The organism is Pantoea sp. DY-5, assembly GCF_019795955.1.
GTDB classification, from domain to species: domain Bacteria; phylum Pseudomonadota; class Gammaproteobacteria; order Enterobacterales; family Enterobacteriaceae; genus Pantoea; species Pantoea leporis.
Genome location: NZ_JAIMIE010000007.1, coordinates 1 through 57,671, shown reverse-complemented (window position 1 = coordinate 57,671; position 57,671 = coordinate 1). Strand labels below are relative to the sequence as shown.

The 57,671-nt window shown below is 55.9% G+C and carries 52 protein-coding genes and 4 tRNA genes (1 of these 56 running past the window's edge); 42 read left to right on the top strand and 14 right to left on the bottom strand.

Features of this window, described 5'->3' with window-relative positions; translation table 11 throughout:
- The 9 genes from rffA to K5Y30_RS20130 form a co-directional block, all read left to right on the top strand.
- Window positions 1-740: the 3' portion of a dTDP-4-amino-4,6-dideoxygalactose transaminase gene (gene rffA, locus K5Y30_RS20170; RefSeq protein WP_008105756.1), read on the top strand. 391 nt of this gene lie to the left of the window's left edge; 740 of the gene's 1,131 nt are visible here — the last part of the coding sequence; its start codon lies off the left edge, out of view; its stop codon occupies window positions 738-740.
- Complete coding sequence (wzxE, locus tag K5Y30_RS20165) at window positions 740-1,993, top strand: lipid III flippase WzxE (protein WP_222213074.1); 1,254 nt, start codon at window positions 740-742, stop codon at window positions 1,991-1,993. The genes rffA and wzxE overlap by 1 nt, the downstream gene beginning before the upstream one ends.
- Window positions 1,990-3,060, top strand: a complete 1,071-nt coding sequence (locus tag K5Y30_RS20160; RefSeq protein WP_222213072.1) for a TDP-N-acetylfucosamine:lipid II N-acetylfucosaminyltransferase — start codon at window positions 1,990-1,992, stop codon at window positions 3,058-3,060. The genes wzxE and K5Y30_RS20160 overlap by 4 nt, the downstream gene beginning before the upstream one ends.
- Window positions 3,057-4,400: an ECA oligosaccharide polymerase gene (wzyE, locus tag K5Y30_RS20155; protein WP_222213071.1), complete on the top strand. Its 1,344-nt coding sequence runs from the start codon at window positions 3,057-3,059 to the stop codon at window positions 4,398-4,400. The genes K5Y30_RS20160 and wzyE overlap by 4 nt, the downstream gene beginning before the upstream one ends.
- A 28-nt stretch (window positions 4,401-4,428) precedes the next feature.
- On the top strand, window positions 4,429-5,163 hold the full coding sequence (gene wecG / locus K5Y30_RS20150; RefSeq protein WP_101763764.1) for a lipopolysaccharide N-acetylmannosaminouronosyltransferase: 735 nt from the start codon (window positions 4,429-4,431) through the stop codon (window positions 5,161-5,163).
- A gap of 159 nt (window positions 5,164-5,322) precedes the next feature.
- Window positions 5,323-5,399: transfer RNA gene (locus K5Y30_RS20145), tRNA-Arg, on the top strand.
- A 92-nt stretch (window positions 5,400-5,491) separates the two neighbouring features.
- Window positions 5,492-5,567: transfer RNA gene (locus K5Y30_RS20140), tRNA-His, on the top strand.
- A gap of 16 nt (window positions 5,568-5,583) precedes the next feature.
- A tRNA-Leu gene (locus tag K5Y30_RS20135) sits at window positions 5,584-5,670 on the top strand.
- Between the two features lie 37 nt (window positions 5,671-5,707).
- Window positions 5,708-5,784 (top strand) — tRNA-Pro (locus tag K5Y30_RS20130).
- A 585-nt stretch (window positions 5,785-6,369) separates the two neighbouring features.
- Here K5Y30_RS20130 and hemY read toward each other — a convergent pair.
- Genes hemY through hemC form a run of 4 tightly spaced genes read right to left on the bottom strand, consistent with a single transcriptional unit; the run spans window position 6,370 to window position 10,401 of the window.
- Entirely contained in the window at window positions 6,370-7,566 is a 1,197-nt protein-coding gene (gene hemY / locus K5Y30_RS20125; RefSeq protein ID WP_222185711.1) for a protoheme IX biogenesis protein HemY, read from the bottom strand.
- Window positions 7,567-7,568: 2 nt separating this feature from the next.
- A complete protein-coding gene (gene hemX, locus K5Y30_RS20120; RefSeq protein ID WP_222213070.1) occupies window positions 7,569-8,699 on the bottom strand; it encodes a uroporphyrinogen-III C-methyltransferase in 1,131 nt (376 codons plus the stop codon).
- A gap of 23 nt (window positions 8,700-8,722) precedes the next feature.
- Entirely contained in the window at window positions 8,723-9,463 is a 741-nt protein-coding gene (gene hemD / locus K5Y30_RS20115; RefSeq protein ID WP_101763759.1) for a uroporphyrinogen-III synthase, read from the bottom strand.
- Window positions 9,460-10,401, bottom strand: a complete 942-nt coding sequence (gene hemC, locus K5Y30_RS20110; protein ID WP_192414418.1) for a hydroxymethylbilane synthase — start codon at window positions 10,399-10,401, stop codon at window positions 9,460-9,462. The genes hemD and hemC overlap by 4 nt, the downstream gene beginning before the upstream one ends.
- A 316-nt stretch (window positions 10,402-10,717) precedes the next feature.
- On the opposite strand from hemC, the gene K5Y30_RS20105 reads away from it, so the two are divergent.
- The 9 genes from K5Y30_RS20105 (at window position 10,718) to K5Y30_RS20065 (ending at window position 21,494) form a co-directional block, all read left to right on the top strand.
- Window positions 10,718-13,279 carry a class I adenylate cyclase gene (locus K5Y30_RS20105; protein WP_222213069.1) on the top strand — a complete coding sequence of 854 codons (2,562 nt, stop codon included), beginning with the start codon at window positions 10,718-10,720 and terminating at the stop codon, window positions 13,277-13,279.
- A 134-nt stretch (window positions 13,280-13,413) separates the two neighbouring features.
- A complete protein-coding gene (locus K5Y30_RS20100; protein WP_101763757.1) occupies window positions 13,414-13,617 on the top strand; it encodes a lipoprotein in 204 nt (67 codons plus the stop codon).
- Between the two features lie 29 nt (window positions 13,618-13,646).
- A complete protein-coding gene (gene dapF / locus K5Y30_RS20095; RefSeq protein ID WP_110867946.1) occupies window positions 13,647-14,471 on the top strand; it encodes a diaminopimelate epimerase in 825 nt (274 codons plus the stop codon).
- On the top strand, window positions 14,468-15,172 hold the full coding sequence (locus tag K5Y30_RS20090) for a DUF484 domain-containing protein (RefSeq protein WP_101763756.1): 705 nt from the start codon (window positions 14,468-14,470) through the stop codon (window positions 15,170-15,172). Before dapF ends, K5Y30_RS20090 begins: the two co-directional genes overlap by 4 nt.
- Window positions 15,169-16,077 carry a tyrosine recombinase XerC gene (xerC, locus tag K5Y30_RS20085; RefSeq protein ID WP_217549640.1) on the top strand — a complete coding sequence of 303 codons (909 nt, stop codon included), beginning with the start codon at window positions 15,169-15,171 and terminating at the stop codon, window positions 16,075-16,077. Before K5Y30_RS20090 ends, xerC begins: the two co-directional genes overlap by 4 nt.
- Complete coding sequence (yigB, locus tag K5Y30_RS20080; RefSeq protein ID WP_222213068.1) at window positions 16,077-16,793, top strand: 5-amino-6-(5-phospho-D-ribitylamino)uracil phosphatase YigB; 717 nt, start codon at window positions 16,077-16,079, stop codon at window positions 16,791-16,793. The genes xerC and yigB overlap by 1 nt, the downstream gene beginning before the upstream one ends.
- 76 nt (window positions 16,794-16,869) lie before the next feature.
- Window positions 16,870-19,032, top strand: coding sequence for a DNA helicase II (gene uvrD, locus K5Y30_RS20075; RefSeq protein WP_222213067.1), 2,163 nt, complete (start codon window positions 16,870-16,872; stop codon window positions 19,030-19,032).
- Window positions 19,033-19,342: 310 nt separating this feature from the next.
- Entirely contained in the window at window positions 19,343-20,296 is a 954-nt protein-coding gene (gene corA / locus K5Y30_RS20070; protein ID WP_008105777.1) for a magnesium/cobalt transporter CorA, read from the top strand.
- Window positions 20,297-20,441: 145 nt separating this feature from the next.
- A complete protein-coding gene (locus K5Y30_RS20065) occupies window positions 20,442-21,494 on the top strand; it encodes an AbrB family transcriptional regulator (protein ID WP_222213066.1) in 1,053 nt (350 codons plus the stop codon).
- Here K5Y30_RS20065 and rarD read toward each other — a convergent pair.
- Both rarD and K5Y30_RS20055 read right to left on the bottom strand, forming a co-directional pair.
- On the bottom strand, window positions 21,465-22,364 hold the full coding sequence (rarD, locus tag K5Y30_RS20060) for an EamA family transporter RarD (RefSeq protein ID WP_222213243.1): 900 nt from the start codon (window positions 22,362-22,364) through the stop codon (window positions 21,465-21,467). The two genes, K5Y30_RS20065 and rarD, sit on opposite strands and share 30 nt — an antisense overlap.
- Before the next feature lie 22 nt (window positions 22,365-22,386).
- On the bottom strand, window positions 22,387-22,857 hold the full coding sequence (locus K5Y30_RS20055; protein WP_101763750.1) for a thioesterase family protein: 471 nt from the start codon (window positions 22,855-22,857) through the stop codon (window positions 22,387-22,389).
- Between the two features lie 165 nt (window positions 22,858-23,022).
- On the opposite strand from K5Y30_RS20055, the gene pldA reads away from it, so the two are divergent.
- From pldA to rhtC, 3 genes are read left to right on the top strand one after another with little or no spacing between them, the layout of a single operon-like run.
- Window positions 23,023-23,901 (top strand): phospholipase A, encoded by an 879-nt coding sequence (gene pldA, locus K5Y30_RS20050; protein ID WP_101763749.1) that lies wholly within the window; start codon window positions 23,023-23,025, stop codon window positions 23,899-23,901.
- 23 nt (window positions 23,902-23,924) lie between these two features.
- Window positions 23,925-25,751: an ATP-dependent DNA helicase RecQ gene (gene recQ, locus K5Y30_RS20045; protein WP_101763748.1), complete on the top strand. Its 1,827-nt coding sequence runs from the start codon at window positions 23,925-23,927 to the stop codon at window positions 25,749-25,751.
- Window positions 25,752-25,763: 12 nt separating this feature from the next.
- Window positions 25,764-26,387, top strand: a complete 624-nt coding sequence (rhtC, locus tag K5Y30_RS20040; protein ID WP_008105783.1) for a threonine export protein RhtC — start codon at window positions 25,764-25,766, stop codon at window positions 26,385-26,387.
- Window positions 26,388-26,449: 62 nt separating this feature from the next.
- Here the strand turns inward: rhtC and rhtB are convergent, their stop codons facing one another.
- The gene (gene rhtB / locus K5Y30_RS20035) at window positions 26,450-27,073 is read right to left on the bottom strand and encodes a homoserine/homoserine lactone efflux protein (RefSeq protein WP_222213065.1); all 624 of its coding nucleotides are present in this window, start codon (window positions 27,071-27,073) and stop codon (window positions 26,450-26,452) included.
- Window positions 27,074-27,177: 104 nt separating this feature from the next.
- On the opposite strand from rhtB, the gene pldB reads away from it, so the two are divergent.
- Together pldB and yigL are read left to right on the top strand one after the other, a co-directional pair.
- Window positions 27,178-28,170, top strand: coding sequence for a lysophospholipase L2 (gene pldB, locus K5Y30_RS20030; protein WP_101763745.1), 993 nt, complete (start codon window positions 27,178-27,180; stop codon window positions 28,168-28,170).
- 37 nt (window positions 28,171-28,207) lie between these two features.
- Window positions 28,208-29,008 carry a sugar/pyridoxal phosphate phosphatase YigL gene (gene yigL, locus K5Y30_RS20025; protein ID WP_101763744.1) on the top strand — a complete coding sequence of 267 codons (801 nt, stop codon included), beginning with the start codon at window positions 28,208-28,210 and terminating at the stop codon, window positions 29,006-29,008.
- 33 nt (window positions 29,009-29,041) lie between these two features.
- Here yigL and glpT read toward each other — a convergent pair whose 3' ends face one another.
- Window positions 29,042-30,382 (bottom strand): glycerol-3-phosphate transporter, encoded by a 1,341-nt coding sequence (gene glpT, locus K5Y30_RS20020; RefSeq protein WP_110867929.1) that lies wholly within the window; start codon window positions 30,380-30,382, stop codon window positions 29,042-29,044.
- Window positions 30,383-30,718: 336 nt separating this feature from the next.
- Here glpT and K5Y30_RS20015 point away from each other — a divergent pair, with 336 nt between their 5' ends.
- On the top strand, window positions 30,719-31,582 hold the full coding sequence (locus tag K5Y30_RS20015) for a carboxylate/amino acid/amine transporter (protein WP_101763742.1): 864 nt from the start codon (window positions 30,719-30,721) through the stop codon (window positions 31,580-31,582).
- 133 nt (window positions 31,583-31,715) lie between these two features.
- Here the strand turns inward: K5Y30_RS20015 and K5Y30_RS20010 are convergent, their stop codons facing one another.
- Together K5Y30_RS20010 and metR are read right to left on the bottom strand one after the other, a co-directional pair.
- Window positions 31,716-32,195: a DUF1456 family protein gene (locus K5Y30_RS20010; protein ID WP_101763741.1), complete on the bottom strand. Its 480-nt coding sequence runs from the start codon at window positions 32,193-32,195 to the stop codon at window positions 31,716-31,718.
- Window positions 32,196-32,288: 93 nt separating this feature from the next.
- Window positions 32,289-33,221: an HTH-type transcriptional regulator MetR gene (gene metR / locus K5Y30_RS20005; RefSeq protein WP_176973392.1), complete on the bottom strand. Its 933-nt coding sequence runs from the start codon at window positions 33,219-33,221 to the stop codon at window positions 32,289-32,291.
- 135 nt (window positions 33,222-33,356) lie between these two features.
- Here metR and metE point away from each other — a divergent pair, with 135 nt between their 5' ends.
- Window positions 33,357-35,627, top strand: a complete 2,271-nt coding sequence (gene metE, locus K5Y30_RS20000; protein WP_222213064.1) for a 5-methyltetrahydropteroyltriglutamate--homocysteine S-methyltransferase — start codon at window positions 33,357-33,359, stop codon at window positions 35,625-35,627.
- A gap of 41 nt (window positions 35,628-35,668) precedes the next feature.
- On the opposite strand, the gene K5Y30_RS19995 is transcribed toward metE, so the two are convergent.
- A complete protein-coding gene (locus tag K5Y30_RS19995; protein ID WP_137384919.1) occupies window positions 35,669-36,505 on the bottom strand; it encodes a dienelactone hydrolase family protein in 837 nt (278 codons plus the stop codon).
- A 301-nt stretch (window positions 36,506-36,806) separates the two neighbouring features.
- Here K5Y30_RS19995 and udp point away from each other — a divergent pair, with 301 nt between their 5' ends.
- The 10 genes from udp (at window position 36,807) to tatD (ending at window position 46,122) form a co-directional block, all read left to right on the top strand.
- A complete protein-coding gene (udp, locus tag K5Y30_RS19990) occupies window positions 36,807-37,568 on the top strand; it encodes a uridine phosphorylase (RefSeq protein WP_101763737.1) in 762 nt (253 codons plus the stop codon).
- A 99-nt stretch (window positions 37,569-37,667) separates the two neighbouring features.
- On the top strand, window positions 37,668-38,939 hold the full coding sequence (locus K5Y30_RS19985) for a tetratricopeptide repeat protein (RefSeq protein ID WP_222213062.1): 1,272 nt from the start codon (window positions 37,668-37,670) through the stop codon (window positions 38,937-38,939).
- 68 nt (window positions 38,940-39,007) lie between these two features.
- On the top strand, window positions 39,008-40,519 hold the full coding sequence (gene rmuC / locus K5Y30_RS19980) for a DNA recombination protein RmuC (protein ID WP_101763736.1): 1,512 nt from the start codon (window positions 39,008-39,010) through the stop codon (window positions 40,517-40,519).
- Window positions 40,520-40,594: 75 nt separating this feature from the next.
- Complete coding sequence (ubiE, locus tag K5Y30_RS19975; RefSeq protein WP_008105805.1) at window positions 40,595-41,353, top strand: bifunctional demethylmenaquinone methyltransferase/2-methoxy-6-polyprenyl-1,4-benzoquinol methylase UbiE; 759 nt, start codon at window positions 40,595-40,597, stop codon at window positions 41,351-41,353.
- A gap of 6 nt (window positions 41,354-41,359) precedes the next feature.
- Window positions 41,360-41,965, top strand: a complete 606-nt coding sequence (locus K5Y30_RS19970; RefSeq protein WP_110867936.1) for an SCP2 domain-containing protein — start codon at window positions 41,360-41,362, stop codon at window positions 41,963-41,965.
- Window positions 41,962-43,599, top strand: a complete 1,638-nt coding sequence (gene ubiB, locus K5Y30_RS19965; protein WP_101763734.1) for a ubiquinone biosynthesis regulatory protein kinase UbiB — start codon at window positions 41,962-41,964, stop codon at window positions 43,597-43,599. The genes K5Y30_RS19970 and ubiB overlap by 4 nt, the downstream gene beginning before the upstream one ends.
- Before the next feature lie 110 nt (window positions 43,600-43,709).
- Entirely contained in the window at window positions 43,710-43,964 is a 255-nt protein-coding gene (gene tatA, locus K5Y30_RS19960) for a Sec-independent protein translocase subunit TatA (protein ID WP_008105810.1), read from the top strand.
- A 2-nt stretch (window positions 43,965-43,966) separates the two neighbouring features.
- Window positions 43,967-44,494, top strand: coding sequence for a Sec-independent protein translocase protein TatB (tatB, locus tag K5Y30_RS19955; protein ID WP_192414438.1), 528 nt, complete (start codon window positions 43,967-43,969; stop codon window positions 44,492-44,494).
- 2 nt (window positions 44,495-44,496) lie between these two features.
- Window positions 44,497-45,255: a Sec-independent protein translocase subunit TatC gene (gene tatC / locus K5Y30_RS19950; protein ID WP_101763732.1), complete on the top strand. Its 759-nt coding sequence runs from the start codon at window positions 44,497-44,499 to the stop codon at window positions 45,253-45,255.
- Between the two features lie 84 nt (window positions 45,256-45,339).
- Entirely contained in the window at window positions 45,340-46,122 is a 783-nt protein-coding gene (tatD, locus tag K5Y30_RS19945) for a 3'-5' ssDNA/RNA exonuclease TatD (protein ID WP_137384920.1), read from the top strand.
- On the opposite strand, the gene rfaH is transcribed toward tatD, so the two are convergent.
- A complete protein-coding gene (gene rfaH, locus K5Y30_RS19940; protein ID WP_101763730.1) occupies window positions 46,119-46,607 on the bottom strand; it encodes a transcription/translation regulatory transformer protein RfaH in 489 nt (162 codons plus the stop codon). The two genes, tatD and rfaH, sit on opposite strands and share 4 nt — an antisense overlap.
- Before the next feature lie 209 nt (window positions 46,608-46,816).
- Between rfaH and pepE the strand changes: the two genes are divergently transcribed.
- From pepE to fre, 3 genes are all read left to right on the top strand, one after another.
- Window positions 46,817-47,548: a dipeptidase PepE gene (pepE, locus tag K5Y30_RS19935; RefSeq protein WP_210080991.1), complete on the top strand. Its 732-nt coding sequence runs from the start codon at window positions 46,817-46,819 to the stop codon at window positions 47,546-47,548.
- A 73-nt stretch (window positions 47,549-47,621) separates the two neighbouring features.
- Entirely contained in the window at window positions 47,622-49,106 is a 1,485-nt protein-coding gene (gene ubiD, locus K5Y30_RS19930) for a 4-hydroxy-3-polyprenylbenzoate decarboxylase (protein WP_101763728.1), read from the top strand.
- A gap of 39 nt (window positions 49,107-49,145) precedes the next feature.
- A complete protein-coding gene (gene fre / locus K5Y30_RS19925) occupies window positions 49,146-49,847 on the top strand; it encodes an NAD(P)H-flavin reductase (RefSeq protein ID WP_101763727.1) in 702 nt (233 codons plus the stop codon).
- 117 nt (window positions 49,848-49,964) lie between these two features.
- On the opposite strand, the gene fadA is transcribed toward fre, so the two are convergent.
- Window positions 49,965-51,128 (bottom strand): acetyl-CoA C-acyltransferase FadA, encoded by a 1,164-nt coding sequence (gene fadA / locus K5Y30_RS19920; protein WP_101763726.1) that lies wholly within the window; start codon window positions 51,126-51,128, stop codon window positions 49,965-49,967.
- 10 nt (window positions 51,129-51,138) lie between these two features.
- Entirely contained in the window at window positions 51,139-53,322 is a 2,184-nt protein-coding gene (gene fadB / locus K5Y30_RS19915) for a fatty acid oxidation complex subunit alpha FadB (protein ID WP_222185728.1), read from the bottom strand.
- Between the two features lie 186 nt (window positions 53,323-53,508).
- Here fadB and pepQ point away from each other — a divergent pair, with 186 nt between their 5' ends.
- The 4 genes from pepQ to hemG are packed head-to-tail and all read left to right on the top strand — an operon-like array spanning window position 53,509 to window position 57,490.
- A complete protein-coding gene (pepQ, locus tag K5Y30_RS19910; protein WP_222213060.1) occupies window positions 53,509-54,840 on the top strand; it encodes a Xaa-Pro dipeptidase in 1,332 nt (443 codons plus the stop codon).
- Window positions 54,840-55,457: an IMPACT family protein gene (locus K5Y30_RS19905; RefSeq protein WP_008105833.1), complete on the top strand. Its 618-nt coding sequence runs from the start codon at window positions 54,840-54,842 to the stop codon at window positions 55,455-55,457. Before pepQ ends, K5Y30_RS19905 begins: the two co-directional genes overlap by 1 nt.
- Window positions 55,458-55,484: 27 nt before the next feature.
- Window positions 55,485-56,936, top strand: coding sequence for a Trk system potassium transporter TrkH (gene trkH / locus K5Y30_RS19900; RefSeq protein WP_101763723.1), 1,452 nt, complete (start codon window positions 55,485-55,487; stop codon window positions 56,934-56,936).
- 17 nt (window positions 56,937-56,953) lie between these two features.
- Window positions 56,954-57,490 (top strand): menaquinone-dependent protoporphyrinogen IX dehydrogenase, encoded by a 537-nt coding sequence (gene hemG / locus K5Y30_RS19895; protein WP_222185731.1) that lies wholly within the window; start codon window positions 56,954-56,956, stop codon window positions 57,488-57,490.
- Window positions 57,491-57,671 lie beyond the last annotated feature (181 nt).

Here is a 57,671-nt window from a genome sequence, read left to right as displayed (position 1 = left end):
TGGCCTGCGAGATGGACAGCATCATGGCGCTGGCGGCGAAGCATAAACTCTATGTTATCGAGGATGCCGCGCAAGGCGTGATGTCGCAGTACAAAGGACGCGCGCTCGGCACCATTGGTCACATTGGCTGCTTTAGCTTTCACGAAACTAAAAATTACACCGCCGGCGGTGAAGGCGGCGCAACGCTGATCAATGACGCAAAGCTGGTGGATCGTGCCGAGATCATTCGTGAAAAAGGCACCAACCGCAGCCAGTTTTTCCGTGGTCAGGTAGATAAATATACCTGGCGCGATATTGGCTCCAGCTATTTGATGGCGGATTTGCAGGCGGCCTATTTGTGGGCGCAGCTGGAAGCGGCGGAGCAAATTAATCAGCAGCGTTTGCGTTTGTGGCAACGCTACTACGATGCGCTGCAGCCGCTGGCTGCTGCCGGCCGTATTGAGCTGCCGGTGGTGCCAAAAAATTGCCGCCACAATGCACATATGTTCTACATCAAGCTGCGCGACAGCGACGATCGTCAGGCGCTGATCAACTGGATGAAAGAGGCGGAAATCCTCACGGTGTTCCATTACATCCCGCTGCACTCGTCGCCAGCGGGTGAACGTTTTGGCCGCTTCCACGGTGATGATGCCTTTACCACGCGTGAAAGCGAGCGCCTGCTGCGCCTGCCGCTGTTCTACAACTTATCGGATAACAACCAGCGTACGGTGATCAGTTCGCTGCTGAGTTTCTTTGCCTGATGTCATTAGCAAAAGCGTCAGTCTGGACCGCTTCTTCCACGCTGGTAAAAATCGTTGCTGGCCTGCTGGTGGTGAAACTGTTAGCGATAAGCTTCGGACCCGAAGGGATCGGGCAAGCCGGTAACTTCCGCCAGTTGATTACTGTACTCGGCGTATTGGCGGGCGCGGGCATCTTTAACGGCGTCACTACCTTAGTCGCGCAACATAAGCAACAGCCACAACAGTTACGCGCGGTCACCGGCACGGCTTCGGCCATTGTGCTCGGCTTTTCAACGCTGCTGGCGCTGGTGTTTTTGCTGGCGGCAACGCCCATCAGCACGGCGCTTTTTGGTCATGCTGAATATGCCAACGTGGTGCGCATTGTCGCCTTTCTGCAGCTCGGTATTGCCTGGGCCAATCTGACGCTGGCGTTGCTGAAGGGCTTTCGCGATGCGCGCGGCAATGCGCTGGCGCTGATTGCCGGAAGTATCGTCGGCGTGCTGGGTTATGTGCTGTGCTGGTGGCTGGGCGGCTATGCTGGTGCGTTAGTGGGGTTGGCGCTGGTGCCGGCGCTGCTGGTGTTTCCGGCGTTGCTGATGCTACGTCGCCATCGCGATCGGCTGCCGCTGAGCTGGCTGATGCCAGGCTGGCATCCTGACCTGGCGCGCAATCTGGCGAAGTTTACGCTGATGGCGCTGATCACCTCATTCACCTTGCCGGTGGCGTGGGTGATGATGCGAAATCTGCTGGCCGAGCAGCAAGGTTGGGCGCAGGTCGGTTTATGGCAGGGCGTGACCAGTATTTCCGATGCCTACCTGCAATTTATCACCGCCACCTTTAGCGTCTGGCTGTTGCCCACGCTGGCGCGGCTGGAGCAGAAACCGCAAATCGCCCGTGAGATTGGGCGTGCGCTGCGCTTTGTGTTACCTGCCGTCTCAGCGGCCAGTTTCTGCGTATGGCTGCTGCGCGATGTCGCTATCTGGCTGCTGTTTTCGCCGCAGTTCAGCGCGATGCGTGACCTTTTCGTCTGGCAGTTGTGTGGTGATGTGTTTAAAGTCGGCGCCTATGTTTTCGGATATCTGGTGATCGCCAAAGCGTCACTGCGCTTCTATATTCTGACGGAAATCAGCCAGTTTGCGCTGCTGACCAGTTTTTCCCATTGGCTGATTCCGCTGCACGGGACCGCCGGGGCCGCGCAGGCTTACATGGCAACCTACGTTCTCTATTTCGCTATTTGTTGTGGTGCCTTCATGATTTATTGCCGGAAAAAATGACGACTTTTCACGTATTGGGATCGGATATCCCGCATCACAATCATACGGTGCTGCGCTTCTTTAATGACGTGATGAGCGCCGAGCTGCCTGGCGCTGCGCCGCGTCAGTTTATGGTGGTATCCAGCGCGCCCGAAACGCTGCAAGCGTATGCTTCATTGCAGATTGAAACCTTTGCCAGCAAGCGTGCGCTGGCGCAAGCGGTGGTGACGCGTGCTGCCGATCGCTCGCAGCGCTTCTTCTTTCACGGCCAGTTTAATCCCAGCATTTGGTTGGCCTTGCTGAGCGGCAAACTGCGTCGTCAGCAGGCGTTCTGGCATGTATGGGGCGCAGATCTCTACGAAGAAGGGCGCGGCCTTAAGTATCAGCTGTTTTATCTGCTGCGCAGAATGGCGCAAGGACGCGTGGCGCGCGTGTTTGCGACGCGCGGTGATTTGCACCATTTCCAGCAGCGTCATCCGCGCGTTCCCGCCTCGCCGCTCTATTTCCCGACGCGCATGCCGGACGTGGCGCTGCCTGCGCCAGTGGAAAGCCCCGATTTCACTATTCTGCTCGGTAACTCCGGCGATCGCAGTAATCGTCACATTGCCGGTTTAGAGGCGATTCGAGCCCAGTTTGGTGAACAGGTGAAAATCGTCGTGCCGCTCGGTTATCCGCAGAATAATCACGCTTATATCGATGAGATTGCCGCCGCCGCACAGCGCCTGTTCCCGGCGGGGCAAGTGACGCTGCTGCGCGACAAGATCGACTTTGATGCCTATCTGACATTGCTTAGCCGCTGCCAGCTCGGCTATTTTATGTTCGAGCGCCAGCAAGGCATTGGTACGCTTTGCTTGCTGATTCAGGCCAATATTCCGTTTGTGCTGAACCGCAAAAATCCGTTCTGGCGCGATCTTAGCGAGCAAGGTTTGCCGGTGCTGTTTAGCGAAGATGCGCTGGATAGCGCCAGCGTGGCCGAAGCGCAACGGCAATTAGCGCAGTGCGATCACTCTTCGATCGCCTTTTTTGCCCCCGGCTATCTGGCAGGCTGGCGCGACGCGCTAACCCTGAGTGAAAGGGAGAGAACATGAGCCTGTTGCAGTTTAGTGGTCTGCTGGTGGTTTATCTGTGTTCGCTGGGTTTCATTCTGACCCTAACCTGGCGGGAATTTAAACGGGTGCGCTTCAACTTCCACCTGTTCTTCACCATTTTGTTTTTACTGACCTTCTATTTCGGCTTCCCGCTGACCAGCGTGCTGGTATTCCGCTTTAACGTGGCGGTGGTGCCGCCGGAATATCTGCTGCAGGCGCTGCTGGCCGCTACCAGCTTTTATGCCATCTATTACGTTAGCTACAAGGTGCGGCTGTGGCCGGCCAATGCGCCTGCGCGCAAACCCTGGCTGCAGATGAACCGGGTTGAAACCCATCTGACCTGTCTGCTGCTGGCGCTGGTGGCGATTGGCACCGTGACGGTGTTCTTTATGCACAACGGCCTGCTGCTGTTCCGGCTTTCGGCTTACAACCAGATCTTCTCCAGCGAAGTGTCCGGCGTGGCGCTTAAACGCTTCTTCTACTTCTTTATTCCGGCGATGCTGATTCGCTACTTCCTCAAGCCAACCCAGCGTCAGTGGCTGTGGTTTTTGCTGGTGTCGGTGGCATTTGGCTTGCTGACCTACGCGCTGGTGGGCGGCACGCGCGCCAATATCATTATCGCGTTCGCGCTGTTCTTGTTTATTGGTATAACGCGCGGCTGGATTACGCTGTGGATGCTGGTTGGCGCCGGTGTGATGGCGATTGGCGGTATGTTCTGGCTGGCGTTGCGTCGCTATAACCTCGACGTAGTGGGCGATGAAGCGTTTTATACCTTCCTTTATCTGACGCGCGACACCTTCTCGCCGTGGGAAAATCTGGCGCTGTTGCTGCAAAACTACGACAAGATCGATTTTCAGGGGCTGGCACCGATTTGGCGCGATTTCTACGTGTTCATTCCCAGCTGGATGTGGCCGGGACGTCCAACAGCCATTCTTAACAGCGCTAACTACTTTACCTGGGAAGTGCTGAATAACCATTCCGGCTTGGCGATCTCGCCCACGCTGTTGGGTTCGCTGGTGGTGATGGGCGGCGTGTGGTTTATCCCGATGGGTGCGGTGGCTGTCGGCCTGCTGATGAAAGGCTTCGATAACCTTTATCTGTATGGCCGCGATACCAGCAACCGCTACAGCGGAGCGATTTTGCAGAGTTTCTGCTTCGGCGCAGTGTTTAATATGATCGTACTGGCGCGTGAAGGGCTGGATGCTTTCGGCTCGCGCGTGGTGTTCTTTTGTCTGATTTTTGCGGCCTGCATGTGGGCGGCTAAATTGCTTTACTGGCTGTTGGCGCGCGCGGGGTTGATTCGTCCGCGCAGCGAGCCGGTTTTACACAGCCCTTCTTAACCTTTGGGCACAACGGGAAATTCATACCATGGAAACCGATAAGCCGCGCTATAGCCTGCGCGGAGTCGATCTTCACGCCTTCAACGATATGGCGAGCTTTCTGCGCTTTCTGCTGCCCGAGGGTAAACCGCGTTGCGGCACGCTGGTGGCGATGAATGCCGAGAAAATGCTCACGCTGGAAGAAGATGCGCAGCTACGCGCACTGATCGCTGAGGCTGAGTTCAAATATCCGGATGGCATCAGCATCGTCCGTTCGCTGCGTAAGAAGTATCCTCAGCTGCAGGTGAACCGCATTGCAGGCGCGGATTTGTGGGAAGCGCTGATGGAGAGTGCAGGGCGTAGCGGCATTCCGGTGTTTCTGATTGGTGGACGTCAGGCGGTGCTGCAGGAAACCTGCGACAAGCTGCGCCGACAGTGGAATGTGAATATCGTTGGCAGTCAGGATGGTTACTTTGCGCCAGAAGCGCGCGACGCGCTGTTTGCCCGCATCGCCGCGAGTGGTGCGCAGATTGTCACGGTGGCGCAAGGTTCGCCGCGCCAGGAGCTGTTGATGCGTGATTGCCGCGCCCATTGGCCGCATGCGCTCTATATGGGCGTTGGTGGCACTTACGATGTGTTTACTGGGCACGTTAAGCGCGCGCCCGTTTGGTGGCAAAAGTCCGGACTGGAATGGCTTTATCGCCTTATTCGTCAGCCTTCGCGTCTGCGTCGCCAATTAAAGCTGCTGAAATACTTACGCTACCATTGGCGCGGCGATCTCTGAAATTGCTGGTTTTTACAGCAAAAATGAGAGGGTAAGCGCCTCAAACTGCTGTAATTATCGATGGAATGCACAAAGCGTAATCAAACGCGTTTTTTTTCTAAAAAAGGGCTGGACAGTATGAGGTCAAGCCCGTAGTATGCCCATCCGCAACGGCGCTACGCGCCCGTAGCTCAGCTGGATAGAGCGCTGCCCTCCGGAGGCAGAGGTCTCAGGTTCGAATCCTGTCGGGCGCGCCATTTAGTTTGTGCGCAAGAGCTTCGGTGGTTGGTTTAACCGCGTTATGCAGTGAATTTTAGTAAGCGAGACATGCTTACGCACCAGAATTATGGTGGCTATAGCTCAGTTGGTAGAGCCCTGGATTGTGATTCCAGTTGTCGTGGGTTCGAGTCCCATTAGCCACCCCAGATTTTGCTCGGTCACGCGATGGTGGCGGAATTGGTAGACGCGCTAGCTTCAGGTGTTAGTGTTCTTACGGACGTGAGGGTTCAAGTCCCTCCCTTCGCACCAGGCAAAATTACGCAGTAGCGTTAAAGAAGTAAAAAATCGGCGAGTAGCGCAGCTTGGTAGCGCAACTGGTTTGGGACCAGTGGGTCGGAGGTTCGAATCCTCTCTCGCCGACCATATTCGAAAAGCCTGCTTGAAAAAGCAGGCTTTTTTCGTTTATATCCGCCATTCGTGTTCTCAACTCTTCCCATCATTTCCTTTGAGCGTAATTCCGCACATTGTCGCTATTCAGATACATATAAATCACTGATTTATATGGGCATGACAATTCCTTGCATAGCTTGTCGCTCTGCGGAGACAGCTTTTTGAGTATTCGTCGCGTTTTACCGACAGTGGCTAAACCAGGATCGAAGCTGAAATTTTATCTTGTTGATATTAATTAACTTATTGCGCTAACTGCAACTTTGGCACGTCTTGTGCAATAATCTACCTGTAGATGCTCATTCCACCTCTTATGTTTGCTGATGCTACATAAACTTGGGAATGATGCAGAGCCCCTTACGGCATCCGTTGTCCAGCCTGGCAGTATTTGCGCACGCTTTACTGCAGTAAGAAGGACATTGCGTTGAGTCGGATGCCATCAGTTGTCTTAACGACCTGATCTTACACCTGCTTATGGCAGGTGTTTTTTTATCTGTAGTTTATGACAGGCAAAAAAAAGCCGGGACAAGCCCGGCGTGCACAAAAGTAACAATCGTAAAATCAGGCGCTGGGATTGGTCTTCAGCGTGAGTAGCAGGCCTTCACGACGCATTTTGGCAGCATCTTCCGGGCGATGCAGGCGGTCGTAAACATCGGCCAGCCAGGCATAATCAAACGCATCCGGACGCTGCGCCAGCGCTTGCTGGAACGCTTCTGCTGCCTGCTGCCATTCACCATGACGCATCAGCAGCTGACCCAGCGTGCTGTGCAGCAGCGGCGTGGCGCCATGCTGTTTAATCTGCTGACGCAATGCTTTCTCCAGAGATTGCGGATCGCCACTTTTGATGCGCGGCATCAGCAACACCAGACGATCGTCATATTGACGTTTCAGACCTTCCAGCACGATGCTCTGTGCGGTATCCGGGTCGTCACACTCAATCAGATGTTCTGCCATAGCCACCTGCAAGGCGGTTTCCTGACGCGTTTTGCGGCTCTGGTTTTGCCACCATCTCTTCAAACCGTCGCTGCCTTGATCGGCCATCGCCTGGTTCATCAGGCCCAGCCAGGCTTGCTGCTGCAAGGCATCGCGCTGTGCTTCATCATTGATCTGCACTTTCTGCATCGCAGGCAGAATGTCGAGCAATGCGCCCCATGCGCCGGTACGAATATAGGCTTGTTCTGCCAGACGCAACACTTCCGGATGGCGCGGCGCGACTTCCAGCAGGCGATCAACGCCATGGCGTGCCGCATGATCTTCGTTGCGCGCCAGTTGCAGACGTACGCGTGTGATTTCAACCGGAATCGTGTCGTTCACCGACAACTCAGAAGCGCGCTCCAGATGCTGATTAGCACGGATTTCGTCACCGCGTTGCTGTGCCGCTTCGGCAGCCAGCAAGTAGTTTGCCACTGGCTGATCGGCGTGGTCGGCATTTTTCGACAGCAGTTTTTCGGCCTGTTTAAAGTCACCTTCCGCCAGTTTCATCAGCGCGCTTTGCGTGTGGCGCTGCGCGCTACGGCGCTTGCGGCCGGTGAACCAGCCGCGTGTGCGGGCGCCAGTGCGAAACAGGCGACGCAGAATCCATTCCACCAACAAAATCACCAGCAGGCTGAGGATCAAGATGATCGCCAGGCCGGTTACGCTGGTTTCAATGTTCCAGTTGTCGGTTTGGATCAACACGTAGCCCTGATGGCCGGCTACCATCGGTCCAACCACAATGCCCGCAATCAGCAGCAGGAAAAGCACCAATACTTTCAGCATGGTTAGCCTCCTTGTTGATCAGCAGCAACCGATGGCTGAGCCAGCAAATTACGTACGCGGGTTTGCATCAGTTTTTCCAGCAGCGGCTGGCTTTCCAGCGTATCCGGCACATCCATTGAAATGCTTTGCTGGCTCAATTCATCCAGCTGTGCAAGGAAGGCTTTGGTGGCGGCATCGTTGGTGTCATACCAGGCGCGAACCCAGGTTGATACCGCATCGATAGACTGTTTGTAGATCTCATCCTGATGACGCGGTACGGCCTGAGCCGCAATCAGCAGGCGCGAACGAATGTTTTCGCGCAGGTAAACGTCCTGATTCGGTGCCAGCAGCGGCTGCGCGGTGTTGTCGCGGCGGCGGATGGTGATGAAATCATCCATAAAGTTATGCCAGCTTTTCACCAGATTTTGACGCCACTCGTGCAGCGAACTGGAGAGTTCACCACCATCGGCGTCCATAGGCGAATCATCGCTGTCGTTGTCGGCCAGGCGTAGATTATCGACGCCGTTCGACAGCTGATTAAGCTTGAGGATGGTGCCGTCATAATCAACCTGGCTGACGGCGGAGAGTGAACTGATGTCCTGCGTTAGCGCACGACGCACATTCATCACGCTCGGATCGTTCATGTCGGCCAGGCTGGAATCAGCACTTTTCAGTAACGCTGCCGCGGTAGTGACATCCTGATCGCTCCACAGTTTGCGGCCCGCCAGTTTGACGAGGTAGTCCGCTTGCGCCAGTAGCCAGGTACGCGTGTCGTTTCCAGAGATGGTAGCGACTTTATCGCGCAGGGTTTCCAGCTCTTTTGCGCTGTTATCCTGCTGCGTGCGCGTCTGCTGCAAGGCGCTGTTGGCGCTATCCAGCTGTTGCGTCAGCTGCTGTTTGTCGCTGCCCAGTTGCTGCTGCAAGGCGCTCAGCTGCTCGCTGAGGTTTTGGTTAGTTTGAGCCTGTAAATCGGCCTGATGTTTCCCATTAAGGTAAAGTCCCGCCCCAATCGCCAGCGCAATCACAATCGCCACGGCACTCAGCACCTTGCCATCGCCTTTTTTATCGCGAGGTGGCTTGGTTGCTGGCGAGGGAGAATTGTCCGCTGGGGTGGTTTCTTCAACCATGGCGGAGGAGGCTTTTTGTTCCGTCATTATGGCTCATCCCATTGTTAAGTTCAGCGTAACGCGCGCAGCAGCGCATCGTTATCGGCACCATCGGCTACATCAATGTCCTGCCAGCCTAATTCAGCGGCTTGCGTAGCCAAACGTTCACTGACGACCACAAGCCGACAGTGCAGTAACCATTCCCGACGATCAATTGGCGGAAACAGAGAAAAGAGTTGTTGTAACATTTCGCCGCTGGTTACCACCAGCGTTGTAATGCCGCGATCGCGCCAGCGGCGGCCTTCAGTCGCGCCGTTGTAGTGCTTTTCACAGCGCTGATAACACTCGCAATATTGCACCTCAACGCCGCGTTCAATCAGCGTTTCCGCCAGCAACTCGCGCCCCGGACTGCCGCGCAGAATCAGCGCACGTTTGCCGCTTACCTGCTGCAGACGGTTCAGGCGCACCAGCTCTTCGCTGGTCTCCCGCGCATGAGGATAGTCTACTTTGAGATTACTGACGGTATGCAGGGCTAAAGCGGTGCTGCGACCAATAGCATAATAGTTGAGGGCTTCAGGCCATGTTGTCGCGCTTTGCTGTAAAGCGGGCTCGGCGAAAGTAACGACCTGCTGTGACAGTAAAAACACCAGATCGCCTGGCTGTAACGCCGCAAGTTGGCTTGGCAAATGGATAAGATCGCGACCCGGCGTAAATTCAATCAGCGGGAAGCCCCATGCCAGCTTGCCCAGGCTGCGCAAACGCGAGACCAGTTCAGTGGCGGCCGGTTCCGGGCGGGTCACGAGGATGGTCATACTGGCGGTTGACCTTGATACACTTCACGCAGAATGTCGCGCGCGCCGCCATCCAACAGCTCTTCGGCCAGCGAAACCCCCATTCTTTCGGCGTGATCGCGTGGACCGCGACGCTCGCCGACCACCATTTGACGGCCGTCCGGTGAGCCAACTAATCCGCGCAGCCACAGCTGATCGTCTTCCAGCACCGCGAAGCTGCCGATAGGCACCTGACAACCGCCTTCCAGCCGCGTGTTCATTGCGCGTTCGGCGCGCACGCACACGGCGGTATCGTCGTGATTCAACGCCTGTAGCAGCGTAATCAATTGCTCATCATCTGCGCGGCATTCAATGCCGACGGCGCCCTGACCCACGGCGGGCAGGGAGATCTCGGCAGGCATTGCCTGACGGATGCGATCTTCCAGACCTAAACGCTTCAAACCGGCCGCCGCCAGAATGATGGCGTCATATTCACCGGCATCAAGTTTGCCAAGACGCGTGCCGACGTTGCCGCGCAGTGAGCGAATCACTAAATCCGGACGACGGGCGCTAAGCTGGCACTGGCGACGCAGGCTGGACGTCCCAACAACCGCGCCTTGTGGCAGCTCATCAACACTGTTGTAACGATTGGAGACGAAAGCATCGCGCGGATCTTCACGCTCGCAAATGGTCACCAGACCGAGGCCTTCTGGAAAATCGATCGGCACATCTTTCATTGAGTGCACGGCGAGATCGGCGCGGCCTTCCAGCATTGCCAGCTCAAGCTCTTTAACGAACAGCCCTTTGCCGCCAACCTTTGCCAGTGGCGTATCAAGGATGACATCACCTTTGGTGACCATCGGCAGCAACTCAACTTGCAGACCCGGATGAGCCGCCATCAGACGCTGTTGGACATATTGTGCCTGCCACAAAGCAAGGGGACTTTGTCTGGTAGCAATTCTGAAAATTTTGTTTAACATGCTGTTAACCATTTTGATCGTTCATCGAATATCCTATCATTGATAGGGGAATGCTGTCAGTTTCAACGGATTGAAAAGGCCGCGATGTCAGACTGCGCCTGGATCTTGCGGGTCGCAGTTTTGTGTCGAAGTCTGAAAAAAGCAGGGCTACGGTCGGAACATGCTAAACTGTTAAGTAGCGCAACTTTCTTTACGGTCAATCCTCCGGGTGTTAGATTGATCACGTTTCCAGCAATTAATTGCCCGATATCTTTATTATTAAGCGGCAGAATGCGGAAACAGGGTGCTTAACACTGTGACAATCAGGCGAAACGTCTTGTACCTCTACATTGAGACACTGAAACAGAGACTGGATGCGATTAACCAGCTGCGTGTAGATCGCGCACTGGCTGCCATGGGGCCTGCTTTCCAGCAAGTCTACAGTCTGCTGCCAACATTATTGCACTACCATCATCCGCTGATGCCGGGCTACCTCGAAGGTAGCGTTCCGCATGGCGTCTGCCTTTACACGCCGGATGAAAATCAATTCCAGCTGCTGCAGAACTTAGCGGGCGGACAACCACTCGATCTCACCGCCGCCGTCGCGGGCGAACGCCCGATTACCGGCATTTACTCAATGGGCAGCACCTCGTCCGTTGGGCAAAACAGCATCTCCGATCTCGATATCTGGGTGTGCCACCAATCGTGGCTGGATAATGAAGAGCGCCTCAATCTGCAGCGTAAGTGTACGCTGTTGCAGAAATGGTGTGTGTCGATGGGTGTGGAAGTCAGCTTCTTCCTGATTGACGAGAACCGTTTCCGCCATAACGAAAGCGGTAGCCTCGGCGGTGAAGACTGCGGTTCTACCCAACATATCTTGCTGCTGGATGAGTTTTACCGTACCGCCGTGCGTATGGCGGGTAAACGCATCCTGTGGAATATGGTGCCCGGCGAAGAGGAGCACCATTACGACGATTACGTCATGTCGCTCTATTCACAAGGCGTACTGACGCCGAATGAGTGGCTGGATCTCGGCGGCCTTGGCACGCTGTCAGCGGAAGAGTACTTCGGTGCCAGCTTGTGGCAGCTGTATAAAAGTATCGACTCGCCGTATAAAGCGGTGCTGAAAACCCTGCTGCTGGAAGCCTACAGCTGGGAATATCCCGACACGCAGCTGTTGTCGATGGACATCAAGCAGCGCCTGCACGACGGCGAAATTGTCTCCTTCGGTCTCGATCCTTACTGCATGATGCTGGAGCGCGTGACGCGCTATCTCACCAGCGTTGATGACATGGCGCGCCTCGATTTAGTGCGTCGATGTTTCTATTTAAAAGTGTGTGAAAAGCTCTCGAGCGAAGATCACCATCATCAGCGCACCGGCTGGCGGCGCGAGATCTTATCGCAGCTGGTTAAAGAGTGGGGCTGGGATGAAGAGAAGTTAGCGGTACTGGATAACCGCGCGCAGTGGAAAATCGAACAGGTACGCGAAGCGCACAACGAGCTGCTGGATGCGATGATGCAGAGCTATCGCAACCTGATTCGCTTTGCGCGTCGCAACAATTTAAGCGTCAGCGCCAGCCCGCAGGATATCGGCGTGCTGACGCGTAAACTGTATGCCGCGTTCGAGGCGCTGCCGGGTAAAGTCACTTTAGTGAACCCGCAGATTTCGCCCGATCTCTCGGAAGAGAATCTTACCTTTATTCATGTCCCGGCGGGCCGCGCTAATCGCGCCGGTTGGTATCTGTATAACCAATCGCCGGACATGAGTTCCATCATCAGCCATCAGCCGCTGGAATATAATCGCTATCTGAACAAGCTGGTGGCGTGGGCGTGGTTTAACGGTTTGCTGACCAGCAAAACGCGTCTGCATATGAAGGGCAACGATCTGTGCGATCTGCCGCGTCTGCAGGAACTGGTTAACGATGTGTCGAGCCACTTCCCGCTGCGCGTGCCAGCACCGACGCCGAAAGCGCTCTACAGCCCGTGCGAAATTCGTCACTTAGCGATTATCGTTAACCTGGAACACGATCCTACCTCCGCATTCCGCAATCAGGTGGTGCATTTCGATTTCCGTAAGCTGGATGTGTTCAGCTTCGGTCAGCAGCAGCAATGTTTGATTGGCAGCATCGATCTGCTCTATCGCAACTCGTGGAATGAAGTGCGTACGCTGCACTTCAATGGCGAGCAGGCGATGATTGAGGCGCTGAAAACCATTCTCGGCAAAATGCATCAGGATGCTGCGCCGCCGGATACGGTGGAAGTGTTCTGCTACAGCCAGCATCTGCGCGGTTTAATTCGTACTCGCGTGCAGCAGCTGGTTTCGGAATGCATTGAGCTGCGTCTGTCGAGCACGCGTCAGGAACCGGGCCGCTTTAAAGCGTTACGCATGGCGGGCCAAACCTGGGGCTTATTCTTCGAACGCATGAGCGTGTCGGTGCAGAAGCTGGAAAACGCCGTCGAATTTTATGGCGCGATTTCTAACAACAAGCTGCATGGTTTGTCGATTAAAGTGGAATCGAACCAGACGCCGCTGCCACCGGTGGTGAACGGCTACGCCAGCGAAGGCATCATTCAGTTCTTCTTTGAAGATACTAATGACGATCGCGGCTTCAACATCTATATCCTCGACGAAACCAACCGCGTTGAGGTTTATCACCATTGCGAAGGCAGCAAAGAAGAGCTGGTGCGCGACGTGAGTCGATTCTATTCCTCATCGCATGACCGTTTTACTTACGGCTCCAGCTTTATCAACTTTAACCTGCCGCAGTTCTACCAGATTGTGAACACTGGCGAACGTTTCCAGGTGATTCCTTTCCGCAGCCAAACGCTGACGCAGCTCTGCGCTACCCAGCCTGACAACGACAACGGCGACTTCCAGCCGCGCTACCAAATGCATTGATCCCGCCCGCGTTCGCGCGGCGGGATGCGCTGTTACTCTGACCTGCCGCAGGAAATGCGGCTATTTCCTGTTGCTTTTACAACGTCAACTGCGATGATAAGCAACCATGGCTTTAGGACAGAAGAGCAGACAGAATGATACGAGTGATGAGTCAGCTGGGTATGGCGCTGGCACTGGTCAGCCTGGTAGGCTGTGGCCTAAAAGGACCGCTGTATTTCCCGCCGAAAGATCAGCCAAACAAGCCGAAACAGCAGGTCACCGCGCAGCAGCAAAAAGCGGCTCAGGATGCTGATGTCGGTGGTTTGGTCACCAGCAAGCCTGGTTCGCAGGCCAACTAAACTCAATGAGTAATCCGGCGGAGCAGAAAATGCAGTTCTCAAAAATGCACGGTCTCGGCAACGACTTTATGGTTGTGGATGCTGTGACGCAAAACGTCTTTTTTTCGCCGGAACTGATTCGCCGCCTGGCGGACAGAAATCTGGGGATCGGTTTTGATCAGCTACTGATCGTCGAACCGCCTTACGATCCGGATCTCGATTTCCATTACCGCATTTTCAACGCCGATGGCAGCGAAGTCGCGCAGTGCGGCAACGGCGCACGCTGCTTTGCCCGCTTTGTGCGTCTGAAAGGGTTGACCAATAAAAGCGACATTCGTGTCAGCACGCAAACTGGCCGCATGGTGCTCAGCGTCACCAATGATGAGCTGGTGCGCGTCAATATGGGTCAACCCAACTTCGAACCGCAAAGCGTGCCGCTCCGCGCGAATAAAGCAGAGAACCTTTATTTGCAGCGTGTGGCCGAGCAAACCGTGATGTTTGGTGCGGTATCGATGGGCAATCCGCACTGCGTGATTCAGGTAGAAAGCGTGAAAACCGCGCCGGTGGAAACGCTGGGTCCTGAGCTAGAAAGCCACGAGCGATTCCCGGAGCGCGTCAACGTCGGCTTTATGGAAGTGGTTAATCGTGAACACATCCGTCTGCGCGTGTACGAACGTGGCGCGGGCGAAACCCAGGCTTGCGGCAGCGGCGCTTGCGCGGCGGTGGCCTGCGGCGTTCAGCAAGGCATTCTGGCGGAAAATGTCCGCGTCGATTTGCCGGGCGGAACGCTGCACATTGCCTGGAAAGGGGAAGGGCAACCGCTGTTTATGACCGGTCCAGCCACACACGTCTACGATGGGTTTATTCATCTATGAAAAATGTCGAAGAGCAGACCGAAAGCGAGGTTTTGCTGGACGATCAATCGGTAAGCGCATTTCTGCGTCAAAACCCCGATTTTTTTATTCGCAATGCGCGCCAGGTTGAACAGATGATGGTGCCCCATCCGGTACGCGGCAGTGTTTCGCTGGTGGAGTGGCATATGGCGCGGCAGCGCAACCACATCCAGCAGTTAGAAGAGGAGATCACGCTGCTGATGGAGCAGGCTACCGCCAACCATCAGCTGTTTGATCGCCTGCTGGCGCTGCAAGGTCATCTCGCCGCCGCCGACAGCTTGCAAGAGATGCTAACGCGTCTGCACCGCTGGGCGCGCGAACTGGGTCTGGCCGGCGCACACGTACGCGTGTTCAATGACAAGTGGCACATCGGCGCACCCTCTGATTTCACCCAGCTCGGCTTGTCACGTCAGGCATTCGAACCGCTGCGCATTCAGCGCTTCGGCAATGAACATCACTATCTCGGCAGCCTGAACGGTCCGGAATTGCTACTGCTGTTGCCGCAGGCCAAAGCGATTGGCTCGGTAGCCATGTCGCTGATGGGCGAACGCGGCGAGCTGGGCATATTAATGTTCACCAGCCGCGATAATCAGCATTATCAGGCGGGCATGGGTACGCTGCTGCTGCAGCATCTGGCGCAAATGTTGCCGGATCTGCTGTCACGCTGGATTGAACGCGCATGAGTCACGTCAGTCCGCTGCTGCCGGCCGTGGATGACTTTCTGCGTTATCTCAAGGTCGAACGCCAGCTGAGTCCGCTGACGCAAAAGAATTACCAACGGCAATTGCAGGCGATTATAGCAATGGCCGATGAGATGAAGCTGACGAGCTGGTCGCAGCTGGAACCGGCGCAGGTGCGCAGCCTGGCGGCACGCAGCCGGCGGGGCGGTTTAGGCGCCAGCAGTCTGGCGCTGCGCATGTCGGCGCTGCGCAGTTTTCTCGACTGGCAAGTGCATCAGGGCATGCTGAGCGCCAATCCCGCCAAAGGCATCGCCACGCCGCGTAATGCGCGCCATCTGCCGAAAAACATGGATGTCGACGAAGTTAACCAACTGCTGGAGATCGATCTCAACGATCCGCTGGCGGTACGCGACCGCGCGATGCTGGAAACAATGTACGGCGGCGGTTTGCGTCTGTCTGAGCTGGTGAATATGGATTGTCGTCACATGGATTTGGAGGCCGGTGAAGTGCGGGTGCTGGGTAAAGGCAGCAAAGAGCGCCGCGTACCGATTGGCGGCACGGCGGTTACCTGGATTCAGCACTGGTTACCGCTGCGTGCTAGCTTTGCGCCGCAGGATGATGCGGTGTTTGTCTCCAGCCGCGGCAGCCGGATTTCGACGCGCAACGTGCAGAAGCGTTTTGCCGAATGGGGCATCAAGCAAGGCGTTGCCAGTCATATTCATCCGCATAAACTGCGCCACTCTTTTGCCACGCATTTGCTGGAATCGAGCGGCGATCTGCGCGCGGTACAAGAACTGCTCGGTCACGCCAATCTGGCGACCACGCAAATCTACACCCATCTGGATTTCCAGCATCTGGCGACGGTTTACGATGCGGCCCATCCGCGTGCCAAACGAGGAAAGTCTTAATGAAGTTTTATCGTCCGCTCGGCCCAATCAAAGCAATCACCTTTGATCTCGACGACACGCTGTATGACAACCATCCCGTCATCCGCAAAACCACTGCCGAATCGCACGCTGCGCTGCAGGCGTATCATCCGGCGCTGCGTGAATTCACCCCGGCGGATTATCAGACGCTGCGCAATGAGTTGCTGGCGCGCGAGCCGGAAATTTATCACGACGTGTCTGAATGGCGTCGTCGCTCGGTGGAGCTGGCGCTGCTCAATGTCGGCTTATCCAAAGCGGAAGCCACCGCCGGTGCCAGCGACGTGATGAGCGTCTTCCATCAGTGGCGTAGTGAAGTCGATATGCCGGAAGAGACGCATCAAACGCTGACGTGGCTCGGCGAGCGCGTGCCGCTGGTGGCGATCACCAACGGCAACGCCTGCCCGGAAAAGCTCGGCATCCATCACCACTTCCAGTTCGCGCTGCGTGCCGGTCCGCACGGTCGCGCCAAGCCGTGGCAGGATATGTATCATCTGGCCGCTGAGCGTTTGAACATCGCACCACAGCACATTCTGCACGTCGGCGACGATCTCACCACCGATGTGGCCGGTTCGCTGCGTGCCGGTATGCAAGCCTGCTGGATCAACCTGCGAGAAAGCAATCTGATGAAGATCGATGATGCGCGTTTGCTGCCGCACGTTGAAATTGATCGGTTGGCATCTCTGACCTCGCTGCTATAATCCACACATGTAAATATATACAGCTCTATCCGCAGCAGTGTGGATGTGAGTTCATTTTCTTTCGCGAACGGTGCTTATGGACGTTTCTGAACTGCTTGACGGCTTGAATGACAAACAGCGCGAGGCGGTCGCCGCACCGCGCAGCAACCTGCTGGTGCTGGCCGGAGCAGGCAGTGGCAAAACCCGTGTGCTGGTGCATCGCATCGCCTGGCTGCTGTCGGTAGAGAACTGCTCGCCGTATTCGATTATGGCGGTGACCTTTACCAACAAAGCGGCGGCGGAAATGCGCCATCGTATCGATCAGCTGATCGGCACCAGCCAGGGCGGCATGTGGATTGGTACTTTCCACGGCCTGGCGCACCGTTTACTGCGCGCGCATCACCTTGATGCCGGTTTGCCGCAGGATTTCCAGATCCTCGACAGCGACGATCAGCTGCGTCTGTTGAAGCGCCTGATCAAAGCGATGAACCTTGATGAGAAACAGTGGCCTGCGCGTCAGGGCATGTGGTACATCAATGGCAAAAAAGATGAAGGCCTGCGGCCGAAACACATCGAAAGCTACGGCAATCCGGTTGAGCAAACCTGGCTGCGCATCTATCAGGCGTATCAGGAAGCCTGCGATCGCGCGGGACTAGTGGATTTCGCCGAGCTGCTGCTGCGCGCCCACGAACTGTGGCTGAACAAGCCGCATATCCTGAACCATTACCGCGAGCGTTTCAGCAACGTGCTGGTGGATGAGTTCCAGGATACCAACAACATCCAGTACGCGTGGATTCGCATGCTGGCGGGTGATAGCGGCCGCGTGATTATCGTCGGCGATGACGATCAGTCGATTTACGGCTGGCGCGGTGCGCAGGTAGAAAACATCCAGCGCTTCCTGCAAGATTTCCCCGGTGCGGAAACCATTCGCCTGGAGCAGAACTATCGCTCGACCAACAACATTCTGAAAGCCGCTAACACGCTGATCGCCAACAACAATGGCCGCCTCGGTAAAGAGCTGTGGACCGACGGCAGCGATGGCGAAAAGATCTCGCTCTACTGCGCGTTCAACGAGCTGGATGAAGCGCGCTTTGTGGTCAATCGCATCAAAAGCTGGCATGAAAACGGCAATGCGCTGCAGGATTGCGCCATTCTCTACCGCAGCAACGCCCAATCGCGCGTGCTGGAAGAGGCGCTACTGCAAGGCAGCATGCCGTATCGCATTTATGGCGGCATGCGCTTCTTCGAGCGTCAGGAGATTAAAGATGCGCTGGCCTATCTGCGTTTGATGGCCAATCGCAACGACGATGCAGCCTTTGAGCGTGTGGTGAACACGCCGGTGCGCGGCGTCGGCGATCGTACCCTCGATGTGGTGCGCCAGACCGCGCGCGATCAGCAACTCACCTTGTGGCAGGCCACGCGCGAGCTGTTGCAGAACAAAGCCTTAGCCGGACGCGCCGCGTCGGCGCTGCAACGCTTCTGCGAATTGGTCGATTCACTAGCCAGCGAAACCGCCGAGATGCCGCTGCATGTGCAAACCGATCGCGTGATTAAAGACTCCGGTTTATGGGTGATGTACGAGCAGGAGAAGGGCGAGAAAGGCCAGGCGCGTATTGAAAACCTTGAGGAACTGGTCACGGCAACGCGCCAGTTCAGCTATCAGGACGAAGACGAAGATTTGATGCCGCTGCAGGCATTCTTGTCACATGCGGCGCTGGAAGCAGGCGAAGGTCAGGCCGACAAATGGCAGGACGCGGTGCAGCTGATGACCATGCACTCGGCGAAAGGGCTGGAGTTCAGCCAGGTATTTATCGTCGGCATGGAAGAGGGCATGTTCCCGAGCCAGATGTCGCTGGATGAAGGCGGTCGTCTGGAAGAGGAGCGCCGTCTGGCTTACGTTGGCGTGACGCGTGCCATGGTTAAGCTGACGCTTACCTATGCTGAAAGCCGTCGTCTTTATGGTAAGGAAGTGTATCACCGTCCATCACGCTTCATCGGCGAGCTGCCGGAAGAGTGTGTGGAAGAGGTGCGTTTGCGCGCCAGCGTCAGCCGTCCGGTGAGCCATCAGCGCATGGGCACGCCCATCGCGCAAAACGACAGCGGCTTCACGCTCGGCCAGCGCGTGCGCCATGCCAAGTTCGGCGAGGGCACCATCATCAACCTCGAAGGCAGCGGTGAACACAGCCGTTTGCAAGTGGCGTTTCAGGGCCAGGGCATCAAGTGGCTGGTGGCGGCTTACGCCCGTCTGGAAACGGTGTAGCGCGGTTGCGCTACCTTGACGACTTTTTCGTCTCAGCGTAACATGCGCGCACTATTATCATGAGAGGACAATGCCTTGGACGCGCCCAGTCGATGCTGGCTCAATCACCTGTTTAACAGGAACTCCTAAGGTTACCTCTTTTAGCTGGTAGCCTTAGCGGTTAACAGCGACCTCCCTTTTTTACTCTCGTCGCGTGAGTTAGCACTGATTTACCCTTGAAGCGAAAGTTTCCGTGTTCAGGCTTCGCCGTGCCCGTAATTTACAGTGGTCACCGCCTTGTCCCATTCCGAAAAAATGGGGAGTTATTGCTATGCTGAGCGCATTTAAACTCGATCGTAATCGCCTGACGCGCATCGAGCTGGAAGAAGATAACGACAAACTCAACACGTCTGTTTGGGTTGATCTGATCGAACCTGACGACAGCGAACGCGATCGCGTGCAGTGTGAGCTCGGCCAGAGCCTGGCAACGCGTCCGGAGCTGGAAGACATCGAAGCCTCGGCGCGTTTCTTCGAAGACGAAGACGGCCTGCACATTCACTCCTTCTTCTTCTTTGAAGATGCCGAAGACCACGCTGGCAACTCCACTGTGGCATTCACCATCCGCGAAGATCGCCTGTATACGCTGCGCGAACGCGAACTGCCGGCTTTCCGTCTCTATCGCATGCGTGCGCGCAACCAGATGCTGACCGATGGCAACGCCTATGAGCTGCTGCTGGATTTGTTTGAAACCAAAATCGAACAGCTGGCGGATGAGATCGAGAACATCTATAGCGCGCTGGAGAAACTCAGCCGCGTGATCATGGAAGGCCAGCAGGGCGAAGAGTACGATCAGGCGTTGTCACGTCTGGCGGAGCTGGAAGATATCGGCTGGAAAGTACGTTTGTGTCTGATGGATACCCAGCGCGCCCTCAACTTCCTGGTGCGCAAAGCGCGTCTGCCGGGCAACCAGCTGGAGCAGGCGCGTGAAATCCTGCGCGATATCGAATCGCTGTTGCCGCATAACGAATCGCTGTTCCAGAAGGTCAACTTCCTGATGCAGGCGGCGATGGGCTTCATTAATATCGAGCAGAACCGCATCATCAAGATCTTCTCAGTGGTTTCGGTGGTATTCCTGCCGCCCACGCTGGTGGCATCCAGCTACGGCATGAACTTCGAGTTTATGCCGGAGCTGAAATGGAGCTTTGGTTATCCGGGCGCGATTAGCCTGATGATTCTCGCTGGCCTGGCGCCGTACCTCTATTTCAAACGCAAGAACTGGTTGTAACCGTTCTTAAGTCCAGGTCGTCATGAATGACGACCCTACAAAACCGCTCATGACAAATGTAGGGGCGCCATTTATGGCGACCTGGTAGATAAACTTAAATTTTCTGCGTAACCTGTTGGCTCTGCTCACTATCTGATTCTCTCCTATGGCGCGCTTCTCATTGCGACTTCAGTGGACACTGCTGCTGATTGCTTCGTTAGTGCTGGGGATTATCCTCCAGCTGTTCCATCTTCCTGCGGCCTTGCTGCTTGGCCCGATGATCGTCGGCACCTTTATGGGCTTGTCCGGCGCGACTGTTCGCATCGATAAACGTTTCTTCGTGCTGGCACAAGCGGTGCTTGGCTGCATGATTGGCCAGAGCTTATCGCCGGGCATTCTCACGCCGCTGATCCAGGATTGGCCGGTGGTGCTGGCAGTATTGGTGCTGACGTTAGCCGCCAGCGGCCTGTCCGGTTTTCTTCTGGTACGCTTCAGTAACTTGCCCGGCCCAACCGGCGCGTGGGGATCGTCGCCCGGCGGCGCTTCGGCGATGGTGGCGATGGCCGGTGATTTCGGCGCGGATGTGCGGCTGGTGGCGTTTATGCAGTATCTGCGCGTGTTGTTTGTCGCCACCGCTGCGGCGGTGGTGGCGCGCATTGGCCTCGGCACCCACGGCGGTGCGGCAGAGCTGGTGTGGTTTCCCGCGCTGCACAGCAGCTTTATGCTGACGCTGCTGGTGATGGTCGCCGGTGCGTGGCTCGGCCAGAAGCTGCGCATTCCTTCCGGCGCTTTGTTGCTGCCTGCGTTGATTGGTGCGGTGTTGCACGGCACGGATGTGGCGATCTTGCAGGTACCGGAATGGTTGCTGGCGCTGGCTTATGCGTTGATTGGCTGGAGCGTGGGATTGCGTTTCACACGGCCGATTTTCAAGCTTGCGCTGCGAACGCTGCCGCAAATGTTGCTGTCGATTTTCGGCTTGATGCTGTTGTGCGGCGGATTAGCCTGGATGCTGACGCGCGTGCTGCACGTCGATCTCATGACCGCCTATCTGGCAACCAGCCCGGGCGGGCTGGATACCGTGGCGATTATTGCGGCCGGCACGCGGGTCGATATGGCCTTTGTCATGGCGCTGCAGACGCTGCGTCTGTTCACCATTCTGCTTACCGGCCCGGCGCTGGCGCGTTTTATTTCACGCTACGCGCATGCGCGCCCGAGCTGAGAACGCAACCGCATCAATAATGAACACGGCGAGCGCCAGCCAGATAAAGCCGAAGGTCACCATTTTATCCGGCGTCAGGCGCTCGCCGTAGAACAGCACCGCCAGCAGGAACATCAGCGTCGGACCCAGATACTGGAAGAAACCGACGGTCGATAAGCGCAGACGCGCGCAGGCGGCAGCAAAAAACATCAGCGGAATGGTGGTGATAATGCCCGCCGCGACCAGCTTGAGATTGAGGCTCATGGCGTTGGCGCTGAGATGGCTGGTGGCGCTATCGGTAAAACCAAACAGGTAAATCGCCGCCAGCGGGAATAGCCACAGCGTTTCGATCAACATGCCACTTTGCGCATCGACCTGAATTTTTTTGCGCACCAAACCGTACAAAGCAAAACTCAACGCCAGGCCAAGGCCGATAATCGGCAGCGATCCAAACTGCCACAGCTGCACCAGCACGCCGGTGGTCGCCAGCAGTACCGCCAGCCACTGCAAGCGGCGGAAGCGTTCGCGCAGGAACAGCATGCCAAACACCACATTAATCAGCGGGTTGATAAAGTAGCCGAGGCTGGCTTCCAGCATGTGCTGATTGTTCACTGCCCAGATAAACAGCAGCCAGTTGCCGCCAATGGTGATGGCGGTCAGCGCCAGCAGCAGCACCTTTTTCGGCTGAGCCAGTACGCTACGTACCTGCGCCCAGCTGCGCGTCAATGTGATCAACAACAGCATAAACAGTGCGGACCAAATCACGCGATGCGTCATGATCTCGGTAGCGGGCACCTCTTTGACCAGTTTGAAGTAGGCGGGGGCAATGCCCCAAATGAAGTAAGCGCCGAGCGCATAGCCAATACCCTGGCGAGTTTGTTGCGAATCCATCATGTCATTCCAAAAATACTGATTAGCCAATCATGTAGGTGGCGGTAGCGGTGGCGATGTAATCGCCTTGCTGGTTATGTAACTCCACGCGCGCCACAGCGACTTTGTTGCCGCCGCGCAGCAGGCTGCTGGTGGCGACAAAGCGCTCGCCGCGGCCAGGGCGCAGATAATCCACGCGCATATCGATGGTGCCCATGCGCGACAGGCGCTGACGCAGCTCTTCCTCGGTAATGCTCTCCTGACGCGTCAGCGCATAGCTGACACACACCAGCCCGGCGGCGACATCGAGCACTGAAGCGATCACGCCGCCGTGCAGAATCTGCTGCGCTGCGTTGCCGACCAGCATGGTTTTATTGGCGAAGCCGAGTTCGGCGTAATCCGCTTCCAGTCGATCCAGCTCTAATCCGAGCGCCTGATTGAAGGGCATGTGATAAACAAAGATTTCGCCAATCAGACGACGCGCTTCCTGCTGTGTCAGCAACGGGGATGACATAATGCCTGCCTTAAAATGTTAACGAGTTGTGTATATTATGCCGCGTTCGAGCCGCTTTCCAGTTTCGGAAATCGGCGCTGATCAACCGCAGGTTTTGCGTGTAGAATGGCCTGCTTTTTGAACCGTCACTTGACGATTACGACACGCAGTTCTCTGGAGAATTCTATGCGTAAGCATTACGCCTTGCTGGCCGCGGCGCTGATCCTTCCTGGCCTGGCGCAGGCTGAAGAAGCCACGATAAAAGAGGTTCATGATGCACCGGCAGTGAAGGGCAGCATTATCGCTAACCTGCTGGAGAAACACGATAACCCGTTCGTGCTTTATCCTTACGAAAACAACTATCTGCTCTACACCTACACCAGCGACATGAACAAAGAGGCGATCTCTTCGTACAACTGGGCAGACAAAGCCAAAAATGATGAAGTAAAATTCCAGCTCAGCCTGGCGTTTCCGCTGTGGCGCGGCATTTTAGGCGATAACTCGGTGCTGGCGGCGTCCTATACTCAGCGCTCGTGGTGGCAGCTCTCGAACCGTGGGGCGTCATCACCGTTCCGTGAAACCGATTATGAGCCACAAATTTTCCTCGGCTGGGCCACCGATTACACTTTCGCAGGCTGGACCTTACGCGATGTGGAAACCGGCTTAGTGCATCAGTCGAACGGCCGCAGCGAGCCGACCTCACGCAGCTGGAACCGCGTTTACGCGCGCTTCATGGCGCAGAACGGCAATCTGCTCGCAGAGATCAAACCCTGGTATCGTCTGCCTGAAAGTGAAAGCAATGACGATAACCCGGACATCACCAAATACATGGGTTACTACCGCGCCAAGCTCGGCTACATGATGGGCGAGAACATTTTCAGCGTGGAAGGTAACTACAACTGGAACAGCGGCTTTGGCGGTGCAACCTTCGCCTGGAGCTACCCAATCTCTGAACACGTGCGCTTTTACACGCAGGTCTTCAGCGGTTATGGTGAATCATTGATCGACTATAACCATCGCCAGACGCGCTTTGGCGTGGGCGTGACGCTCAACGATCTGTTCTAACCCGCAACAAAGACAGGATTACCGTGGCAACATCGGCAGTGCTTAATCAGGAAATGCTGGCGCAGCAGGTATTACAAGATACCTTCGGCTATCAGCAGTTCCGCCCAGGTCAGCAAAACATCATCGAAACCGCCCTGTCAGGACGCGATTGTCTGGTGGTGATGCCGACTGGCGGCGGCAAATCGCTGTGCTATCAAATCCCGGCGCTGGTGCGCGAAGGGCTGACGCTGGTGGTTTCACCGCTGATTTCACTGATGAAAGATCAGGTCGATCAGCTGCTGGCCAACGGCGTGGCTGCAGCGTGCCTCAACTCGACGCAGACGCGTGAGCAGCAGCAGCAGGTGTTTGCGGATTGTCGTACCGGCAAGCTCAAGCTGCTGTATATCGCGCCTGAACGTCTGATGATGGACAATTTCCTCGACAGCCTGCACCAGTGGAATCCGGTGATGCTGGCGGTGGATGAAGCGCACTGTATTTCGCAGTGGGGCCACGATTTCCGTCCGGAATATGGCTCGATCGGCCAGCTGCGTCAGCACTTCCCTGATTTGCCGGTCATGGCATTGACCGCCACCGCCGATGAAACCACGCGTAACGATATCGTCCATCTGCTGCAGATGGACGATCCGCTGATTCAAATCAGCAGCTTTGACCGCCCCAATATTCGCTACACGCTGGTGGAGAAATTCAAACCCACCGAGCAACTTCTGCGTTATGTGCAGGATCAGCGCGGCAAAAGCGGCATCATTTACTGTAACAGCCGCGCCAAAGTGGAAGACACCGCCGCGCGCCTGCAGAGCCGTGGTTTGAGCGTTGGCGCGTATCACGCCGGCATTGATAGCGCGCAGCGTGCCAGCGTGCAGGAAGCTTTTCAGCGTGACGATCTGCAAATCGTGGTCGCCACCGTGGCGTTCGGGATGGGCATTAACAAACCCAACGTGCGCTTTGTGGTGCACTTCGATATTCCGCGCAACATCGAATCCTATTATCAGGAAACCGGCCGCGCCGGGCGCGATGGTCTGCCTGCCGAAGCGATGATGCTTTACGATCCGGCCGACATGGCGTGGCTGCGTAAATGTCTGGAAGAGAAAGTGCCCGGCCCGTTGCAGGATATAGAACGCCACAAACTCAACGCGATGGGCGCGTTTGCTGAAGCGCAAACCTGTCGTCGTCTGGTATTGCTGAACTATTTCGGCGAAGGTCGCCAGCAACAATGCGATAACTGCGATATCTGCCTCGATCCGCCGCGTCGCTACGACGGTTTGCTGGAGGCGCAAAAGGCGCTGTCGAGCATCTATCGTACCGGCCAACGCTTTGGGATGGGCTATATTGTTGAAGTTTTGCGCGGCGCTAGTAATCAGCGTATTCGCGACAACGGCCACGACAAACTGCCGGTGTACGGCTTAGGCCGCGAGCACAGCCACGAACACTGGATCAGCGTGCTGCGTCAGCTGATTCACCTCGGGATGGTAACGCAAAACATCGCCATGCATTCGGCGCTGCAACTCACCGAAGCGGCGCGTCCGGTATTACGTGCGGAAGTGCCGCTGATGCTGGCGGTGCCGCGTATCGTGACGGTGAAAACGCGCGGCAGCAGTTCGCCGAAAGTGCACAGCGGCAATTATGATCGCCAGCTGTTTGCCAAGCTGCGTAAGCTGCGCAAAGCGATTGCCGATGAAGAGAATATTCCGCCGTACGTGGTGTTTAACGATGCCACGCTGATTGAAATGGCTGAACAAATGCCGATTAGCGCGTCAGAAATGCTTAGCGTGAACGGCGTCGGTCATCGCAAACTGGAACGTTTTGGTAAGCCGTTCCTGGTGATGATCAAAGAACATGTTGATGAAGGTTAAAGGAAAAAATTCATGCTGATGTTATTCGCCACCGTCGCGCTGGTGCATCTGGTTGCGCTGATGAGTCCCGGCCCGGACTTCTTCTTTGTGTCGCAAACGGCGGCCAGCCGCTCGCGCAAAGAGGCGATGATGGGCGTTCTGGGCATTACGTTGGGCATTGTGATTTGGGCCGGTGTGGCGCTGATGGGCCTGCATCTGATCCTCGAAAAAATGGCCTGGCTGCATGAAATCATTATGGTCGGTGGCGGATTGTATTTGCTGTGGATGGGCTGGCAGCTGATGCGCTCAGCGCGCCAACGTCACAAGCAGCCGCAATCGGAAGCGCCGGTAGTAGAGCTGCCGAAAAGAGGCATGAGCTTCCTGAAAGGTTTCCTGACTAACCTGTCGAACCCAAAAGCGATCATCTACTTCGGTAGCGTGTTTTCATTGTTTGTCGGCAACGACGTCGGCGCGATGGAGCGCTGGGGTTTGTTCCTGCTGATTATCGGTGAGACGTTCGCGTGGTTTACGCTGGTGGCGGCGATTTTCGCTATGCCGTGGATGCGTGATAAGTATCAGCGGATGGCGAAGTGGGTGGATGGTATGGCGGGCGTGTTATTCGCTGGTTTTGGCATTCATTTAATTATTTCGAGATAAACCAGGTCGCCATAAATGGCGACCCTACGTAGGGTGGGCATTTATGCCCACCGGGTTGAATATCACGCCATTCTGCGTGCGCTGGCTAACAGCGCACCGACCGCCATAAACAATCCACCAAAGGTGCGGTTCAGCATTTTCATCTGCTTCGGTCCTTTAATCCAGCCGGCGATACGCGTCGCCAGCGTGGCGTAACCAATCATCACGATGATATCGACCACAATGGTGGTCACGCCCAGCACCAGATATTGCATCAGCTGCGGCTGGTGCGGCTGAATAAACTGCGGGAACAGCGCGGCGAGAAACACGATGCTTTTCGGGTTGGTGAGGTTCACCAACACGGCACGCTTAAACAGGCGGCGACGTGGCATCGCTTTGGCAACGGCGTCGAGGTCGATGCCACCCGCGGAGCGCCACTGCTGAATGCCCAGCCATACCAGATAGGCTGCGCCGGCCCACTTCAGGACTTCAAACGCCAGAATCGATTGGGAAAACAGCGCACCTAAACCGGCGCCGACCAGCACAATATGAATGGCCAGACCCAGCTGCAAGCCGGTAATCGATGCCGCTGCGCCGCGATAGCCGTGACTGATGCCGGTGCTCATGGTGTTGATCGCGCCGGAGCCGGGTGAAAGGCTGAGGATGGTTGTGGTCAGCAGATAGGTTAACCACCATTCAATGGTCATGTGTGACATTCCCTGAAGTTAGCGAAGTGTGACACAATACGACAGAAAATCGCCGCACGCTACGCAGCACAGGCGCGCAAATCACGTTTTTTTCAGGGGGACGGATGCAGCAGCATAAACAGAGTTGGCTCGGACGTGAGCGAGGCTTTTCGGCCTTTGCCACCGGTCCGCTGCTCGACTTCTGGCGTCGCCGTGAAGAGTGTGAATTCACCGGCGTCGGCAACCTGAAGATTCGCTACGTCCGTTTCACCTCACCGCAACATCGTCGTGTCATTCTGGTCGTGCCTGGCCGCATTGAAAGCTATATCAAGTATCCCGAACTGGCTTACGACCTGTTCATGTGCGGCTACGATGTGGTGATTCTCGACCATCGCGGTCAGGGACGTTCCGAACGTCTGCTGGAAGATTCGCATCGCGGCCATGTGGTGGAATTTGGCGACTACGTTGACGATCTGGAAACGCTGTATCTGAAAGAGATCGTGAGTCCACATTATCAGCAGCGCTACGTGCTGGCCCACTCGATGGGCGGGGCGATTTTAGCGCTGTTTCTGGCGCGTCAGCCGCAGGCGTTTCATGCTGCGGTGTTCTCCGCGCCGATGTTTGGCATTGTGCTGCCGCTGCCCGACTGGATGGCGCACCGCATTCTCGACTGGACCGAGAAACTGCCGGCGCTGCGTGAAGGTTACGCGCTGGGCACCGGGCGCTGGCGCGCCAATCCGTTTGGCATCAACCGCCTGACGCATAGCCGCGAACGCTATCGCCGTAACCTGCGTTTTTACGCCGACGATCCGGCAATTCGCGTCGGTGGCCCCACTTATCACTGGGTGCGCGAAGGCGTGCAGGCCGGGCGGGACATCTTCAATCAGGTAGCGAACATCACCACGCCGACCTTGCTGCTGCAGGCCAGTGAAGATGATGTGGTGGATAACCGCTCACAAAATCTATTTTGTACGGCGATGGCCGCAGCAGGACATCCCTGCGCGGGCAACGCGCCGTATGTGATCAAAGGAGCGCGTCATGAGATCTTGTTTGAAACAGACGCGATGCGTGCCGAAGCGCTAAACGCGGTGGTCGATTTCTTTGAACGCCACGCTTAATCAATTTTACTTTCCGACATCAACACCCGAGGTTTACATGTATCACATCGTCGCATCCGACCTGGATGGCACGCTGCTCTCTCCGGACCATCGCCTGACGCCGTTCGCGCGCACCACGCTGCAGGAACTGGTGGCGCGTGATATCCACTTTGTCTTTGCCACCGGCCGTCACTATATCGACGTCGGACAGATGCGCGATAAGCTCGGCATTCCGGCTTACATGATCACGTCTAATGGCGCACGCGTGCACAACGCCGCAGGTGAACTGGTGTTCAGCCACAATCTTGACGCCGACATCGCCAGCGATCTGTATGGCCTGCAATATCATGACGAGCATATCCTGACGCACGTCTATCGCGACGATGAGTGGTTCATGAGCCGTCATCGTCCGGATGAGCAGGACTATTTCCGTGAATCGGTGTTTAACTATCAGGTTTACCAGCCGGGCATGCTGCCGACTGATGGCATCAGCAAAGTGTTCTTCACCTGCGAAGATCCGGAGCGTTTAATTCCCATGGAGCAGGCGATTGAAGCGCGCTGGGGCGATCGCGTGAATGTCAGCTTCTCGCTGCCAACGTGTCTGGAAGTGATGGCGGGCGGCGTTTCCAAAGGTCACGCGCTGGAAGCGGTAGCGAAACAGCTCGGCCACTCGCTGAAAGCGTGCATCGCCTTTGGCGACGGCATGAATGATGTGGAGATGCTCAGCATGTCGGGTAAAGGCTGCATCATGCGCAATGCGCAGCAGCGTTTGAAAGATACCTTGCCGACGCTGGAAGTGATTGGCAGCAACGCGGATGACGCCGTGCCGCACACGCTGCGTAAACTGTTCCTCGCCTAGAAAAAAGGGCCGGTCATCACCGGCCCTTTTTCGTTATGCCAGCTGTTTCTTGTGCTTGTGTTCACTGACCATGGTGAGCAGCAGCAGAATCACCGCCAGCACCGATCCGCCAATCATCACAATGAATCCGCCGTCCCAGCCGAAATAATCCACGGTGTAACCGACAATCGCACTCGCCGCAACCGATCCGCCGAGATAGCCAAACAGCCCGGTAAAGCCGGCTGCCGTTCCGGCCGCTTTTTTCGGTGCCAGTTCCAGCGCGTGCAAGCCAATCAGCATCACAGGACCGTAAATCAGGAAGCCGATCACAATCATGCACAGCATGTCGATGCCTGGATTGCCTGGAGGATTCAGCCAGTACACCACGGTGGCGATGGTCACCAGCGTCATAAAGAACACGCCGGTTGCGCCACGGTTGCCGCGGAACACTTTGTCCGACATCCAGCCGCACAGCAGCGTGCCGGGAATACCGGCATATTCGTAAAAGAAGTAGGCCCACGAGGATTTATCCAGCGTGAAGTGCTTCACCTCTTTCAGGTAGGTCGGCGACCAGTCGAGAATGCCGTAACGCAGCAGGTACACAAACACGTTCGCCAGTGCGATGTACCACAGCAACTTGTTGGGCAGAATGTACTGCATGAAAATCTGCTTCGCCGTCAGCTCCTGCTCGTGATCCTCGTTGTAATCCGGCGGATAATCATTTTTCCACGCTTCAATCGGCGGTAAACCGCAAGATTGTGGTGTGTCACGCATCAAGGCGAAGGCAATAATCGCGATGAGGATGGCGCCAAACGCCGGCATATACAGCGCGGCTTTCCAGTCGTTAAACCACGCCATGCCGAGCAGGAACAGCAACGGAGGAATACCGCCGCCGACGTTATGCGCGCAGTTCCATACCGACACAATTCCGCCGCGCTCTTTCTGCGACCACCAGTGCACCATGGTGCGCCCGCACGGCGGCCAGCCCATGCCCTGGAACCAGCCGCACAGGAACAGCAGCACAAACATCACCATGATGCTGGAGGTGGCCCACGGCACGAACCCCATCACCAACATTACCGCTGCGGCAAGGATCAATCCGGCGGGCAAAAACACGCGCGGATTCGAGCGGTCTGAGACCGAGCCCATAATGAATTTCGAGAAGCCGTAAGCGATGGAAATGCCCGATAGCGCAAAGCCGAGATCGCCGCGCGAGAAGCCTTGTTCCACCAGATAAGGCATTGCCAGCGCAAAGTTTTTACGCACCAAATAGTAGGCGGCATAGCCAAAAAATATTCCCAGGAAAATCTGCCAGCGCAGACGACGATAAAGCGGATCAACACGATCATCGGCCACTTGTGGGCGATGCGGTGCAGGTTTGAAAATACTCAACATGAGTGTGGCCCTCCAGGGCGCGATATAGTTATGAGTTCCCAGCAGGTTGGGGCAAAAACAGGCAGTAAAAATGGCAAAGCGAAGTTTCCATTTCGCGCAAAGGATAGTGATGGTCACGCGCAGTTACTGTGACATGTGACACATATGTTACAGTTTTATGACAATTGAGAGCGAAAAAAACCAGGAAATGTTGTATTTCGCGCATTTTTACCCGAGCGTAAAAATGAGAAATGAAAATTATTCGTCGTTATTTTATCCACTTGTAAACCAGATAGTTCACCCCGATTTCGACAGTTTGTTTACACTAGCGCCACTGTTCATTTTGAGATCGTTACCGTGCCGTTACTGATCGTTACCACCATTCTGTGGGCCTTTTCCTTCAGTTTGATCGGGGAATACCTTGCTGGTCAGGTGGATTCCTGGTTCTCTGTTTTGATGCGTCTGGCGCTCGCCGCCATCGTTTTCCTGCCGTTCCTGCGCTGGCGCGGTTACCGTGCTTCCACCATCCTGCTGTATATGCTGGTGGGCATGCTGCAGCTTGGCATCATGTATTTATTAAGCTTTGAGGCTTATCTGTATCTCAGCGTGACCGAGTTCCTGCTGTTCACCGTGATGACGCCGCTGTATGTCACGCTGATCTACGATTTGCTCAGCCGACGTCCGCTGCGTATCGGCTATGCCTTCAGCGCGCTACTGGCGGTAATCGGTGCGGCGATTATTCGTTACGACAAAGTCAGCGACCATTTCTGGTTTGGCTTGCTGCTGGTACAGGCGGCAAACATCTGCTTCGCCATCGGCATGGTGGGCTACAAACGCCTGCAGGAAACTCGCCCGATGCCGCAGCACACCGCATTTTCGTGGTTCTATCTGGGCGCGGTGATGATCGCGGTGATCGCCTGGAGCTTGTGGGGCAATCCGAACAAACTGCCGACCACGTCGCTGCAGTGGGGCATTCTGGTGTGGCTGGGCGTAGCGGCTTCAGGTTTGGGCTACTTCATGTGGAACTACGGCGCTACGCAGGTGGATGCTGGCACGCTGGGTATTATGAACAACATGCATGTGCCAGCGGGCTTGCTGGTGAATCTGGCGATCTGGCAGGAGAAACCGCATTGGCCAAGTTTTCTCGCCGGTGCCGCCGTGATTTTCGCATCCCTTTATGTGCACAAACGCTGGGTATTAGGTAAGAAAAGCAACGCATAGGCTAAAAGGGAAGGGATAGCGCGGCAGTGGAGCAAAGCATCCGAGCCATGGATGGCGAGGCTGATCCACAAGGAAGTGGTTTCCCTTTGCGATCTGCCGCGCTATCCCTGACCCGGCTCGAACAAAGAAGCGATTAACCCTTCTTAGCCGGCCCCGGACGATGAATCATCGTCAACCCTTTCAGGAAATTACGCAGAATCTGGTCACCGCATTCGCGGAAATTCTTATGATCAGGGTTGCGGAAAATCGCGCCAACCTCAGCCTGTGAAATCTTAAAGTTCGCTTTCAGCAGCACATCCGGAATATCGGTGGTCTTCAGCTCAAAGGCGATACGCAATTTCTTCATGAAAATGTTGTTATTCATGCGGCGCTCAATCGAAGGCGCGGGCGCATCTTCACTCTTACCGCGACGGTAAAAAATCAGGCCGTTGAGGAAATAGCCCATCAATACATCTGGCAGCTTGCGAAACGCGGCATCGTCATCTTTCTTCATCCACGCCTGCACGTCTTCCAGCGGCACTTCACTTCCCGCCAGGGCAAAAATCTCCACCACTTTGCTATCGCTCAAATCAAGCATATAGCGCACGCTGCGCAGAACATCGTTACTCATCATGGTGAAACTCTCTTGGTCGCGGGTTGAGGCGGCGCATTATAGAGCAGGCGGGGCAGGGATAACAGCGCGGGCGACCTTCGCCGCCCAACAACATCAGGATGAGGTGGTTTGCAGTGAGCCGGGACGCGCGGCATCGCGCACGAAGGGCAGATGTTCACAGGCGTGCTGACGGGCAAACCGCACAAAGGCTTCCATTACCGGCTGACGCTGCTCGCCTTCGCGTACGGCAGCATACAAGCGGCTCCACAAGCCATCGCCCAAGGTCTTCGTCACCACCAAACCTTGCTGCTCAAAGTTCTCCACCACCCAATGCGGCAGTGCGGCGATGCCCATGCGCGCCGACACCATCTGAATCAGCAATAGCGTGTTATCCACGCTCTTCAACGCTGGACTCACACCCGCAGGCTGCAGGAAATGGCGCCACACATCTAAACGCTGACGCTGAACCGGATAGATCATCAACACTTCATCGGCCATATCTTCCGGGGCAATGTGCTCAAGCTGCGCCAAAGGATGATCCGGTGCCATCACCAAACGCACTTCAAAATCGAACATCGGTGAATAGAACAACCCGCTGCGCGGCAAAATATCGGAGGTCAGCACCACATCCAACTCGCCCTGCTGCAATGCAGGTTGCGGATCAAAGGTCACGCCGGATTTGAAATCCATCACCACCTGGGGCCAGCTCTGGCGGAAATTATTCAGCGCGGGCGTCAGCCACTGAATACAGCTGTGACACTCAATGGCGATACGTAACGTGGCCTGATGCGGCTCATGACACGCCTGCAAAGCCTGCTGAATCTGCGGTAAAACCTGCTCAGCCAACTGCAGCAAAATCTCTCCCTGCGGCGTAAAACGCAGCGGCTGGCTTTTACGCACAAACAGGCGAAAACCCAGCCGCTGCTCCAGATCGCTGAACTGGTGGGATAACGCCGATTGCGTCTGATGAAGCTGGGAGGCGGCGGCAGCTAACGAGCCGGTATTCCGTAACGCCTGCAGCGTCCGCAGGTGTTTGAGTTCGATCATGAGAATCCTTCACATCGAGATTGAACAAATTGCGCTTGAGGAACATACAGTACCCGCAGATTATGGCGGTGTAAACATCTGGACGGCTAAACATCTCTGCCCCCTATTCAGTTAAGAATATCTGGAGAACAGAAAATGACCATTCTGAACCACACTCTCGGTTTCCCTCGCGTTGGATTGCGTCGTGAATTGAAAAAAGCACAGGAAAGCTATTGGGCAGGTAAAAGCTCACAGGAAGAGCTACTGGCGGTGGGGCGTGAACTGCGCGCCCGTCACTGGCAACAGCAGAAAGAGGCGGGCGTGGATCTGCTGCCAGTCGGCGATTTCGCCTGGTACGATCACGTGCTCACCACCAGCCTGCTGCTGGGTAACGTGCCAGCTCGTCACCAAAATCAGGATGGCTCGGTCGATCTCGACACGCTGTTCCGCCTTGGCCGTGGCCGCGCACCAAGCGGTGAACCGGCGGCAGCGGCGGAAATGACCAAATGGTTCAACACCAATTATCACTACATGGTGCCAGAATTCACTCAAGGGCAGCAGTTCAAACTGACCTGGACTCAGTTGCTGGATGAGGTTGATGAAGCGCTGGCGCTCGGGCACAAGATTAAACCGGTGCTGCTGGGTCCGGTTACCTATTTGTGGCTGGGTAAAGTGAAAGGTACGTCGTTCGACCGCCTGTCACTGCTCAAAGACATTCTGCCGGTTTACCAACAGGTGCTGGCTGAACTGAAAAAACGCGGCATCGAATGGGTACAAATCGATGAGCCAGCACTGGCGCTGGAACTGCCGCAAGCGTGGCGCGATGCCTTCAAACCGGCTTACGACGCGCTGCAGGGCGAAAGCAAATTGCTGCTCACCACCTATTTCGACAGCATCGGTCAGAATCTCGACGTGATCAAAGCGCTGCCGGTGCAAGGTCTGCATGTTGACCTGGTCCACGGCAAAGACGACATCCAACAGGTGAACCAGCAGATTCCCGCGGATTGGCTGCTCTCCGTCGGCGTAATCAATGGCCGTAACGTCTGGCGTGCCGATCTCAGCAGCTGGTTTACGCGCCTGCAGCCGCTAGTGGGGCAGCGTCAACAATTGTGGATTGGATCATCCTGCTCACTGCTGCACAGCCCAATCGACCTCAGCGTGGAAACGCGCCTCGATGAGGAAGTGAAAAGCTGGTTCGCCTTTGCTCTGCAGAAGTGCACTGAGCTTGCACTGCTGAGTCATGCACTGAACAACAACGATGCCGCTTCGCTGGTTGAGTGGAGCGCACCGATTCGTGCGCGTGCCAACTCCACGCGCGTTCACAATGCCGCAGTCGGCGAGCGTCTGGCGAAAATTCAGGCCAGAGACGTTGAACGTGCCAGCAGCTACTCCGAGCGTGCCAAAGCGCAGCGTCACCGCTTTAACCTGCCAGCGTGGCCGACCACCACCATAGGTTCATTTCCGCAAACCACCGAAATTCGCGGCCTGCGCCTCGACTTTAAAAAAGGCAACATTGATGGTGGAAACTATCGCACTGGCATCGCCGAGCACATCAAACAGGCGATTGTGGAGCAGGAACGTTTGGGCCTCGACGTGCTGGTGCATGGCGAAGCAGAACGTAACGACATGGTGGAATACTTCGGCGAAAACCTCGACGGCTTCGTGTTCACCCAAAACGGCTGGGTACAGAGCTACGGCTCACGCTGCGTTAAACCACCGATCATCATCGGCGACGTAAGCCGTCCGCAAGCCATCACCGTTGAGTGGGCGAAGTACGCGCAGTCGCTGACCGACAAACCGGTGAAAGGCATGCTGACCGGTCCAGTGACGATTCTCTGCTGGTCGTTCCCGCGTGAAGATGTAAGCCGTGAAACCATCGCTAAACAGATTGCGCTGGCGCTGCGTGACGAAGTGGAAGATCTGGAAAAAGCCGGTATTGGCATTATTCAGATTGATGAACCGGCACTGCGCGAAGGCCTGCCGCTGCATCAGTCCGATTGGGCGGCGTACCTGACCTGGGCGGTGGATGCGTTCCGTCTCAATGCCGCCGTGGCGCAGAATGAAACCCAGATCCATACCCACATGTGTTACTGCGAGTTCAATGACATCATGGACTCGATTGCCGCGCTGGATGCGGATGTCATCACCATCGAAACCTCACGTTCCGATATGGATCTGCTGGATACCTTTAAGGAGTTCGACTATCCCAACGAAATCGGTCCGGGCGTGTATGACATTCACTCACCAAACGTGCCGAGCGTGGAGTGGATGGAAGAGTTGCTGCGTAAAGCGGCGCAGAGCATCCCGGCAGAGCGTCTGTGGGTTAACCCGGATTGTGGCCTAAAAACGCGTGGCTGGGCGGAAACCCGTCAGGCGCTGGCGAACATGGTAAAAGCGGCGCAAAACCTGCGGGGTGAAACGGCTTAGTCGCTGTAAATGAGATTGGGGCGCAAATGCGCCCCTTATTATTACGCGTTTGGCGCTACGCCATACTGCGCGAACCACGCCAGCATGCGTTGCCAGCCATCTTTGGCGGAATCGGCGTGATAACTGGCACGATAATCCGCATTGAAAGCATGTCCTGCATCCGGATACACCACGATTTCCGCCTTGGCATTGGCGGCATGCAGCGCCTGACGCATCTTATCAATGCTCTCCAGCGGGATGCTCTCATCCTGACCACCGTAAAGGCCCAGCACCGGTGCGTTGAGATCCACCGCGATATCGATCGGATGCTTCTGCTGCTTCAGCGTCTTCTCACCGTCTAAGCGTCCATACCACGCCACCGCTGCACGCACCTGCGGATTGTGCGCGGCAAACAGCCAGCTAATACGTCCGCCCCAGCAGAAACCGGTAATCGCCAGGCGACGGATATCACCATCGTGGCGCGTGGCCCAGTTGGCCACATGATCGAGATCGGACAACACTTGCGAATCCGGAACTTTACTCACCAGCTCTTTAAACAGCGTGGGAATGTCGTGGTAATCGTTGGGATCGCCCTCGCGGAAATAGAGTTCCGGAGCGATGGCCAGATAACCTTCCAGCGCCAGACGGCGGCAGACATCGCGGATATGCTCGTGCACGCCGAAAATCTCCTGCACCACCAACACCACCGGCAAGGTGCCTTGATACTCTTTTGGTCGGGCGTAATAGGCAGGCAGGTTTTCGCCCTGGCTCGCAACTGAGGTCTCGCCAGCATGAATCGCGTCGCTGCCGGTAATAATGGTGCTGCTTGCGGTGGGCTGAACGGCCGGTGCAAAGCCGCCGGGTGCCGTTTTTTGTGCCATATTGTCTTCGGTTTTCATTGTTCTCTCCGTGCTAGCAAATGCGCAATCACGTAACTATAGCCTGGCGAAGTGAAGCAAGGCTGGCGTAGGGTACAGAGGGATTTTTTCACGTGTGCTGCTTCTCTATTAACATTGCCACCAACACTTACACAGCACCGCTTGTAGCAATTCAGAATTGCACAGCGTGAATGTGTGATTTATGTCACATAATGTTTTTCTGATAATGTAAGTTTCATTATCGATGGTGAATTGAGTCACATATTTATGCCGCCTGCTCACGTAGAGTGGCGCGCTCATCCCCAATTATCAGGAGTCTGTTATGGCCCAGTCTGACGTTTTCCACCTTGGCATTACTAAAGCTGATTTGAAAGGAGCCACGTTGGCCATCGTGCCTGGCGATCCTGAGCGCGTAAAGAAAATCGCCGCGCTGATGGACAACCCACAGCATCTGGCTTCACACCGTGAATTCACCAGCTATCTGGCCGAAGTGGATGGCAAACCGGTTGTGGTGTGCTCCACCGGTATTGGCGGACCTTCAACGTCAATTGCGGTTGAAGAGCTGGCGCAACTGGGTGTGCGCACCTTCCTGCGGGTTGGCACCACTGGCGCTATTCAGCCGCATATTAATGTGGGCGATGTGCTGGTCACTACCGCTTCGGTACGCCTCGACGGTGCCAGCCTGCACTTTGCGCCGATGGAATTCCCGGCCGTAGCTGATTTCACCTGCACCACCGCGCTGGTGGCAGCGGCAGAAGCGTGCGGCGCGAAAACCCACATTGGTATTACAGCCTCATCTGACACTTTCTATCCAGGCCAGGAACGCTACGACACTTTCTCCGGTCGCGTGGTGAATCGCTTCCAGGGCTCAATGGAAGAGTGGCAGCAAATGGGCGTCCTCAACTATGAGATGGAATCCGCTACACTGTTAACCATGTGCGCCAGTCAGGGACTGCGTGCCGGCATGGTGGCTGGCGTCATCGTTAACCGTACGCAAAAAGAGATCCCGGATGCCGCGACCATGAAGCAGACCGAAAGTGATGCGGTGAAAATTGTGGTTGAAGCCGCGCGTCGCTTAATTTAGTGCGCCAGTCAGGGATGAATTCGAGACCAGGCTTATAAGGAATCCCGCAACTTCCCGATTAGAATGCGCGCAATTTCAGCAGCTACTGAGAAATTTCTTATGCGCAAAATGGTTTCTGTCTCACGTCCCAATTTCATGAATAATCCCGCTACTGCACAATCACGCGTTGAAGGTGCAGCAGCGAGATTTCGCCAGGCGATGGCGGCGAATAACTATCCTGTTGCGCGCCAGTGCTGTGAAGAAGTGCTGCGCGTCCTGCCTAATCATATGCAGGTGCTGAGCGACTACGCGCTCACTCTGATGCGTGTGGGCGAGCACAAAAAATCCTATAAAATTTACCAGAAAATCTATCAGGCTCCGGCCGCGCAGCGTGCGCAGGCGTCGGAAACCTGGCTGGATGGATTAACGGAAGTGTGTGGCTGGCTGAATAAAGAAGATGAAGTAGCGCGTTACGGCCTCGAGTCGCTGCAGAAATCCGATGTGACCTTCAGTAAAGGGGTGAAAGTGGCGTTCCCTTCTGACGCACCGCCGCCGATCAACCGCAGTAATCCGGCAGAAAATATCATCTCCTTTAGCCTGTATGGCGGCCAGCCACGCTACTGCGAAACCTTGATTAAAAACATTGAAGTGGCGCGAGAGCTCTATCCTGACTGGATCTGCCGCATCTATCTCGACGACAGCGTGCCTCAGCACGTCTGGCAGCGCCTGACGCAGCCAAATACCCAGCTGGTGGATATGTCGCACGAGAAAACCATCTTCCCAACGCTGTGGCGCTTCCTGGTGATGGACGATACCAGCGTCAAACGCTATATCGTGCGTGACGCGGATTCGCTGCTCTCCGAGCGTGAAGTGGTGGCAGTGGAAGCCTGGCTGAATTCGCCTTACTGGTTCCATCATATGCGCGATTACTTCTCACATACCGAGCTGTTGCTGGCGGGCATGTGGGGCGGCTGCCATGGCGTGTTCCATAACGTTGAGCAGCAGATGCGTGACTTTATCGCGCAATATGAAGGCAGCCAACGCTTTACCGATCAGTACTTCCTTAAAGTGGCGCTGTGGCCAACGGTACGTGAAAGCATATTGAATCATGACGATATTTTCCGCTTCCATCAGGCGCAACCGTGGCCGGCGCATCAGCCAATTCGCTGGCAAACCGACAGCTTCCACGTCGGTAGTAACGCCGGTTTTGCCAGCATGGCGGGCCAGGTCGAAAACGCTGAGAACGGCTGGCAGCAGGTTGAGATCACCTACGACGGGAAAAGCTGGACCTATCCGGCCAAAATCCAGGGTGAAACCGAATGGGTGTTGCCGATGCCCTTCTTCCTGATTGATGCGTGGAAAGCGGGCGATCTGACAGTTAAAGCCCTTTAACATTCTTCTGGACATTCATACAGTAGAGCTCTACCTTTTCCCTCAGCAAGTCGATCCGCGGGGGGATTATGGATCAGCAACTTATCATTAGCGGCGCGCTGGCGCTGGCCGGTTTGGGCATTGGCTGGATCATTGCTCAACTGCGCGCCGGTCATCAGCACGCCAGCTTCACCACCGAGCGTCGCCTGCTGGAAGAGGCGCAGCAGCGTCAGCAGCAGCAGCTCGAACAGTTACAGCAGCAAATCCAACAACGCGAACAGGAGATGCGCCAGCTACACGGTGCACTGAGCGGTGCGCAGGAACGTTTGCAGCAGCTTGATTACTGGCGCGGCGAAAGTGAACAACTCAGCCGTGAACTGCGAAATCAGCTGGAAGTGAACAGCGCGCAGGAAGCCGAACTGCGCGAAGTGACCATTCGTCTTGAAGAGACGCGCTACGGTGCAGAAGAGAAGCAGCGACTACTGACCAACAGCGAACAGCGCCTCAGCGCGCAGTTTGAAAATCTCGCCAATCGCATCTTCGAAAACAGCGGGCGGCGCGTCGATGAACAAAACCGTCAAAGCCTGAATAGTCTGATTGGTCCGCTGCGCGAACAGCTGGACGGTTTCCGCCGTCAGGTCACCGACAGCTTTGGCCTGGAAGCGCGTGAACGTCACACGCTGACCCACGAAATTCGCCAGCTACAGCAACTCAACGCACAGATGGCGCAGGAAGCGGTCAATCTTACTAAAGCGCTAAAAGGCGACAATAAAATCCAGGGAAACTGGGGCGAAGTGGTATTGGCCCGCGTGCTGGAAGCGTCTGGCCTGCGTGAAGGCTACGAATACCAAACGCAGGTTAGCGTGCAGCTGGAACAGCAGGGCAGGATGCAACCGGATGTGATCGTGCGTTTGCCGCAGGGTAAAGATGTGGTGATCGACGCCAAAATGACGCTGGTGGCCTACGAGCGCTACTTCAATGCCGACGATGAAGCCACGCGTGAGCAGGCGATTCAGGAACACATTAGTGCCATGCGCGGACACATTCGCCTGCTGAGCCGTAAAGATTACCAACAATTGCCCGGTTTACGCTCTCTTGATTATGTGTTGATGTTTATCCCGGTGGAACCGGCGTTTCTGCTGGCGATTGATCGTCAGCCCGAGCTGATCAGCGAGGCGTTACAGCAGAACATCATGCTGGTTAGTCCTACCACCTTGCTGGTGGCGCTGCGTACTATCAATAATCTCTGGCGTTATGAGCATCAAAGCCGCAACGCACAGCGCATCGCCGATCGGGCAACGCGGCTGTACGACAAAATGCGGCTGTTTGTCGATGACATGAGCGGCATCGGCCACAATCTCGACAAAGCGCAGCAAAGCTATCATCAGGCGATGAAAAAGCTGTCTGAAGGGCGCGGCAATCTGATCGCACAAAGTGAAGCGTTCCGTTCGCTTGGCGTGGAGATCAAACGTCCGATTAATCCGCAACTGGTTGAACAAGCGCAGCCGGAAGAAGCGGATGAAGATTGGGCAGACGATCGCACCGAGGATGAAAACGTTGCAGAACCAACAACAGACTCGCTGCGCCGCATCAACGAATAGCACGGTGGTCGCGTGCTCGTGTAGCGCGACTCTGATACACTTTGGCAAGAATTGTTTGTGGAACAGGTAAAACCGATGGCAGATGAATCACAGCAGGAAACTACCCATTTTGGCTTCCAGACCGTCGCGAAAAGCGAAAAGGCCGATAAAGTTGCGGACGTGTTTCACTCCGTCGCGGCAAAATATGACCTGATGAACGATTTGATGTCGTTTGGCATCCATCGTGTCTGGAAGCGTTTTACCATTGACAGCAGCGGCGTGCGCCGCGGTCAGCGCGTGTTGGATCTGGCGGGTGGTACCGGCGATCTCACGGCAAAATTCTCACGTCTGGTGGGCGAAACCGGCCAGGTTGTGCTGGCAGACATCAATAGTTCTATGCTGAAGATGGGCCGCGAAAAGCTGCGCAATCTCGGCGTGTCGGGCAATGTCAGCTATGTGCAGGCGAATGCCGAAGCGCTGCCGTTCCCGGATAACTACTTCGATTGCATCACCATCTCATTCGGCTTGCGTAACGTGACCGAAAAAGAGAAAGCGCTGGCATCAATGTTCCGCGTGCTGAAGCCAGGCGGACGTCTGCTGGTGCTGGAGTTCTCGAAGCCGTTGCTGGAGCCGCTTAGCAAAGCTTACGATACCTATTCATTCCACATTCTGCCGCGTATTGGTCAGTTGGTGGCGCAAGACGCTGAAAGCTATCGCTATCTGGCGGAGTCGATTCGTATGCATCCCGATCAGGAAACCCTGAAAGCGATGATGAACGATGCGGGCTTTGAAAATACCACCTACTTCAACATGACTGGCGGTATTGTCGCGCTGCATCGCGGATTTAAATTCTAATCCATCATGACTTTAACTCCTCTCATCACCGGCGGTCTTGAGACCGCCCTGAACCGTGTTCTCTATCGCGATCGCAGCCTGAAAGCCGCACGCCAGCGTTTGGCTGGTAAGGTATTGATGCTGCGTCTGCAAGAGCTCGATTTTCCTTTGGTGCTGGTGTTTAGCGAATCGCAACTCGATGTACTGAGTGATTGGCAAGACAACAGCGACTGCACGGTGAGTTTGCGTGTCAGTACTTTGCCGAAACTGCGCGATCGCCAGCAGCTCACCAGCCTGATTCGTAGCGGTGAACTGGAGGTGGACGGCGACTTGCAGGTGGTACAGCAATTCTCCGCACTGATGGATCTCGCCGAGCTGGATCCGGCGGAATATCTTGCACCGTGGATTGGAGATATCGCTGCGCAAGGCGTAAGCCAGGCCGCACAGCAGGCGCTGAAGTTCGTGCAGCAGCAGTTCATCCGCCGCCAGGATTATCTTGGTCAGGTGCTGACGGAAGAGTGGCGCGTTGCGCCGGGCGCACTGGAACTGGCATGGTTTTGCGAGGAAGTGGAAGCGATAGAACGTTCGCTCAATGCGTTTGAAACGCGTTTGGCACAGCTGGAGGCGAAATGACGCTGGGAGAAATTCGGCGCTTATACTTCATCATCAAGATCTTTCTGACTTACGGCCTTGATGAACTGATTCCCCGCATGCGCTTCACGCTGCTTTTACGCTTGTGGCGGCGCTGCATCTTCTGGATCCCTAACCAGCATAAAGACGCTTCCGCCGGCGTGCGCATCCGTTTAGCGATGGAGCAGTTGGGGCCGGTGTGGATCAAATTCGGTCAAATGCTCTCGACGCGTCGCGATCTGTTCCCACCGGCGATTGCCGATGAACTGGCGGTGCTGCAGGACCGAGTTGCGCCATTTGATGGCGTGAAAGCCAAGCAGCAGATTGAAAAGTCGATTGGCGGCCCGGTGGAAACCTGGTTTGAAGACTTCGATATCAAACCGCTGGCCTCGGCTTCTATCGCGCAGGTGCATACCGCGACGCTGAAATCCAATGGCCGCGCGGTGGTGATCAAAGTGATTCGTCCCGACATCCTGCCGGTGATCAGAGCCGATATGCGACTGATTTACCGTCTGGCGCGGTGGGTGCCGCGTTTGTTGCCGGATGGTCGTCGTCTGCGTCCGGTGGAAGTGGTGCGCGATTACGAAAAGACCTTAATTGATGAGCTGAATCTGCTGCGTGAAGCGGCGAACGCCATCCAGCTGCGTCGTAACTTTGACCAAAGCCGCATGCTGTATGTGCCGGAAGTGTTCTCTGATTATTGCAGCGAATCGATGATGGTGATGGAGCGCATTTACGGCATTCCGATCTCAGATATCGCCACGCTGGAGCAGCACGGCGTTAACATGAAACTGCTGGCCGAGCGCGGTGTGCAAGTGTTCTTCACCCAGGTGTTCCGTGACAGCTTCTTCCACGCCGACATGCATCCCGGCAATATCTTCGTCAGCTACGATCACCCGGAAGATCCGCAATACATCGGCATCGACTGCGGTATTGTCGGTTCGCTGAACAAAGAAGATAAGCGCTATCTGGCCGAGAACTTCATCGCCTTCTTTAACCGCGATTACCGCAAAGTGGCCGAGCTGCATGTGGATTCTGGCTGGGTACCGGCCGATACCAACGTCGAAGACTTTGAGTTTGCCATTCGTACCGTGTGTGAGCCGATTTTCGAAAAGCCGCTGGCTGAGATTTCGTTTGGCCACGTGCTACTCAACCTGTTCAACACCGCGCGTCGCTTTAATATGGAAGTGCAGCCGCAGCTGGTGCTGTTGCAGAAGACGCTGCTGTATATCGAAGGAATTGGCCGCCAGCTCTATCCGCAGCTTGATCTGTGGAAAACGGCCAAGCCGTTCCTTGAAGATTGGATCAAAGATCAGATTGGTATCCCGGCGATTTTGCGGGCGGTGAAAGAGAAAGCGCCGTACTGGGCGGAAAAACTGCCAGAGTTGCCGGAGCTATTTTACGACAGCATGCGCCAGCACAAATTATTGAAGCACAGCGTCGATAAACTCGTCACCGATTTAAACGTACAGCGAACACGCAATCATCAGGCGCGCTATCTGTTTGGTGTAGGCGCTACACTGTTATTAAGTGGCACCGCCGTGCTGTTAAGTCGACCGGATTGGGATTTCTTCCCGGCGCTATTAATGGCCGCTGGTATCGTCACCTGGCTTATTGGCTGGCGCAAGACAAACTGATTGTCTGCCTGGTGCAAATCGCGTAATGTCGCAAGCTAAAGCCCGAAATCATACGGGCTTTCTGTGCGTTACAGTCAACAGTTTTTCACAGAATATTAGAGGCATATCTCATGGGCGGTATCAGTATTTGGCAATTGTTAATCATTGCCGTCATTGTTGTTCTTCTGTTCGGTACCAACAAGCTTCGCAACCTGGGTTCGGATTTAGGATCTTCCATTCGTGGCTTCAAAAAAGCCATGGGCGATGAAGACGATAAAAAGGATCAACCGAAAGAGCAGGACGCTGACTTCAACGCCAAAACTCTGGCAGACAAACAGCAAACCACGGCGACTAAAGACGACGCCCGGAACGACAAGCAGGTATAACTGTGTTCGACATTGGTTTTAGTGAACTGGTATTAGTGTTCGTGATCGGGCTGATTGTGCTTGGCCCGCAGCGGTTACCGGTTGCGGTGAAAACCGTCGTCGGCTGGATCAGAGCCATTCGCTCGCTGGCCGCGAATGTACAAAACGAACTGGCGCAAGAGTTGAAACTGCAGGAATTGCAGGACAGCCTGAAAAAGGTGGAAGAAGCGGGCCGTGGCACGTTGTCACCCGAGCTGAAAGAGTCGATGGAAGAACTGCGTAAAACCGCCGACTCCATGAAGCGTTCGGTGCAGCAGAGTATCGATCTCGAAAAAGAGGAAGATGAAGCCAACACTATTCATCAGACTTCGCCAGCCGCCGTGCAGCCCGTGACTTCACCTGCGGTCACGCCCGCAGCAGCAGAACATCAAACCAGTGCGCCTGCACAGACTCCGCAGCCTACTGACGAAATCTCTGCCGCAGAAACCCCTCCCGTCGCCAGTGCTCCTGAAAGCACCGCGAAGACTTCTCTCGTAAAAGATGAACGATAAACATGGCCGTTGAAGATACCCAACCGCTCATTAGCCATTTGATTGAGCTGCGCAAGCGTTTGTTGAATTGCATCATCGCTGTTTTAGTCATCTTTTTGTGTCTGGTCTATTTCGCGAATGATATTTACCATCTGGTCGCGTCGCCGCTGATCAGCCAGATGCCAGCCGGGGCGAGCATGATCGCTACCGACGTCGCATCGCCATTCTTCACGCCGATCAAGCTGACTATCATCGTTTCGGTGTTTCTGGCCGTGCCGGTGATTTTGTATCAGGTGTGGGCCTTTGTGGCGCCCGCGCTCTATCGCCACGAACGCAAACTGGTGATGCCGCTGCTGTTCTCCAGTACGCTGCTGTTTTACGTCGGCGTGGCGTTTGCTTACTTCATCGTGTTCCCGCTGGCGTTTGGCTTCTTCGCCAAAACCGCGCCGCAAGGCGTGACCATCGCAACGGATATCACCAACTACCTCGACTTCGTCATGACGATTTTCATGGCCTTCGGCGTGGCGTTTGAGGTGCCGATTGCGATTGTGCTGCTGTGCTGGACCGGCATAACTTCACCAGAAGATTTGAAAAAGAAACGTCCTTACATGTTGGTTGGCGCGTTCGTGGTTGGGATGTTGCTCACACCGCCGGATGTTTTCTCGCAAACTTTGCTCGCTATTCCGATGTACTGCCTGTTTGAAGTCGGCGTATTCTTTTCCCGCTACTATGTGGGTAAAGGACGTCAGTCTTCGGATGAGGAACACAACACCGAATCCTGATGTCCTTAATGCAGGGCATCCCGCAGCGCGCGGGAAGATGAATCTAAACCGCCCCGTTGGGCGGTTTTTTATTGGGGAGAAGACATGTTTGATATCGGTGTAAACCTGACCAGCACGCAATTCGCAAAAGATCGCGAGCAGGTGGTAAAACGTGCGCGCGAAGCAGGCGTCACCGGCCTGTTAATTACCGGCACCAACGCGCTTGAGAGCCAGCAGGCGCGGCAGCTGGCGGCATTGCACGCGGGCTATTGCTGGTCAACCGCCGGCGTCCATCCGCACCATGCCAGTGAATGGTCGGCGGAAACCGCGAATACCTTGCGTCGCCTGGCGGAAAGTGAGCAGGTGGTCGCGATTGGCGAATGTGGCCTGGATTTCAATCGCAATCTTTCGGCCCACGATCAGCAGGAATACGCTTTCGATGCGCAGCTGGCGTTGGCCGCTGAGCTGCAGCTGCCGGTGTTTTTGCATTGCCGTGAAGCGCACGACCGTTTTGTTGCGGTACTTGAGCCGTGGCTACCGAAGCTGGTTGGTGCAGTCGTGCACTGCTTTACCGGTACGCGTGACGAGCTGCAAGCGTGCCTGGCGCTGGGATTGTCGGTGGGCATTACCGGTTGGGTGTGCGACGAGCGTCGCGGCATGGAACTGCGTGAATTGCTGCCGCTGATTCCGGCTGAGCGCCTGTTACTGGAAACCGACGCACCGTATTTACTGCCGCGCGATATGCATCCGCGTCCCACTTCGCGCCGCAATGAGCCATGCTTCCTGCCGCATATTGTGCAGCAGGTGGCAAACTGGCGTGGCGAGGAGGCGGAAGCGCTGGGCGCGCAGGTTAATCTCAACGCGCGTCAGCTGTTTAAACTCGCTTAGAGTTTACGGAACTGTTTGTTATCCACGCTGCGCATCACCTGTTTGTTCAGCATGTTGAGCAGCAAAACGGAGCGCGTTTCACCATCCGGCTCGGCAAAAATGGCGCGCAATCCTTCGAACGTGCCATCGGTGATGATCACTTCATCACCGCTTTGCGGGGTTTCCGCATCAAGCACGATCTGCGGCACGTCGGTTTGCAGCGCTTCGATCACATCATTTGATACGGTGGCCGGCATGGTGCCAAAGCGCACGAAGTGGCTGACGCCGCGCGTGCTGCTGATGGTGGTGGTGTGAATCGCTTCGGGATCGAATTCGATAAACAGATAGTTGGGAAACAGCGGCTCACTCACGGTGGTGCGTTTACCGCGCACAATCTTCTCCAGAGCGATCATCGGGCTGAGGCAATTCACCTCTTGCCGCTCAAGATGCTCTTTCGCGCGCAACAGTTGTCCACGTTTGCAATAGAGTAAGTACCAGGATTCCATAACCGCTCCCAAATAATGGACGCTAAGAATATCAAATCAGTTGTCAGAGTTATAGCGCATCGGCGGGTGGAAACCGGGCGCTGAAAACAATTTCACTACGATTTATCCGATTGATGCGGCTTATTTACGCTTTCTTGCAAGAAAATTGACGGCCGGCGACCATCTGTATCAGACTCCCTCCCCATCTTTCGATTGAAAAGGAGTGGCTGATGGAACTGTTCCTGTTGAGTAACGGTAAAGTGGCTGACGATGCGCCGCTGTTAAGTTACGCCCACCCGCAGCTGCATGCGATGATCGCCCAGCGCGGCATCACTTCGGCGGTGCTGGTACCGTACGCGATTATTCGTGGCGATCACGCGCAGCGCGCGCAGGAGTTATCCGCGTCGTTGGGCATTGACGTGCGCACCGTGCACGAGTTTGCATCGCCCGTTGCGGCGATTGAACAAGCTGAGCTGATTCTGGTGAGCGGCGGAAATACCTGGTTCCTCAATCAAATGCTGCACGAGCACGGCTTGATCGTCGCTATCCAACGCGCGGTGCGCGAGCGTGATGTGCCGTACGTCGGCTGGAGCGCCGGTTGCAATGTGGCAACGCCTTCCATTCGCACCACCAATGATATGCCGGTGCGCAGCAGCGTAGTGTTGCCCGCGCTGGGTTTGTTCCCGGTGCAGATCAATCCGCATTATCTTGATGCGCACGTCAGCGGCCATATGGGCGAAACGCGTGATGAACGACTGGCCGAGTTCTGTGCCGTTAACCCTCATGAATCGGTGATTGCGCTGCGTGAAGCCAGCTTCCTGCACGTGAGCGAAAATCGCCTGCGTTACTACAGCGCACGCGGTGAAGACTTCAAAGTGTTCCGTCACGGCGAGCCGATTACTGCTTATCACGATGTATTGGCGATTCAGTCGCTGGTGCCGTTTTCCTGTCAGCCTGCCTGACATAAAACCTCAACATGTCAGCGTAAAACGCCTCTATAATGGCGTTTCACTCTGGCCGGAAAGCTAAAGCCGCATGAAATATCAGGATTTACGAGACTTCCTCGCATTGCTGGAACAGCGTGGCGAGTTAAAGCGCATCACTCAGGAGATCGATCCTGAGTTAGAGATGACGGAAATTGCCGACCGCACGCTGCGCGCTGGCGGCCCGGCGCTGCTGTTCGAAAACCCGAAAGGGTACGACATGCCGGTGCTGTGTAATCTGTTTGGCACACCAAAACGCGTGGCGATGGGCATGGGCCAGGAAGAGGTCAGTGCGCTGCGTGAAGTGGGCAAGCTGCTGGCGTTCCTGAAAGAGCCGGAGCCGCCAAAAGGCTTCCGCGATCTGTTTGATAAGATGCCGCAGTTCAAGCAAGTGCTGAACATGCCAACCAAGCGCCTGCGCAATGCGCCGTGCCAGGAAGAGATTTTCAGCGGCGATGACGTCGATCTGTCGCGCATTCCGGTGATGAAATGCTGGCCGGGCGATGCTGCGCCGCTGATTACGTGGGGATTAACCGTCACGCGCGGCCCGCATAAAGAGCGACAAAATCTGGGTATCTATCGTCAGCAGGTGATCGGCAAGAACCGCGTGATTATGCGCTGGCTGTCGCATCGCGGCGGCGCGCTGGATTTCCAGGAGTGGTGTAAAGCGCATCCGGGCGAACGTTTCCCGGTGTCGGTGGCGCTGGGCGCCGATCCTGCCACCATTCTCGGCGCGGTAACGCCGGTGCCGGATACACTCTCCGAATACGCCTTTGCCGGTTTGCTGCGCGGTAACAAAACCGAAGTGGTGAAGTGCGTTTCGAACGAACTCGAAGTGCCGGCCAGCGCGGAAATCGTGCTGGAAGGTTATATCGAGCCGGGCGATGTCGCGCCGGAAGGTCCGTACGGCGACCACACAGGCTACTACAATGAAGTAGATAGCTTCCCGGTGTTTACCGTGACGCATGTAACGCAACGTCGCAACCCGATTTATCATTCAACCTACACCGGACGTCCACCGGATGAACCGGCGGTGCTGGGCGTGGCGCTCAATGAAGTGCTGGTGCCGATTCTGATCAAGCAGTTCCCGGAGATCGTTGATTTCTATCTGCCACCGGAGGGCTGCTCTTATCGCCTCGCGGTAGTAACGATCAAGAAACAGTACGCGGGTCACGCCAAGCGCGTGATGTTCGGCGTGTGGTCGTTCCTGCGTCAGTTCATGTACACCAAGTTCGTGATTGTGTGCGATGACGACGTCAACGCGCGTGACTGGAATGATGTGATTTGGGCGATTACCACCCGCATGGATCCGGCGCGCGATACGGTGCTGGTTGAGAACACGCCCATCGATTATCTCGACTTCGCCTCGCCGGTTTCCGGCTTAGGCTCGAAGATGGGACTTGATGCGACCAATAAGTGGCCGGGTGAAACCACGCGCGAGTGGGGCACGCCGATTGTGAAAGATCCGGCGGTGACCGCGCGCATTGACGCCATTTGGGATGAGTTAGCTATCTTTGCCGAGCCGCCGCAGCGCTAACGGCGGCAGACCAATTAGACCCGAAGAAAAAGGGAACGCATGACAACGTTAAGCTGCAAAGTGACTTCGGTTGAAGCGATTACGGACACGGTTTACCGCGTTCGTTTAATTCCGGCGGCGGATTTTAACTTCCGCGCCGGACAGTATTTGATGGTGGTGATGGATGAGCGCGATAAGCGCCCGTTTTCGCTGGCTTCTACGCCAATGGAAAAGGACATCATTGAACTGCACATCGGCGCGTCGGATCTCAATCTCTACGCGATGGCGGTGATGGACCGCATCAAGAACGATCGCCAGATTACGGTTGATATGCCGCACGGAGATGCCTGGCTGCGTGAAGATAGCGAGCGTCCGATCATTCTGATCGCGGGCGGTACCGGCTTCTCCTATGCGCGTTCTATTCTGCTGACCGCGCTGGCACAGCAACCCGATCGCGAGATTGCGATTTACTGGGGCGGCCGTGAGCTGATGCATCTGTACGATCTGGATGAGCTGAATGCGCTGGCGGTGAAGCATCCGAACCTGAAAGTGATCCCGGTGGTTGAACAACCGGCGGATGACTGGACCGGACGCAGCGGCACGGTGCTGACGGCGGTGATGCAGGATTTCGCGTCGCTCAGCGAGCACGATATCTATATTGCCGGTCGTTTTGAGATGGCGAAGATTGCGCGTGAGCGTTTCTGCGCCGAGCGCGGTGCGCTGGAAGCGCAGATGTTTGGCGATGCGTTTGCCTTTATTTGAGGTCAACAGAACGCGATAAATCGCGCCGCTACGAGAATGTGCACGGATTCGTCGCGGCGCAATGTATTGCGTAAAAAAACCGCCCGAAAGGGCGGTAACACGTGCAACATTAACGTATTAAACCCGTTCGAACACCGTGGCGATGCCCTGGCCTAAACCAATGCACATGGTCGCCAGACCAAATTGCACATCGCGACGTTCCATCAGATTCAGCAGCGTAGTACTGATACGCGCACCGGAACATCCCAGCGGATGACCGAGCGCAATCGCGCCGCCGTTCAAATTCACTTTCTCATCCAGCTGTTCCAGCAAGCCCATGTCTTTAATGCATGGCAGCGCCTGTGCGGCAAAAGCCTCGTTGAACTCGAACAGGTCGATATCCTGCACGCTCAATCCGGCGCGCTTAAGCGCCAGCTTGCTGGCGGGAACCGGACCGTAACCCATAATCGACGGATCGCAGCCAACCACCGCCATGCTGCGAATGCGCGCGCGCGCTGTCAGACCGAGTTCGCGTGCGCGGCTTTCACTCATGATCAACATCGCGGCTGCGCCGTCGGAAAGCGCGGATGAGCTGCCTGCGGTCACGGTGCCGTTGACCGGATCGAATGCCGGGCGCAGCGCAGCCAATCCTTCGAGGCTGGTCTCTTCGCGGATCACTTCGTCGCTCTCAAAGCGCTTCAACACGCCGTCGGCGTCGTGGCCGTAGGTCGCCACAATTTCACGCTTGAAGTCGCCGCGCTGGGTTGCTGCCCAGGCGCGCTGGTGCGAACGCAGCGCAAAAGCATCCTGCTGCTCACGCGTAATGTGATGCATGCGCGCCAGCATCTCGGCGGTTAACCCCATCATGCCCGCCGCTTTCGCCACCGTGCGACCCAGGCCCGGATGGAAATCCACGCCGTGGCTCATCGGCACGTGGCCCATATGTTCTACGCCGCCAATCAGGCAGCTGTGCGCATCGCCAACCATGATCGCGCGTGCCGCGTCGTGCAGCGCCTGCATCGACGAACCGCACAGGCGGTTGACGGTGCTGGCAGGTACGCGATGCGGGATCTCCGCCAGCAGCGCGGCGTTACGTGCAATGTTGAAGCCTTGCTCCAGCGTCTGCTGCACGCAGCCCCAGATAATGTCGTCCAGCGTGGCGGGATCAACCGCCGGGTTGCGGCTCAGCAGCTCGCGCATCAAATGCGCCGAGAGATCTTCCGCCCGTACCTGACGAAACGCGCCGCCTTTGGAGCGGCCCATCGGCGTGCGGACCGCATCAACAATTACCACTTTTTCCATTTTCATTACCTCAGGCACTTTGCAGCGCCGCTTCGTCAATCGGTTGCACCGCGGGATACCAGCTCTGATGCTGATGGGCTTTTTGCAACAGCATCTCCGGCAGCGCATACAGCGGGCCGAGCGCGGTATAACGTTTGGCCTGATCAACCACGTTGCTGTTGCCCAGCGTATCCATGTAGCGGAACGCGCCGCCACGGAACGGCGGGAAGCCTAAACCGTACACCAGCGCCATATCAGCTTCGGCCGGTGAAGCGATGATCTTCTCTTCGAGGCAGCGCACCACTTCGTTGAGCATCGGCAGCATCATGCGGTTGGCGATCTCGTCATCGCTGAACACGCGCGTCGGCTGGCAAATCGGTTCCAGCAGCGCATCGACAGCCGCATCGGCTCTCTTCTGCGCTTTGCCTTTTTTATCCTGCTCCCAGCGATAAAAGCCCTGACCGTTTTTCTGGCCGTAACGTTTGGCGTCAAACAGCACGTCGATCGCGTCGCGATAATCTTTCTGCATGCGAGACGGGAAACCTTGCGCCATCACCTGTTGAGCGTGATGCGCGGTATCAATGCCGACCACATCCAGTAGCCACGCGGGGCCCATCGGCCAGCCGAACTGTTTTTCCATCACTTTATCGATCTGACGGAAATCCGCGCCGTCACGCAGCAGCAGGCTGAAGGCGGCGAAGTAGGGGAACAGCACGCGATTCACAAAGAAGCCGGGACAGTCATTCACCACAATCGGCGTCTTGCCCATTTTGCTCGCCCAGGCCACCACTTTGCTGAGGGTCGCTTCTGAGGTTTTCTCACCGCGAATCACTTCAACCAGCGGCATACGCGGTACCGGATTGAAGAAGTGCATGCCGCAGAAGTTTTCCGGACGTTTCAGGGCTTGCGCCAGCAGGCTGATCGGAATGGTTGAGGTGTTGGAGGCGAGAATGGCGTCCTCGCGCAGATGCTGTTCGGTCTCTGCCAGCACTTTGGCTTTGATCTGCGGATTCTCTACTACCGCTTCTACTACTACGTCGGTGCGTTCGAATCCGGCGTAATCCAGCGTGGGCTGAATGGTGGTGAGTACGCTCGCCAGTTTCGCGCCGTCAATTTTGCCGCGCTCCAGCTGTTTGTTCAGCAGCTTGCTGGCTTCGGTCATGCCCAGCGTTAATGCCTGCGGATTGATATCTTTCATCATCACCGGCACACCTTTCCATGCCGATTGATAAGCAATGCCGCCGCCCATAATGCCTGCGCCTAATACTGCCGCTTGCTGCGGCGCACCGACTGCACTGCTGTGCTTTTTCGCCAGGCCTTTGACGTACTGATCGTTCAGGAAGATACCGACCAGCGCGCGCGCCACGTCGCTTTGCGCCAGCGGCACAAACGCGGCGGTTTCCAGCTTCAGCGCATCATCACGTCCGAGGCTGGCGGCAGCTTCAATGGTTTTGATGGCGGTGATCGGTGCCGGATAGTGTTTGCCCGCGGTTTGCAGCACCATGCTTTTGGCGATGGTGAAGCTCATGGCGGCTTCAATCGGGCTGAGTTTCAGTGGTGCCAGCTTCGGCGCGCGGCGTGTCTGCCAGTTGCCCTGCACGATGGCGTCCTGCAATACGGTCAGCGCAGCGGCACGTAGTTTGTCGCTGCTGACTACCGCATCCACCAAACCGAGTTTCAGGGCGCTGCTGCCATCAACATCTTTACCGGCGGCGATAATCTCCATCGCGCTATCGGCGCCAAGCAGGCGTGGCAAGCGCACGCTGCCGCCAAAGCCCGGCATAATGCCCAGTTTGGTTTCCGGCAGGCCAATGCGTGCGGTCGGCGTGGCAATGCGGAAGTCGGTCGCCAGTATGCATTCACAGCCGCCGCCCAGCGCATAGCCGTCGATGGCGGCCACGGTGGGCACCGGCAAATCCTCTAAACGATTGAAGATGCTGTTGGCAAACGCTAGCCACTGACTCAGCTTCTCTTCTGGCGCATCAAACAGCGACAGGAATTCTGTGATGTCGGCACCAACGATAAATGCCGGTTTGGCCGACGAGAGCAACAGGCCGCGCAGCGCGGGTTGCTGTTCCAATACGCTTAATGCCTCGCCCAACGAGGCAACGGTTTTGGTATCGAGTTTGTTCACCGAACCGGGCGCATCGAAAACCAGCTCGGCGATGCCGTCGTCAAGCCAGTGAACTGAAAGGGTATCGCCTTGGTAGAGCATGTCCGTCTCCTGAAACCGCGAAAGTTGATCTGGTCATACCAGATGAGTTGGAGTGTGAGTGTGATGTTAATTATTTGCAAACGAGAGTTTGATTATTTGATACAACGATCACAGCGCGCGCAGCACGGCATCGCTAACACGGCTGTGCTACACTGCGGCCACTTTCGCGACATCGGAGACAAGTCCATGGATTCACTGAAAACCCTGTATCACGCGCACATCAATACGCTGCAGCAGCGAGCGCAGCAGGTGCTGGCTCGCTTTAAGCTTGATGCCATGCTGATTCATTCCGGCGAACTGTTGACCGTTTTTCTCGACGATCACGACTATCCGTTTAAGGTGAATCCCCAGTTCAAAGCGTGGGTGCCGGTGACGCAGGTGCCAAACTGCTGGTTATGGATTGATGGCGTGAATAAACCCAAGCTGTGGTTCTATTCGCCGGTTGATTACTGGCACAACGTTGAGCCACTGCCAAACAGCTTCTGGACCAACGATGTGGATGTGATTGGCCTGAAGAGTGCCGATGAGATCGCGCAGCTGTTGCCTGCACAGCGCGAGAACGTGGCCTATATCGGTCCGGTGCCGTCACGCGCTTCCCAGCTCGGCATTAACAGCGAGCAGGTGAACCCGAAAGGCGTGATCGATTTCCTGCATTATCATCGCAGTATCAAAACCGAGTATGAACTGGCGTGCATGCGTGAAGCGCAGAAGCTGGCGGTGGCGGGCCATCGCGCTGCCAAAGAGGCGTTCTTCTCTGGCATGAGCGAGTTCGATATCAATTTCGCCTATCTGACCGCAACCGGCCATCGCGATACCGATGTGCCATATGGCAACATCATCGCGCTCAATGAACATGCCGCGGTGCTGCACTACACCAAACTGGATCATCAGCCGCCGGCCAAACGCCACAGCTTCCTGATTGACGCCGGCGCGGAATACCTCGGTTACGCCGCTGACCTGACGCGCAGCTACGCGGCGCAGAGCAAATCGCGCTATGCCGACATGGTTGCGGCGATGAACAAGGAAGAGCTGGCGCTGATTGCCACCTTGAAAGCTGGCGTGCGCTATACCGATTATCATCTGCAGATGCATCAGCGCATTGCGCGTCTGCTGCTGAAGTTCGAACTGGTGAAAGGCCTGACCGAAGAGACGCTGGTGGCGGAAGATTTAACCGGCCCGTTTATGCCGCACGGCCTTGGACATCCGCTCGGCCTGCAGGTGCACGACGTGGCTGGCTTTATGCAGGACGACAACGGCGCGCATTTGGCAGCGCCGTCGCAGTATCCGTACCTGCGTTGTACACGCGTGCTGGAACCTGGCATGGTGCTGACTATCGAACCGGGCTTCTATATTATCGATTCGCTGCTGGCGAAGCTGCGCGGCGGCAAGTTCAGTCAATACTTTGACTGGGCGGCAATCGATGCACTCAAACCGTACGGCGGTATTCGTATCGAGGATAACGTGGTGGTTCACACCAATCGCATTGAAAATATGACGCGCGATCTGCACCTTGCCTGATGGATGCTTACGATATTCCCGCTGAGGCCGTGAGTCTCAGCGAGGAAACCATCAAGAAAAGCCGCTTCATTACCTTGCTGGCGCACACGGCGGGCGTGGAAGCGGCGCGCGCGTTTGTGCAGCAGGTGAAGCAGGAACATCCCACTGCGCGGCATCACTGCTGGGCGTGGGTAGCAGGCGCGCCGGATGATTCGCAGCAGTTGGGTTTCTCCGATGATGGCGAACCATCCGGCACCGCCGGCAAACCGATGCTGGCCCAGCTGATGGGCAGCGGCGTCGGAGAGATCACCGCAGTGGTGGTGCGTTATTATGGCGGCATCATGCTTGGCACCGGCGGACTGGTAAAAGCTTACGGCGGCGGCGTGCAGCAAGGGCTGAAGCAACTGGCGCGTCAGCGCAAAGTGCCGATGGAATCTTTTACCCTGCAGTGCGATTACGCCCAACTCAGCGACATCGAACGCTTGCTGCAACGTTTTGACGGCATTATAGAAGAGAGCCATTATCAGGATCGTATTGCGCTGCGTTTAGCGTTGCCGCATGCGCAGATTGATGGCTTTCGCCAAAACCTCTCTGATTACAGCCGGGGCGCGCTGACGCTCATCCCGCTGACAAACTAAAAGCTTCTGTTTAAAGGAAACGGCTGAATGCATTTTCGCGCCATTACCCGCATCGTGGGCCTGCTGGTGATTCTTTTCTCGGTGACCATGATTTTACCTGGCCTCGTCGCTTTGATTTACCGTGATGGTGCCGGGCGCGCGTTCAGTCAGACCTTTATGATGGCGATCGTTATCGGTTCGCTGCTGTGGTGGCCAAACCGCAAGCAGAAAACCGAACTCAAGCCGCGCGAAGGCTTCCTCATCGTGGTGCTGTTCTGGACAGTGCTGGGCAGCGTCGGTGCGATGCCGTTTATCTTCGCCGAGCAGCCGCATCTCTCAATCACCGATGCGTTCTTTGAATCCTTCTCTGGCCTCACTACCACCGGCGCTACTACGCTGGTGGGACTGGATACGCTGCCGAAAGCGATTCTGTTCTATCGTCAGATGCTGCAGTGGCTCGGCGGGATGGGGATCATTGTGCTGGCGGTGGCGATTCTGCCCATTCTGGGCGTGGGCGGCATGCAGCTCTATCGCGCTGAAATGCCGGGGCCGCTGAAAGATAATAAGATGCGCCCGCGTATCGCAGAAACAGCTAAAACGCTGTGGCTGATCTACGTGTTGCTCACCGTGGCGTGCGCGGTGGCGTTGTGGCTGGCGGGCATGCCGATGTTCGATGCTATCGGCCATAGCTTCTCGACGATCGCGATTGGCGGGTTCTCAACCCATGATGCCAGCATCGGCTATTTTAATAGCCCAACCATTAACACCATTGTTGCGGTATTTCTGCTGATCTCGGGCTGTAACTATGGCCTGCACTTCTCTTTATTAAGTGGTCGCAACCTGAAAGTGTACTGGCGCGATCCCGAATTCCGCATGTTTATTGGCGTACAACTGACCTTAGTGCTGATCTGTACCATAGTGTTGTGGTTCCACAATGTGTACGCCAGCGGCTGGCAAACGCTGAATCAGGCGTTTTTCCAGGTGGTATCAATGGCGACCACGGCCGGTTTTACTACCGACAGCATTGCGCGCTGGCCGCTGTTCCTGCCGGTGCTGCTGCTGTGCTCAGCCTTTATCGGCGGCATGGCGGGTTCAACCGGCGGCGGTTTGAAGGTGATCCGCATTCTTCTATTGTTCAAGCAGGGTTCGCGTGAGCTGAAGCGATTGGTGCACCCGAACGCGGTTTACACCATCAAGCTGGGTAACCGCGCACTGCCGGAACGTATCCTCGAAGCGGTATGGGGTTTCTTCTCAGCTTATGCGCTAGTGTTCCTGCTCAGCATGTTGGCGATCATCGCCACCGGCGTGGATGACTTCTCTGCTTTTGCTGCCGTGGCCGCAACCCTGAATAACCTCGGGCCCGGTTTGGGTGTGGTGGCAGACAACTTCACTTCAATGAATGATGTCGCGAAGTGGATTTTGATTTTAACCATGCTGTTTGGACGCCTTGAAGTGTTCACGCTGCTGGTGCTGTTTACGCCGACCTTCTGGCGCGAATAATAAAATAGGATTGAGTAATGAAAGCGTTGATTCTGTATTCCAGCCGCGATGGACAAACTCGTGACATTGCCGCGCGCATTGCGCAGACGTTAGTGCCGCATCAACTGTGTGACGTGATCGATTTACTGCAGGCGCAGCAGATTGATTGGTTGCAGTATGATCGCGTACTGATTGGTGCTTCGATCCGCTATGGCCATTTCAATCCGGCGCTGCTGAAATTTGTCACCCAGCACAAAGCACAGCTGCAGCAGCGGGTGAGCGGCTTCTTTAGTGTCAACCTGACGGCGCGTAAAGCAGATAAGTGTACGCCAGAGACCAATGCGTATACGCGCAAGTTCCTGGAGCAGTCGCCGTGGCAACCCGATTGCTGTGCGGTTTTCGCCGGGGCGTTGCGTTATCCGCGTTATCGCTGGTTTGATCGCGTCATGATTCAATTCATTATGCGTATGACCGGCGGGGAAACCGATACATCGAAAGAAGTGGAGTACACCGATTGGAATAAAGTGGCGCTTTTTGCCCAGGATTTTGCGCAGTTACCAGGCAAATCGTTGTGAAATACAGCGTTGTGGCGAAATTTAGGTCGAACAGTAATTTTTTTGCAATTAACCCTTGTCAGCTCCGAATAACTCCCTATAATGCGCCACCACTGAGACGGCAAAGCGGCAACGCAGACGGCTCAGCAGGGAGTGAAGAAATTCATCCCGCCGGATGAAAACGCTGAAAAAAGTGTTTGAC

Bases quoted from the DNA above. Each gene is read 5' to 3' on its own strand.
- ubiE (WP_008105805.1), top strand. From the start codon at position 40,595: ATGGCAGATGAATCACAGCAGGAAACTACCCATTTTGGCTTCCAGACC.
- metE (WP_222213064.1), top strand. From the start codon at position 33,357: ATGACCATTCTGAACCACACTCTCGGTTTCCCTCGCGTTGGATTGCGT.
- hemD (WP_101763759.1), bottom strand. From the start codon at position 9,463: ATGACCATCCTCGTGACCCGCCCGGAACCGGCCGCCACTGAACTGGTC.
- pldA (WP_101763749.1), top strand. From the start codon at position 23,023: ATGCGTAAGCATTACGCCTTGCTGGCCGCGGCGCTGATCCTTCCTGGC.
- rhtB (WP_222213065.1), bottom strand. From the start codon at position 27,073: ATGACCATTGAATGGTGGTTAACCTATCTGCTGACCACAACCATCCTC.
- hemC (WP_192414418.1), bottom strand. From the start codon at position 10,401: ATGTTAAACAAAATTTTCAGAATTGCTACCAGACAAAGTCCCCTTGCT.
- tatC (WP_101763732.1), top strand. From the start codon at position 44,497: ATGGCCGTTGAAGATACCCAACCGCTCATTAGCCATTTGATTGAGCTG.
- K5Y30_RS19905 (WP_008105833.1), top strand. From the start codon at position 54,840: ATGGATGCTTACGATATTCCCGCTGAGGCCGTGAGTCTCAGCGAGGAA.
- wzxE (WP_222213074.1), top strand. From the start codon at position 740: ATGTCATTAGCAAAAGCGTCAGTCTGGACCGCTTCTTCCACGCTGGTA.
- tatD (WP_137384920.1), top strand. From the start codon at position 45,340: ATGTTTGATATCGGTGTAAACCTGACCAGCACGCAATTCGCAAAAGAT.
- udp (WP_101763737.1), top strand. From the start codon at position 36,807: ATGGCCCAGTCTGACGTTTTCCACCTTGGCATTACTAAAGCTGATTTG.
- K5Y30_RS19995 (WP_137384919.1), bottom strand. From the start codon at position 36,505: ATGAAAACCGAAGACAATATGGCACAAAAAACGGCACCCGGCGGCTTT.
- rarD (WP_222213243.1), bottom strand. From the start codon at position 22,364: ATGGATTCGCAACAAACTCGCCAGGGTATTGGCTATGCGCTCGGCGCT.
- K5Y30_RS19985 (WP_222213062.1), top strand. From the start codon at position 37,668: ATGCGCAAAATGGTTTCTGTCTCACGTCCCAATTTCATGAATAATCCC.
- wecG (WP_101763764.1), top strand. From the start codon at position 4,429: ATGGAAACCGATAAGCCGCGCTATAGCCTGCGCGGAGTCGATCTTCAC.
- tatA (WP_008105810.1), top strand. From the start codon at position 43,710: ATGGGCGGTATCAGTATTTGGCAATTGTTAATCATTGCCGTCATTGTT.
- K5Y30_RS20100 (WP_101763757.1), top strand. From the start codon at position 13,414: ATGATACGAGTGATGAGTCAGCTGGGTATGGCGCTGGCACTGGTCAGC.
- corA (WP_008105777.1), top strand. From the start codon at position 19,343: ATGCTGAGCGCATTTAAACTCGATCGTAATCGCCTGACGCGCATCGAG.
- fre (WP_101763727.1), top strand. From the start codon at position 49,146: ATGACAACGTTAAGCTGCAAAGTGACTTCGGTTGAAGCGATTACGGAC.
- fadB (WP_222185728.1), bottom strand. From the start codon at position 53,322: ATGCTCTACCAAGGCGATACCCTTTCAGTTCACTGGCTTGACGACGGC.
- dapF (WP_110867946.1), top strand. From the start codon at position 13,647: ATGCAGTTCTCAAAAATGCACGGTCTCGGCAACGACTTTATGGTTGTG.
- metR (WP_176973392.1), bottom strand. From the start codon at position 33,221: ATGATCGAACTCAAACACCTGCGGACGCTGCAGGCGTTACGGAATACC.
- hemX (WP_222213070.1), bottom strand. From the start codon at position 8,699: ATGACGGAACAAAAAGCCTCCTCCGCCATGGTTGAAGAAACCACCCCA.
- yigB (WP_222213068.1), top strand. From the start codon at position 16,077: ATGAAGTTTTATCGTCCGCTCGGCCCAATCAAAGCAATCACCTTTGAT.
- ubiB (WP_101763734.1), top strand. From the start codon at position 41,962: ATGACGCTGGGAGAAATTCGGCGCTTATACTTCATCATCAAGATCTTT.
- K5Y30_RS20160 (WP_222213072.1), top strand. From the start codon at position 1,990: ATGACGACTTTTCACGTATTGGGATCGGATATCCCGCATCACAATCAT.
- ubiD (WP_101763728.1), top strand. From the start codon at position 47,622: ATGAAATATCAGGATTTACGAGACTTCCTCGCATTGCTGGAACAGCGT.
- xerC (WP_217549640.1), top strand. From the start codon at position 15,169: ATGAGTCACGTCAGTCCGCTGCTGCCGGCCGTGGATGACTTTCTGCGT.
- uvrD (WP_222213067.1), top strand. From the start codon at position 16,870: ATGGACGTTTCTGAACTGCTTGACGGCTTGAATGACAAACAGCGCGAG.
- K5Y30_RS20055 (WP_101763750.1), bottom strand. From the start codon at position 22,857: ATGTCATCCCCGTTGCTGACACAGCAGGAAGCGCGTCGTCTGATTGGC.
- rhtC (WP_008105783.1), top strand. From the start codon at position 25,764: ATGCTGATGTTATTCGCCACCGTCGCGCTGGTGCATCTGGTTGCGCTG.
- K5Y30_RS20090 (WP_101763756.1), top strand. From the start codon at position 14,468: ATGAAAAATGTCGAAGAGCAGACCGAAAGCGAGGTTTTGCTGGACGAT.
- hemY (WP_222185711.1), bottom strand. From the start codon at position 7,566: ATGCTGAAAGTATTGGTGCTTTTCCTGCTGCTGATTGCGGGCATTGTG.
- yigL (WP_101763744.1), top strand. From the start codon at position 28,208: ATGTATCACATCGTCGCATCCGACCTGGATGGCACGCTGCTCTCTCCG.
- glpT (WP_110867929.1), bottom strand. From the start codon at position 30,382: ATGTTGAGTATTTTCAAACCTGCACCGCATCGCCCACAAGTGGCCGAT.
- hemG (WP_222185731.1), top strand. From the start codon at position 56,954: ATGAAAGCGTTGATTCTGTATTCCAGCCGCGATGGACAAACTCGTGAC.
- K5Y30_RS20010 (WP_101763741.1), bottom strand. From the start codon at position 32,195: ATGATGAGTAACGATGTTCTGCGCAGCGTGCGCTATATGCTTGATTTG.
- rmuC (WP_101763736.1), top strand. From the start codon at position 39,008: ATGGATCAGCAACTTATCATTAGCGGCGCGCTGGCGCTGGCCGGTTTG.
- pepQ (WP_222213060.1), top strand. From the start codon at position 53,509: ATGGATTCACTGAAAACCCTGTATCACGCGCACATCAATACGCTGCAG.
- pepE (WP_210080991.1), top strand. From the start codon at position 46,817: ATGGAACTGTTCCTGTTGAGTAACGGTAAAGTGGCTGACGATGCGCCG.
- pldB (WP_101763745.1), top strand. From the start codon at position 27,178: ATGCAGCAGCATAAACAGAGTTGGCTCGGACGTGAGCGAGGCTTTTCG.
- rfaH (WP_101763730.1), bottom strand. From the start codon at position 46,607: ATGGAATCCTGGTACTTACTCTATTGCAAACGTGGACAACTGTTGCGC.
- K5Y30_RS20065 (WP_222213066.1), top strand. From the start codon at position 20,442: ATGGCGCGCTTCTCATTGCGACTTCAGTGGACACTGCTGCTGATTGCT.
- K5Y30_RS19970 (WP_110867936.1), top strand. From the start codon at position 41,360: ATGACTTTAACTCCTCTCATCACCGGCGGTCTTGAGACCGCCCTGAAC.
- trkH (WP_101763723.1), top strand. From the start codon at position 55,485: ATGCATTTTCGCGCCATTACCCGCATCGTGGGCCTGCTGGTGATTCTT.
- wzyE (WP_222213071.1), top strand. From the start codon at position 3,057: ATGAGCCTGTTGCAGTTTAGTGGTCTGCTGGTGGTTTATCTGTGTTCG.
- fadA (WP_101763726.1), bottom strand. From the start codon at position 51,128: ATGGAAAAAGTGGTAATTGTTGATGCGGTCCGCACGCCGATGGGCCGC.